Below are 57,671 nucleotides of genomic sequence, written 5' to 3'. Positions count from 1 at the left end.
GGCACAGCGCGAGGCCGAGGTGTCCGCCGCCGAGGCCGAGCTGCCCGAGCGGATCGCCGACGCGGGCGCGGCCCTCGCCGAGGTGCAGGCGCAGGCGGCGGCCATCCCCGCGGCGTCCGCGGGCCTCGACGCCGCCAGGGCCGCACTGGAGGCCACCCACCGCCGCGAGGCGCTGGCCGCCGAGCTGGAGGCGGCCGCCGCCGCCCACCAGGCGCTCGTGGACCACGCCCAGTCGCTCCGCGAACGCTGGCTCGACCTGCGCCAGGCCCGCATCGACGGCATGGCGGCGGAGCTGGCCCGCGACCTGTCCGACGGCCGGCCCTGCTCGGTCTGCGGCTCCGACCACCACCCCCACCCCGCCTCCCCGGCCCCCAGCGCGCCCTCGGCCGACGACGAGCACGAGGCCGAGAGCGCCCACGAAGCCGCTCTGACCCAGCGCGAGGCCGCCGAACGCGCCCTCGCCTCCCTGGAGTCCCGGCACGCCGACGCGGTCGAGTCCACCGGGGGCCTGGACGTCGGTGCGGCTGAGGCGGAGGTGCTGGGGGCGGAGCAGGAGCTGGCCCGTCTCCAGACGGTGGCCGATCGCGAGCCCGTCCTGGCCGCGGCGCTCGAACGCGTCGAGATCGAGCGCGAACGGGTCAGGGACCAGTCCAGGGAGATCGCCGAGACCCTCGCCGGCCATCGCGCCCACCGCACCCACCTGGAGTCCGAACGCACCCGCCTCATCCAGACGGCCCTGCTCACCGGAGACCCGCAGTCCGCACACGTGGACGGTCCGACCGCGTTCAGCGGGGACCCTGGGGCTGCCCGCTTGGACGGGCCGGCGGTGTTGGCGCGGGCCGAGCGCGAGTTGCGCAGGCTGCGGGCGTCGGCGGGCGGGGAGCAGGTGCTGGCGCGGGAGGCGGCGGCGTTCAACCGGGAGAGGCTGGAGCTGGAGGAGGAGGGGCGGCGGGTCGCGGCGCGGCTGGCGGCGTGCCGCACCCGGCACGAGGAGCTGAGCGGGGACGCCGGGCGGCTCAGTGCCCGGCTGGACGCGGCGCGGGGCGACGACCCCACCCTGACCGCGCGCCTGTCGAGGCTGCACGACGAGGCCGAGCTGCTGCGGGAGGCCCTGGAGGCCACACAGGCGGCGGTGGCGGCGTACGACGAGCTGGCCAGGGCCCGGCGGGCCGCGGAGGAGGCGGCGGCCGAGGCGGGGTTCGCGGACGTGCCGGAGGCGGAGGCGGCGTACCGAAGCCCCGGGGAGCGGGAGCGCAGGGCCGAGGCGCTGCGGCGGCTGGACGACGAGCACGCCGCCGTCACGAGCGTCCTGGCCGACCCCGAGCTGATCGCGGCCGCCGCCGCGCCCGCGCCCGACCTGGCCTCGGCCGGGGGCGAGCGCGACCGGCTGGAGGAGGCGCACACGAGGTTGTCGAGCACGCGCGACCGGGCCGTGGCCAGGGCGGAGCGGCTGGCGGAGCTGCACGGCGAGCTGTCCGGCCGCATCGAGCGCTGGCGCCCGGCGGCCGAGCGGCACCGGCTGGCCGAGCGCATGGCGTCCCTGGCCAGCGGCACGTCCAGCGACAACCAGTGGAGCATGAGCCTGTCGTCGTTCGTGCTGGGGGAGCGGCTGCGGCAGGTGGTGGACGCCGCGAACGAACGGCTCGACCACATGTCGGCCGGCCGCTACCTGCTGCGCCACGACCTGCGGAAGACGGCCGGGTCCCGGGGGCGCTCCGGGGGCGGGCTGGGGCTGCGGGTGGCCGACGGGTGGACCGGCGTCGACCGCGACCCGGCCACGCTGTCCGGCGGCGAAAGTTTCATCACGTCGCTGGCGCTGGCACTGGGGCTGGCGGACGTCGTCACGGCCGAGGCCGGGGGCACGGAGCTGGGCACACTCTTCGTGGACGAGGGCTTCGGCACCCTCGACGAGGACACCCTCGACGGCGTGCTGGACATCCTCGACGGGCTGCGCGACGGAGGGCGGGCCGTGGGCATCGTCAGCCACGTCGCCGAGCTGCGGTCGAGGATCACGGCGCAGCTCAAGGTCACCAAGACCCGTACCGGGTCCAAGGTGTCGCTGGCGGGGGTGGGCTGAGCGGCGGCGACGGCGCGATCTCGCGTAGATTGCTCCCCACCGAACCCGTGAAGGAGTAGAGCCCATGCGCGTCGTCGTCACCGGAGCCCATGGCAAGGTCGGCCGTGCGGCCGTCAAGGCGCTGGCCGAGGCCGGTCACGAGGTGACCGGCGTGGATCTCACGCGCCCGGTCTGGGAGCGGCACGAGGCCGACGAGCCCGCCTACAAGCAGGCCGAGCTGACCGACGCCGGGCAGGCGTTCGCCGTGGTGCACGGGGCCGACGCGGTGGTGCACGCCGCGGCCATCCCCGACCCCACGGCCAACGCGCCGCACGTGGTCTTCCAGAACAACCTGATGGCCACGTTCAACCTGATCGAGGCGGCGGTCCGCCTGGGCGTCCCCCGCTTCGTGAACATCTCCAGCGAGACCGTCCCCGGCTACTTCTTCGCCGACCGCCCCTTCCTGCCCGACTACGCGCCGGTGGACGAGGTGCACCCGGCCCGGCCACAGGACCCGTATGCGCTGTCCAAGCACTTCGGCGAGCAGCTCATGGACGCCGCGGTGCGCCGCTCCGACATCAGGTGCATCTCGCTGCGGCCGAGCTGGGTGCAGCACGAGGGCAACTACGAGCGCAACATCGGCCCGCAGGTCCGCGACGCCTCCGTGATCGGCGCGGGGCTGTGGAGCTACACCGACGTGTACGACCTCGCGGACGCGATCGTCCTGGCCGTCGAGTCCGACCTGCCCGGTCACGAGGTGTTCTACATCGCCGCGCCCGACAACGCGGGCAGTCACGACTTCGCCGCCGTGCTTCGGGAGCACTACGGCGACAAGATCGAGCTGCGGCCGCTGTCCCGCCCGGACTCCTCCGGCATCTCGTGCGACAAGGCCCACCGCCTGCTGGGCTGGACCCCGAAGCGGTCGTGGCGCGACTACCTGGACGAGAACGGGCGCACCCGCCAGGGCTGATAGCGCAACCACTGCCCGGGCGGCGCCCGCCCGGGCAGTGGCCTCACGGAGTGTCGCCGTCCTTGCCTTCGAGGGAGCCGATCAGCTCCGGCAGCGTGGCCGGGTCGTGGAACAGGGTGGCGCCCAGACCGGTGAGCCGGACGGTGGGGATGAGGCCGCCGACGAAGGCCAGGCAGCGCATGCCCGCGCGCATCGCCGCGGTCACCCCGAACGGGCTGTCCTCCACCACCACGCACCGCTCAGGATCGACCCCCATCGTGGCCGCCGCGTGCAGGAACAGGTCCGGCTCCGGCTTGCCCCTGGCGACGTCCTCGGCGCTGAACACCCGCCCGTCGAACCGCCCCGCCAGCCCCGTCAGCTCCAGGTTGTGGCGGATCACGCTGTGCCGGCCGTTCGAGGCCACGCAGCTCGGCACGGTGAGCCGTTCGAGCGCCTCCTCGATGCCTCGGACGGCGCACAGCTCGGCCTTGACCGCCGCCGTGTACTCGGCTCTGAGCTGATCGCGCCAGCCCGGCGGCGTCTCGCCCACCTGCTCTTCCCAGTAGTCGTTCGTGCAGCCCACGAACCGCTCGATGTACTCCGTCTCGTCAATCGGCCAGCCCAGACGGCGCAGCGCCGCCGTGCCCACGCGTACGGAGATCGGCTCGCTGTCCACGAGAACCCCGTCGCAGTCGAAGATGACAAGATCGACAGCCAAACCCGTTCCTTTCGGAAGTGTCTTTTCGCAGGTGATAGCTTCTTCGTATCGCTTCACAAGACGCTATTCCGCATAATGAGACAAATATGACAACGTCCCCCCAAATCGCCGCGCCCAGCCGGTCAAGGGTCGCAGTGGCCAGCCTCGTGGGCACGGCGATCGAGTTCTACGATTTTTACATCTATGGCACCGCGGCGGCGCTGGTGCTCAACACCGCGTTCTTCCCCGGCATGGACCCGGTGGCGGGCAGCCTGGCGTCGTTCTCGACCTTCGCGGTGGCGTTCCTCTCGCGCCCGCTCGGCTCTGCCCTGTTCGGCCACTGGGGCGACCGGATCGGCCGCAAGTCCATGCTCGTGGTGTCGCTGCTGGTGATGGGCCTGTCCACGGTCGCGATCGGGCTGCTGCCCGGCTACGCGGCCATCGGCGTGATCGCGCCCGTGCTGCTGGTGCTGCTGAGGTTCACGCAGGGCATCGGGCTCGGGGGCGAGTGGGGCGGCGCGGCGCTGCTGGCCACCGAGCACGCGCCGCCCGGCAAGCGCGGGCTGTACGCGATGTTCCCGCAGCTCGGCCCGTCGGTCGGGTTCATCGTGGCCAACGGCCTGTTCCTCGTGCTCGGGGAGACGCTCAGCGACGGGCAGTTCGGGGCGTGGGGGTGGCGGCTGCCGTTCGTGGCGAGCCTGCTGCTGGTGATCGTCGGCCTGTACGTACGGCTCAAGATCTCCGAGACGCCGGTCTTCCAGGCGGCCATGGACCAGCAGCGGATCGCCAAGGTGCCGTTCGCCGGCCTGATGCGGCAACAGTGGCGGCGCGTGCTGCTCGGGGCCGGCGCCATGACCGTCGCCTACACGCTCTTCTACACCGCCACCACCTACTGCCTGGCGTACGGCACCAACGCGCTCAAGATCCCGAAGACCACCATGCTCGGCCTGACCCTGGTCGGGGTCGTGTTCATGGCCGCGGGCACGGTGGCCTCCGCGCTGGTCTCCGACCGGCTGGGCCGCCGCCGCACCCTGCTCGCCGGGACGGGGGTGGCCGTGGTGTGGGGGCTGGTGATGTTCCCGCTGATGGAGACCCGGTCCGTGTTCCTGGTCGGCGTGGCGCTGGCGGGGGCGCTCGGCCTGATGGGGCTGGTCTTCGGGCCGATGGGCGCGTACCTGCCGGAGCTCTTCAGGACCCAGTTCCGCTACAGCGGCGCCTCGGTCGCCTACAGCCTGGGCGGAGTGCTCGGCGGCGCGGTGCCGCCGCTGGTCGCCACCAGCCTGCAGGCCGGCGGCGTGGGCGTGATGGGCGTCGGCGCGTATGTCTCCGCGATGGCCCTGCTGAGCCTGCTCTGCCTGCTCGCCCTCCCCGAGACGGGCGACGACACCCTCTGATCCGGGCGGGTGCGGCCGGACGATCGCGTACGGGGCTGAGCGCGGTCGTTTGACAGCACGCGATCTATGGCTCTGGATAGAAACATGCCTGAAGATCCGCGGTTCCGCCTCGCGCTCACGCTGAGTCTGCCCGGCGATTTCGAAGCGGAGGAGATCGACGAGGAGGCCGCCTCGCTCGCCCAGGCGCTAAGCCGGCTCGGCAGAGTCGAGGGGACGGCCGCCCCCGGCCGGGATCCCGCCGGAGCGAAGGGTATCGAGGTCGTGCTCGGTGTCCTCGTGCTCACTGTCACGGCCTCTCGCCAGCTGCTGGAGAACGCGGTCGCGGCCATCAAGGCGTGGACCGAGCGCTCCTCGGCCCGGTCGGTCGTCCTCGAGCTCGACGGCGACCGCCTCGAGATCAACGGCGCGGGCAAGGAAGACCTGGAGCGGCTGATCGACCTGTTCGTGGACCGGCACGTCAAAGCCGAGCCATGACCCGCCGGGCCCTGCTGATCGCGAACTCGACGTACGACGACCCGCGGCTGCGGCGGCTGGGCGCTCCGCCCGCGGACGTGGTCGAGCTGGAGCGGGTCCTGGCCGACCCCGCGGTCGGCGCCTTCGAGGTCGAGATCCTGCACGACGGGACGGCCTCGCACGTACGCGACCGGATCGCCGCCCTGTTCGCCGGGCGCCGCCCTAACGACGTGCTCCTGCTCTACTTCTCCGGACACGGGCTCAAGGACGCCACCGGCGCGCTCTACCTGGCCGCTCGCGACAGCTTCGTCACCGACCTGGCGGGCACCGGCGTGACGTCCGACTTCGTCAACGCGTGCGTCCAGCGCTGCCGCTCACGCCGGATAGTGATCATTCTCGACTGCTGCTACAGCGGCGCGTTCGCGCGGGGCATCGTGGTCCGGGGTGACCGGGCGGTGCATGTGCAGGAGCGCTTCCACGGCCGGGGTTTCGCGATCATCACGGCGTCCTCCGCCATCGAGTACGCCTTCGAGGACGGCGTGCTCACCGAGACCGACCCTCGTCCCTCCACCTTCACCCGAGCGCTGATCGAGGGCCTCGACACCGGGGCGGCCGACCTCGACCACGACCAGGACATCACGCTCGACGAGCTCTATGGCTACGTCTTCAACCAGGTCAAACAGGAGAACCCAGCGCAGACGCCGTGCTGCTGGGTGTTCGGCGGCCAGGGCCGCTTCGTGATCAGTCGCCGCCGCGGGCCCACGCCAGATCCGCCGCGCGTGCCCGCGCCGGAGCCGGATGAGTTCCGCCCGCCCCGCTGGACCGGCCTGCTCGCCGGGTTACCTGTCGCCGCGGGCGCCGGGCTGGTCTGGTTCGGCGTCTGGGCACAGCTGATCGCCATGGTGCTGGGGGGCGGGTGGCTGGCGGGCCGCGGCCTGGTCTGGCTGGCGATGTCGCAGCTGGGCTCGACGAGCGTCGGCCGCGAGGGCGTCCGCGTGCGACCGGCTGTGTCGGAGCTGGTGCGCTGGCCGTCGGTGCTGGCGATCGAGGTATGGCCGGGCCTGCTCGGCAGGCGGATCGCCGTGCGCCGGGCGGACACGGCCCTGATGCATCGCCGCGCGCTCCCGGGTCCTCGGCGTCCCGAGGAGATCGAGAAGATCCGGGACTGGAGCTACGCCCAGGGCTCTCCGGCGCCCGTCCTGCATCTGTCCCGGTGGGCGGCGAGCCGCCGCGTGCTGGCCGCGGTCGCGCTTGTCCTGGCCCTGCTGGCCGCGGTGGACCAGCCCTGGACCCGGGTGACCGATCCGGAGGCGGCGGCCCTGCCACGCGCCTGCGACGTCCTCGACGCGGACATGATCAAGAGGCTCGACCTGTCTATGGGGCTCATGATCGATACATCTCCGTCGGACAATACGCTCACCTCGCAGATCAGCAGGTGCAGGTGGCCCGTCAACGTCCTCATACTCACCGGCGGCGGCGCCGTGACCCTATGGCTCGAGCGGTTCGAGCGGGATCCCCGTCGCTCCGGCGCGCAACGGGCCGCGGGCCAGTTCGCGGAGTACCGCGATTGGGACGGTGCGGCGGGACTGCGTCCGGGGAAGACCTCGCGCAGCTTGGGGGAGGAATCGTACGTGGCGGCGTCCGGCCGGCCCGGGACCGGGATCGTCCGGGCCCGCCGGGCGAACGTGCTGGTCACGGCCGAGGTGGCGGTCAACGGTCACCAGCTCACCCCTTCCAACCGCGCCTTCCTCGAAGACGTCGCCGCCACGGCACTCAGCCGGGTGAGTATCCAGCGTCCGGGGCCGAGACATGTCCGTCCTCACGTGGCCTCGTTGCCGGGGAACAGCAGGGACAGCTCACGTGGATAGGCGGCGATCAGGCGGAGTTCGTCGTCCGTGAGGGGGCGGCCGGTCATGGCGTTGCAGAGCTGCACCAGCCGGAACGCCAGGTCCTCCTCGCCGACCTCCACGCCCAGCCCGTCCATGACGTGCCGGAAGCCCGCCTTGCCGCCGTACTCTCCGGTCAGCACCACCCGGCCGTTCCGCGCGTGCCAGTCCTCGGGGAACGGGCCCAGCGTGGCCTCGTCGTACAGCTCGTAGTTGCCGTGGTCCTTGAGCGCGCCGTCGGCGTGGATGCCGCTCTCGTGCGCGAACGCGTTGCGCCCCACCCCGACCTGGTTGTACGGCAGCGGCTGCCCGAACGCGTATCCGGCCCACAGGCTGAACCGGCGGGCCCATGACAGGTCGAGGGCGTCGCCGATCTCCGCGTTGAGCCCGAAGCCGTGCTTGAAGGCCAGGATGGTCGAGAGCAGGTCGGCGTTGCCGGAGCGCTCGCCGATGCCGTTCACGCACGTGTTGATCCACGCGTCCTGCTCCGCGTCGAGGTCGCCGAGGGCGCCGGAGACGGAGTTGGCCACGGCCATGCCCAGGTCGTTGTGGCAGTGGGTCTCGACCGGCAGCGCGATGGCGGCGGCCAGCTTGGCGAAGCGCTCGCGGATCCGGTCGGGAGTGTCGCCGCCGATCGTGTCGCAGTAACGCACCCGGTCGGCGCCCGCCTGCTTGGCCGCCAGCGCGAACTCCAGCAGGAACCCGTCGTCCGTCCTCGACCCGTCCTCGGCGTTGACCCCGACGGTCTCGGCGCCCGCGGCCTTGGCCGTGCGCACGGCGGCCGTCATCTCCCTGATGATCACGTCCCTGTCCAGCCGTCCGCGGAACTTGTTCTGGATCATGTAGTCGGACGTCGAGATGGACAGGTTGTAGTGCTTGAGCCCGAGCGGGGCCGCCTTCTCCACGTCCTGCGGCACGCCCCGGCACCAGCCCGACAGCCGCAACCCGCCGAACGCCCCCGCCTCGGCCAGCGCCACCTGCGCCTTGACGTACGGGACCTCGTGGAACAGGAAGGGGAACCCGATCTCGGACTGCGCCACGCCGAGCTTGGCCAGATAGAAGTTGACCATGGTCTTGCCGAACTTCGACAGGCCGGTGCGCGCGGTCTGCACGCCGTCCCGGTTGGTCACATCGAGGAAGTGAACTTTTGGCATGCTCTCACGTTGACATGCGTTTTCAACGTGTATCAATATTGATTTTCATCAACGTCTGCTTGGAGGATTCACCGGAGTGGAGTGGATCGACGCGGCCACGGCGTCCGAGCGTCTCGGCGTCAAACCGGCCACGCTGTACGCGTACGTGAGCCGGGGGGTGCTGCAGCGGCGGCACAGCGACGACGGGCGGCGCAGCCTCTTCTCGGCGGAGGAGATCGAGCGCCTCGCCCGCCGCGGCCGGCCCCGGAGCCAGCCGCCGGAGCTCGTCATCGAGTCGGCCATCACGGCCCTGGGCGTGGACCGGCCCCACTACCGTGGCCTCGACGCGCTCGGGCTGGCGCTCACCAGCGACTTCGAAACGGTCGCCGCCTGGCTCTGGACCGCCGACCCAACCGTCTGGCACCCCCCACCCCCTGCCACCCCTGCGGCCCTGCCTCCACCCACCCCGTCAACGTCCCCGCCTCCACCCGCCGGAGAACGCCCGTCGACCCACGGCCAGGCGGTCGCCGGGGATGACGGGGAAGTGGCGGGTGCCCGAGGGGTGCGGTTCCGGTGGCCTGAGCCGTGGCGGTGCGAGGCCGACGCGTTGCGAGCAGCCGTGACCGCCCAGCGCGGGCTCCCCGACGACCTCCTGCCCCTCGACCGGCTGCAGGTCATCACCACGGTTCTCGGCGCCTCCGACTCCCTGCGCTACCAGCTCGACCCCGCCTCCGTGGCCGCCACCGGCCGCCGCCTGATCGCGGGCCTGGTCGACGCGCTCCCGCAGCTGAGCGAGCCCCAAGGCGACTCGATAGCCGAACGGCTCTGGTCCCGCCTGTGCCCGCACCCCGCCACCCCCGCTCTCCTGAACGCCGTCCAGGCCGCCCTGGTCCTGCTCGCCGACCACGAGCTCGCCGCCTCTACCCTGGCCGCCAGGGTCGCCGCCTCCGCCAAGGCCGACCCGTACGCCGTCGTGCTGACCGGGCTCGGCGTGCTGGGCGGCCCGCTGCACGGCGGCGCGTCGTACGGCGCGGAACGCCTGCTCGCGGAGGTCGCCGAGCCGCGCCAGGCCGCGCGGGCGATCGCGGAGCGGGTACGCCGCGGCGAGCGCATCCCCGGCTTCGGTCACAGCGTCTACAAGAACGGCGACGCGCGCAGCGCCCTCCTGCTCGACCTGGTCAAGGAGGCGGCGCCGGGGCACGAGCGGATCGCCGCCGGGGTGGCCGTGCTGGAGGAGATGCGCAGGCGCCGCCTCCCGGAGCGCAACGTCGACTTCGCCCTCGCCACCCTCACCGCCGTGAGCGGCATGGTGAGCGGCGCGGGCGAGGCCATCTTCGCGGTGGCCAGGGTGGCGGGGTGGCTGGCGCACGCGATGGAGGAGTACGACCGGGGCGCCCTCCTCCGCCTGCGCGCCTCCTACACGGGTCCGCCCGTCAAGTGAGCGCCGCCACCGTCCTGTCGACGTAGGCGGCCAGGGCGCGCACCCGGTCGGCGTGCTGGTCGTGCCCGACGATCACCGGCGGGTCGTTGTACGCCATCGCGTCCGACGACCGCCGCAGCTTGATGTACTGCCCGCAGGCGTCGATCGCGTACGGCTCCATGTCGTCCTGCAGCGCCCCGATCACCGTGATCCCGTACGTCTCCCCGATCCGTCTGAAGAGCGCGACGGCCTCCCTGCGGTGCTCCTTGCCCAGGTTGCGGCCCAGTTCGTCGAGCACGAGGCACAGGTGGCCGCCCCCGGAGGAGGCGATGGCCGCCGCGCACACCAGCTTGACGGCCTTCTCGTCCATGAGCGCGGTGTTGGCCCGCCGGTTGTAGGGCACGAACCCCTGCCCCTCGCCGCGCCGCCACTTCGGCGTCACCCGCCACTGCCAGCGCTGTTCGGGATCGGCCGGGGCGGGCGGCACCGGGAACTCCAGCGTCGCCCCGTAACCCCCGTACGAGGTGTCGAGCTTCTCGAACTCCTCGGCCACCCGCGTGAGCCGCGCCTTGATCGCCGCGGTCAGCGCCGCCCGGTGCACGGCCGTCGACTGCGCCGCCTCCTCGGCGCCCCTGGCCGCCGCCGACAGGTCGCGCTGCCGGGACACGACCTGGGCTTCGATCTGGCGGCGCTGGTGCCGTTCGTACTCCTCCTGGCCGCGCAGGTAGGAGGCAAGCGCACCGCACACCGCCGCGAACGTCGCCTGCTCCCGCGCCGTGCTCCCGCCCCGCTCGCTCAGCAGGAACCGCAGCTCCTCGGGGATCTCCGCGTCCTCCTCCGGGAACGTGTCGCGCAGGGCCTGGTCGAAGAGGCGTTCGGCGATCCGCCACCACTCCTCGGCCGCGCGGGGCCGCTCCTCCTCGGGCAGCGCGTTCAGCCATTCGCGGGCCGTCTCGACCGTGCCGCCCCAGTCGGCGGCCAGCGCGTCGAGCTTGAGACCGTCGCGTTCGGCGCCGACCTTGGCCTCCTGGTCGCGCGCCTGCGTCCGCTCGGCCTCGTGCCGGTGCCGCCGCCCCTCCAGACGTTCGATCTCCATGTCCCTGGTCCTGGCCCGGAAGTCCAGCGCACCGGCCTGCCGTTCGGTCTCGGCCACCTTCGGCGCCAGCTCCTCGATGGCCGCGTTCAGCTCGGTCAGCCTGGCCCGCCGCTCGCCCAGCTTCGCCTCCAGCTCGGCCAGGCGCACCCCGGCCCTGGCCCCCTCCAGCCGCCGCTGCGCCTCCGCGACGTCTTCCTCCCCGTCGCGTACGGCCTGCGCCGCCGTCTCCTGGACGTCCTTGGCCCGGTTGAGCCGCAGCTCGGCGGCCTTGATCCGCGCCTCCCGCCCGGTCGCCACCCCGTCGAACGCCCCCACGACGCTCACCCCGGCCGAACTGACCAGCACGGACCCGGGCAACTCGACCAGGGCGGCAGCGGCGGCGTCGAGCTGCGCGGCGTCCACGATCACCGCATGCTCGTTCGGCCACCCCCGCAAATCCCCCAACGACAGCCCGACCGACCGCCCACCACTCACCGCACCGCGACCAGCGCCCTGCCCGCCGTCGCTGTCGCCGTTCGCCGGGTCGCTTCCGGTGGCCTGCCCGGCCACCTCACCCGCATCGCCGTCGGACGCCTTCCCGTAGCGTGCTTTGAGGGCGGCGCCGAGCGTCTCGACGTCGCCCTCCCCGGAGGCCGCAGCGGTCGCCACAGGGGTGGCCGAGGTCGCCCCGGCGGCCCCGCGCAGCGCCCGGCCGCCGGGGGAGGGCTGCGCCGGAGGCGTGTGGGCGGCGTCGCGGGCCTGCTCGGCCACGTCGAGGGCGTCCAGCAGGCCGGTCGCGCCGATGCCCGCCGCCGTCAGCGTGTTGAGCTGGGCCGCCGCCGGGCCGCCCTCGGCGTCGTCCAGCGCGGCCTGCGCCGAGGACACCTCCTGGTCGGCCACCCCGAGCGCCTTGAGCGCCTCGTTCAGCCGCAGCCGGACCTCCCGCAGCTCCCGCTCCGCCGTGGGCACGTCACGCCCGTCCGCGAACCGGCGGGTCTCCTCCAACGCCGGGATCAGGCCACGCAGCTCGTCGGCGGAGTTTTCGGCCACCGCGCGGTCGGCGTCCATCTTGGCCGCCCGCGCCTGCAGCGCCGCCAGCTCCTTGCGGGCCTGCGAGACCTGCCTGTCGAGGGTGTCCTCCCGCAGCGTGCCGATCTCCGCCTTCACCATGGCGATCGCCTCGGTCGCCGCCTCACCGGCCGCGTGGTGGCGTTCGAGCTCGGCGGCCAGCGCCTCGTCCTTGCCCGCCGCATCGGCCAGCTTGCGCGCCTGCCTGCCGCGCCAGCACCGCAGCGCGTCCGCCAGCCGGATCCTCGCCTGATCACGCCGGTCGAACGTGGTCACCAGCGCCTTCGACTCCGTCTCGAACTCCGCCAGCCGTTCGGCCGCCTGCGCGGCGCGTACGCGCTTGGCGTGCTCGTCGCGGCGGGCCTCCCGCTCCTGCTCCAGCTCGGCGTCCAGGCCGGTCAGGGCCGCGATGGCCTCGAAGACGCGTTCGGGCGAGATCTCGTTGAGCGGCTGGGAGAGCAGGTTGGTCGCGACCTTGCTGCGTACGGACGTGGACAGGAACGACACGCACCTGACCCGGTCGCCGTAGAGCACCTTGGTGAGGTCGCGCGCCACCACGTCACGCCGCCCGGCCGACTTCGGCAGGGACGCCCAGATCTCGTCGGCCCGCGCCACCCGCTCGGCCTCGGACTGTGAGGCCGCCAGATGCACCCCTTCCCGCCACCGGATCTCCAGGTGCGGCGCCTCCTGGTTGACCTTGAGCCACACGGTGAGCGCCCCGCCCGAGGTGTCGGGCACCTCGAACAGCTCGCCGCTCAGCTCGGCCCCGGCCACCTGACTCTCGAGCTCGAACTCGCCACCCTGGGCCACGTCGGTGGCCCTGGCGCGGTCGGACGGGACACCGTCCTCCGCGCCGGTCAGAGCCGCGTCGTCAGGGAGCCCGGGAGGAGTCTCGTACGGGGCGAAGCCATCCATACCGGGCGGGCCGAAGACGCCCACGATGTAGCCGTGGTCGGCGCTCGCCCACTGGCGGGACCCGGCGCCGCTGGCCAGCTCAGCGTTGAACAGCAGCTCCGACACCGCCTTGGCGCCCGAGGCGAACCGCCACTGCTCGTCCCCCAGCAACGCCGTGATCGAGGCGATGAACGACGACTTGCCCGCGCCGTTGGAGTCCTTGGGCCCGGCGCCCGCGACGACGATGAGCGTGCCGGGGACGGTGGGCACCGGATGGGTCGAGAGCCGCGAAATGTTGACCGCCTGCACAGCGATCAGCACCCGGTCCCCGACGACGTTCTCCACCTGCGACACCTGAAACCCCCGTAGTCCTTCCATCCGTCATGACGCTGAATTCGTGTGCGGCCGCGGTCACTTCGCCGACCTTCGGGCTCGTACGGCTGCCGCCAGCGGCGTATTCGGCCCGGCCGCCAGGATCAGCTCCTCCTGCAACCGCCGCCGGGCCGCCGGAGTGAGCCGGTGGAACTGCGGCCCCGGCACGTAACCGCCCGCCTCCTCACCGGCCTTGACCTGCCCCAATAGCCCCGCGTGCCGCAACACCCGCAACGCCGCCTCCAGCTCGCCGATCGGCAGCTGGGTGTGACGGCGCAGCTCGTCCACCGGCGTGGGGTGCGGCGACAACCACGAGTCCTCGGGCAGCAGCCCTTCGGCCCTCGGGATGGCGACGGAGTGCACCAGGACGAGCGTCAGCACGGCCCGCTCACTCACCCCCAGCCGCGCCTCCGCAGCGGCAGCGGGGCGCATGGCAGGCGCTACCGCCCGCCCGGACACCGGACCGCCACCACCCGCAACGGCAGCGGACCTTCCGGCGGGAGCCGTCGCCCGTGCGGATGCCGGATCGTCACCATCTGCAGCGGCGGCGGACCGCACGGCGGGAGCCACCGCCTGCGTGGGCACCGGACCGCCGCCAGCCGCCCGATCGACGTCCTCGCCCACCTCCCCGGCTACGGCTGCGCCCGTGGTCGAGGGGCCATCCACCGGGGCCGAGCCGGCACTGGGAGGAGCTTCATCTGCGGTGCCCTCGCCCAGGGCCGCGTGCGTGGCCTTACGCAAGGCCCTACGTGGGACCTTGCGCTGGTTGTCGTGCGGCGCCTCGTGGGCGGCCTCGTGCGTGGCTTCGCCTGGGGTGCCGTGCATGGCCTCGTTCGTGACCATGTGTGGTGCTTCGGTGATGGACGCCGTGAGTGCGGCGGCTTGGGCGTCGTCGTAGCCCGAGGTCCAGCGGTCGCGTTGGTGGATGAGCGTACGGCCGCGCCTGGCCAGCATCTCGCTCAGCGTGTGGCGCAGCGCCGGGTCGCGCAGGGCAGTGAAGCGGACCTCCTGCACCGGCTCGGCGGCGTGCTCCACCACCATGAACGCCGCCACCAGCTCCGCCCGCCGCCGCTCGTCATAGCCCCCGAGCAGATCGTCGAACTCCGCGGACCCGCCCTCGACCCGCCCCCCGAACCCCGCCTCCGGATCGGGGGCGGCCTCGGCCGGGTGGGCGGCGGCCACGATGTCGGCGTCGGCGACCACGGTGAGCTCGGGACGTTCGGGCTCGGGCAGGCGGCGCACCAGCTCCTGCAACTGCGCGTGCGACTCGACCGGCCACAGCGCACAACGCGGGCCGAGGGTGACCACACCGTCGTCCACGACGATCCACGCCGAGTCGTGCAGTCGCCGCATCGCGCCGATCGCCCAGTTGCGCATCAGGTCGTCGGTGCGGCCGATCAGCGCCCGGTACGTGTCGAGCACCAGCTCCACGGGCGCGGCCTCACCCGGCCACGGGTCCACGGACAGGTCGGTCCAGCAGCACTTGAGCACCGCCGCCAGCACCCGCCTGGTCTCGCCGGACCGCTCCACCGGTACGGGTGCGACCTGGTACTCCTCCAGCAGCGAAGGCGTGACCCCGTCGGGCCACACCGGCAGCGCCTCCCCGGTGGAGTCGGGCCGCGTCAACCGCACCATGCCCGCAGGCGCGGGCTCCCCGGCCGCCAGCCACAGCGCCCCACTCGACCGCACCCGAACGTGCGCGCCGGGCCCGTCAAGGGCACCCGCCCGAGCCCGCGCCCTCGCGACGCCCTTCGAACGAGCCCCCGCACGTGCGCCGTCCTCCTGAGCGCCCCCCGCGCGCCCGCGCACCGGCCCGGCTACGCGCTGACGGCCAACGGCATCTGCCTGCTCGCCTCTGCCCGGATCCGGCTGCTCGCCTCCCGGCGCAGGTGAGCGCACTTCCACCGCCTGGCCATCGGGCTCACCAGCGGCGGCCGAGCGCCCACGCACTTCGTCGCTGATCCGCGTGGGCGTCTCCGAGGCACGCACTTCACCGCCGACTCGCGCGGGCGTCTCCGAGATGCGTGCCGCCGACCCCGGTCGGGCGGCTCCTACGCTGTCGGCCTTCGTGTGATCGGCCTCAGAGCGGGCGGCCTCCGTGTGGTTGGCCTGGGTGTGGTCGGCTTCCAAGTCCTTGGGGTCCGGGTGGTCGGGCTCTGGGCGGGTGGTGGTGGACATCAGGTGCGCTCCAAGTAGCCCTGGGAGAGCCAGGCCGGCTCGCGGTCCGGGTCGATCGTGAGCCCGTCGGACCACGCCAGCCGGTACGGCAGCTCAGGCCGCAGGTCCACGGTCGTCAGGTCGGCGAGCACGCGCCGCGCCGAGGGCCAGTCGGAGCCCAGCACGTCGGCCAGCGCCACCCGCGAGGCGCCGCCCAGCAGGGACTCCGCCACCTCCCGCAGCCGCTCCATGGCCGCGCTGAGCGAGGTGTCGAGGGAGTCGCCGGGACCGGGGTCGGGGAGGTTGGAACGAGGGGGAGTGGGCTGGGCGGGCGCGGGGCGCGGGGCCTCGTCCACGGCGCGGGCGATGGCGGCCGGATCGTGCCAGGGCGCCGGCGCGTCGAACACGAACCCGTCGAGCACCGCCGCCAGCTGCTCCCGCGACGCGGTCTGCGAGAACGTGCGCCACGTCTCCGTGGGCAGCAACGTCAGGTTGCGGGTGGTGCCCGCCGAGTCGGCCAGGCGTCCGGCGGCGCGGCGCGAGGCGTCGCTGTAGGCGTAGATGGCCGCCCGCAGGTCGGTGCAGGTCCGGTCGAGCTCCGGCCACCGGGTCAGGATGGTGCCGTGCAGCCCCTGCGCGCGCCGGGCGATCTCCTCGGTGCCCCACAGCTTGGGCGCCTGCTCGCGCAGCTCCTCGATGGTGCCCGTGGTGAGCGTGATCAGCTCCAGCGCCCACAGCCGGAACGCCCGCGACAGGTTGACCGCGCTCTGCCTGGCCTCCTCCATCGTCGTGCGCGGGTCGGCGACGTTGAGGTCTTCGAGCGCCAGCAGCCGGTGCATCTCCGACTGCCCGCCGTCGGACATCATCCGCCGGATGAACATCAGCCCGACGACGCTGGTGAACGAGGCCCGGTAACGCAGCTGGTTGGGCTTGGGGAACACCTCGCGGATGGCCCCGAGCCCCTTGAGCACCCGTAGCCGGTTGTCGAACTGGTCGCCCGGATAGGCCCGGCACGCGAAGCGCATCTGCTCGTGCGTCAGCCACTCCTCGCCCGCCTCCGCGAACGCCGAGAACAGCGTCTCGGCGATGTCGACCAGGGCAGGGTCGTCGACGACCGCACCGCTGTCGCGCGCCAGCGCGGCGAACATCCGGCGGTAGGTCGACAGGACCGCCTCGTCGGTGAGGACGGCGTCGAGGGTCAGGGGCTGTTCGGACACGGGCACTAAGGTACGGCTTCGAACCGACAGTCTCGGCACGCCACAACAACCCCACGAGCGCTACCAGCCGGTACATACGCACAAGCGGTCGGTGAGCGCTAGTGTGATGCCCGATAATACGGGGGCAAACGCTCTGTAATCGTACATACGGGGTGAGTTACGCGTGCAGTTGCGCATGCTCCGAGGTGACCGATCCACCGCCGTGATCGCCGGCGTGGCGGCCGTGGTCCTGGTGGCCGCGGCGGCGTGGTTCGGCGTGGGCGTGTCCAGCGCCAATCCGAAGCTGGCTGACGTGGGCGCCTGGCTCTGGACCCGCGCCAAGGGCAAGATCGTGCACGTCAACGGCCTGTCCGGCGAGGTCGACGGCTACCTCGGCGACAAGGCCGGCCGGCAGTTGCGCGTCGTGCAGGACGGCGGGAACGTGCTGCTCGTCGACGACGAGACCGGCAACGTCAGCCGCATCGACCCAAGCCAGCTCACGGTCTCCCAGACCCGCGACTTCGGCGCGGCCGGGCTGCAGCTCGCGGTGTCCGGCGACACCGGGTACGCCGTGGACCCGGCCTCCGGCAAGGTCCAGCGGATCGACCCGGCCACGCTCAACGCCGTCGGCGCCCCGATCACCCTGCCGGGACCGCTCGGCGCGGCCCGCATCGACGGCGGGGGCCGACTGTGGGTTCCGGTGACCGCGAAGGGCCAGGTCGTACCGGTGTCGAACGGCACCGCGGCGAGCCCGCTCAAAGTCGGCGAGCCGGGCGAGGAGCTCTCGGTCACGATCGCCGGCGGCCTGCCCGTCGTGGTCAACAGCCGGGCCGCCACCGCCGTGGTCATCGGCGCGGACGGCGGCGTCGGCGAGATCACCCTGCCCAAGGGCGTGGCCCAGGCCGCCAAGGGCGGCGCGCTCACCCCGGCCACGACCGAGGGTTCGCTGGTGCCGATCCTGACGGCCGGCGACTCGGGGCTGCTCGTGGTGATCGACACCTCGTCCAACGCGGTGCTGAGCACCAAGTTCGAGTCGGACGACCCCGCCAAGCTCGGTGTTCCGCAGGTGCTCGGCACCAAGGTGTACGTGCCCGACCAGGGCAAGGGCTCCCTCATCGTCTGGGACAGCGCGGACGGCGGCCGGCCCACCACGCTCCAGGTCGCCCGGGCGCCCGGCCCGGTGGACGTGTTCGTCAAGGACGGCCTGCTCTGGGCCAACGACGAGAACGGCGACAAGGCGGTCGTCATCGACCCCGAGGGCCGCAAGCACGACGTCGACAAGGACGACTCCGACGTACCGGGCCCGACCAACACCCCCAAACCCAAGCAGACGCCGCGCCCGGAGCCGTCCAGGACGGACACCCTGCCCGACCCCGTGCCCACGAGGACAGAGCCGCGCCCCACGGAGACCCGTGAGGCCGAGCCGACCCGTGAGGCCGAGCCGACCCCGAGCCGCGGGCCCACCAGGTCGCCCACGCCGACCCCGTCGCCCAGCGCGCCGTCCGCGCCCGGCGCCGTGAGCGCGCGGTCGGGGCCCGGCAAGGTGACGGTGGGCTTCAGCCCGTCCACCGGCGGCAAGGTCGTGCGGTACACGCTGAAGACCTCGTCCGGCGCCGGCCGGTCCGTGCCGCAGTCGGTGGACGCGAACGGGCCGTTCCAGTTCGAGTTCACGGGCGGGGACTGCGCGAACGAGTACACGTTCGTGGTGGTCGCGCACTGGGCGGGCGGCGAGGTGGAGTCGGAGCCGAGCGCCGGGGCCAAGCCCTGCGTGGCGCCCGGTTCGCCGGCCGGTTTCACCGCCAAGGCCAAGAACCGGGGCGCAGATCTGAACTGGAGCGCCCCCGCCAACGCCGACGACGGCGTCACGTACGAGCTGACCGGCGATGCGACCGGCAACGGCATCAAGGGCACGTCGTTCGCGGTGGACGGGCTGAAGAACAACCAGAAGTACTCGTTCAAGCTGAAGGCCAAGAACGCGGCGGGGGAGAGCCCGGACGTGGCCACGGCCGAGGTGGACCTGGCCTACCCGAGGCAGCAGTACAAGAACAAGAACAACGACCAGACCAACACGCTGATCCGGCCGACTCCCGCCAAGAACGGCGACGCCAACGTCGGCAAGATCCCGCAGGGGCAGTACATCACGGTTACGGTGATCTGCCAGGTCAAGGGCCAATCTGTCACCGAGTCGCAAGACGGCAGCACGAGTGACATTTGGAACAAAGTTGAAACGCAGTACGGGAACGGGTGGCTCAGCGACACTCTGGTGGCGACTCCGGACGGCGGGTTCCCCAAGGGGCCGCTCTTCGAGTGCACCGACTGAGGAGGGGGGCTCAGTTGACCCAGTACAACTACCAGGACCAGTTCGAGCAGACCGTGCAGCCGTACCAGCAGCAAGGGGCCGAACAGCCCTACCAGCAGCCGCCGCAGCAGAGCGCGCAGCTGGCCGGGCAGTTCGCGCAGCGCTTCCAGCTGCTCGCCGGCAACATCGAGCGCATCATCCGGGGCAAGCACGAGGCGATCGAGCTGGCGCTGATCTGCCTGTTCTCGGAGGGGCACCTGCTCGTCGAGGACGTGCCCGGCACCGGCAAGACCACGCTGGCCAGGTCGCTGGCGGCCAGCGTGGACGCCGAGTGGCGGCGCATCCAGTTCACCCCTGACCTGCTGCCCAGCGACATCACCGGCGTGTCGATCTTCAATCAGGCGCACCAGAAGTTCGAGTTCCACCACGGTCCCGTCTTCGCGAACATCGTGCTCGCCGACGAGATCAACCGCGCCTCGCCGAAGACCCAGGCCGCGCTGCTGGAGGTCATGGAGGAGCGCCGGGTCACGGTGGACGCCGAGCCGCATCCGGTGCCCAGACCGTTCCTGGTGGTGGCCACGCAGAACCCGGTCGACATGGACGGCACGTATCCGCTGCCCGAGGCCCAGCTCGACCGCTTCCTGATGAAGATCTCCGTCGGCTACCCCGACCACGCCTCCGAGGTGGAGGTGCTCAAGGGCATGCCCACCGGGCCGCAGGTCGAGCGGCTGCCGGTGGTGGCGCGGTCGTCGGACGTGGCCGGGATGATCGACTTCGCCTCGCGGATCCACGTGGCCGACGCGGTGTACGACTACATCGTCGCGCTGTGCTCGGCCACCCGTACCAGCTCTCACCTGCGGCTCGGCGCCAGCCCCCGGGGCAGCCTGGCGTTGCTGCGCGCGGCCAGGGTCAAGGCGGCCGCGGCCGGCCGGCACTACGTCGTGCCGGAGGACGTCAAGGCGCTGGCCGCGCCCGTGCTGGCGCACCGGCTGATCCTGACGCCCGAGGCCGAGCTGCGCGAGGTCACCGCCGCGGCCGCGCTCGGCGAGATCCTCGCCGGGATGCCGGTGCCGCAGGCGGCGTAGGTGCGAACCCCGCAACCGGCTGCCCGGCAGCGGCTCACCGCGGTGCTGACCCCGCTGGGCTGGGGGACCCTCGCCGGGTCCCTCGCGCTGTACGCGGCGGGGTTCGCGCTCGGCTACCCCGAGCCCGTCGTGCTCGCCACCGGCGGCCTGCTCGCGCTGGCCGCCGCGCTCGCCTGGACCGCCCCCAGTCCCAGGCTGGAGGTGCGGCGCGAGGTCACGCCACTGAAGGTGCCGCGCGGCGACGCCGCCGTCGCCGTCCTGAACGTGACCAACCTCGGCCGCCGGGGCCTGTCCGGCCTGCGCGCCCAGGACCGGATCGGCGCCGCCGAGCACACCGTGGACCTGCCCAGGCTGCCGAAGGGGGCCGTGCGCGCGGTGTCGTACCCCCTGCCGACCGACGTCCGCGGCGAGATCCCCGTGGGGCCGCTGCTGCTCGTCCGGGCCGACCCGTTCGGGCTCACGCGCCGCGTCAGGTCGTACGGGTCGCCCGTCACCCTCCTGGTACGGCCCCGCACGGTCGCACTCGGCGTCCCCCCATCCGGCCGGGCCCACCACCTGGAAGGCCCCACCAGCGACAACGCCCCCAGCGGCACGGTCACCTTCCACACCCTGCGCGAGTACGTCGTCGGCGACGACCTGCGCCACGTCCACTGGCGGTCGAGCGCCCGCACTGGGACGCTCATGGTCCGCCAGCTCATCGACGCCAGCCTCCCCACGACCACCGTCGTCCTGGACACCCGCGACCTCACGGAGCTGGCCGTGGACGCCGCCGCCTCGGTCGCGCTCGCCGCCGCCACGGCGGGCTTCCCGGTACGCCTCGTCACCGGCGACGGCCCCGTACCGGACGCCAAGGACCCCGAGACGGTGCTGGACCGCCTGGCCCTGGTGCGGACGGGCACGGGCTCCGTCACCGAGCCGCTGCGCCTGGCGCGGGGCGGCGGCTCCCTGGTCCTGGTCACGCCGGACCCCGCGGAGGCGGGGCGCGTCGCGGGGGTGCGCCGCCGCTTCGACCGCGTCATCTGCGTGTACGTCGGCCCCGGCGCGGTCGCGGTCCCCGGGGTCGCGGTCCTGCCGATCGACTCCCTTGACCTGCTTCCCTTGGCGTGGGGCTCCCGATGACCCACCATGCCCCGGACCCCACCCTCGGCACGCCTCGCCCGGCCGGCCGGCACGGGCGCGCGCCGGCCGCTTCGGTCCCCGGCGAGACGACCACCGCTCGGGCGGCGTCGCCCCAGGGCGACGTGCTGGGCACGGCGGGGTCGGGCCATGGCGGCGTGATGGGCGCGGCGGGGGCGTCCCAAGGCGACGTGCCGGGTGGGGCGGGGCGAGGGCGGGCGCGGCGGGCGGCGGGGCGTGCTCCCGGGCAGGGCGGGTCCCGAACGGAGGGGCCGTTGTGGCGGCGGCTGGCCGGGCCGGCGCTGGTGGCGGCCCTCGCCGGGGTGGCCGGGTGGGGGTTCCATCGGGTGTTCCCCGGCACCGAGCTGCTGACCGCCGTGATCCCCGCGGCCACCGCCCCCGCCGTGGTCGCCGCGACCCTCGCCCGGCGCCCCCTCTGGCTGGCCCTGGTCCTGGACGTCGTCCTCTGGTTCGCGGGCACCGTCCTGCTCTACAAGGCCCCGGCCCCGGCGGTCTTCGCCGACGTGGCGAACGCGTGGCACGCCCTGCTCACCACCCTCCTCCCCGCCCAGCCCGAACCGCACCTGCTCGTCCTCGTCCACACCCTCGTCTGGGCGGCCGCCGTCGTCGGCGCCGAGACGCTGGCCCGCACCCGCACCAGGATCGCCGCCGCCCTCCCGGCCCTGCTCGTCTTCGGCGCCGCGCTCCTGCTGGGCGTGGACGGCGAGGGCTCGAACCTCCCCGTGGCGGGCGCGCTGTTCGTGCTGATCGCCGCGCTGGCCGTGCTGCGCGACGACCGTCCGCCGCTCTGGCTGCTGGGCGGGCTGCCGGTCGCCGCCGCGCTGGCCGCGCTGGCGCTGGTCGTGGGCCCGCTGCTGCCCATCGCCGCGCAGCCGTACAACCCGCGGCAGGACGCCGACCTGCCGCCGCCGCGCCGCGTCGACAGCGTCAGCCCGCTGGACCGCGTCTCGGCGTGGCTGCAGATCCCCGACAGGGAGCTGTTCACCGTCAAGGCCGACAAACCGCTCAACTGGCGGCTGGCCGTGCTCGACCGGTACGACGGCGTCCGATGGACGTCCGGAGCCCGGTTCCAGCCCACCGGCGGCCGGGTGCCCGAGACCGGGTGGACGGGGAAGGCGGACGTCGTCCACCAGAAGGTGACGTTCGACGGGCTGCCGGGCACCTGGTTGCCCGCGGCCGAGCGGCCCGAGCAGGTCAGCGGCGTGCGGGGGCTGGTGGTGGACCCCGACAGCGGGGCGCTGCTGGCCGGGGCCAAGCCCGCCAAGGGGTTCAGCTACGAGGTGACCTCGAAGGTCCCCCGGCCGTCCAAACAGGAGCTGCTCGACGCCACGCCCGTCGACGACCCGGGCCTGACCGCGTTCCCGGCCGGGCCGCAGCAGCGGCTGTTCCGCAGGCTCGCCCAGGAGGCCACCAAGGGCGCGACCTCGCCGATCACGCGGGCGTACCGGCTGCAGAAGTACCTGCGCACCAACGCCAGTTACGACGTCACCGCGCCCCCGGGGCACTCGCTCAAGGGGCTGGAGTTCTTCCTGCAGACCACGCACCGGGGGACGTCGGAGCAGTTCGCGACCACGTTCGCGCTCATGGCCAGGACGCTCGGGCTGCCGTCGCGGGTGGTGGTGGGGTTCAGGCCGGGCGAGAAGTCCGGTGGGATTTATCACGTCAAATCGGGTCACGTGATGGCGTGGGCGGAGATCAAGTTCGACCGGCTCGGCTGGCAGCCGTTCTATCCCACGCCGGGGCGCAGCGGCGCCAAGGACGACCATGACGTCGTGTCCTCGGCCATCGAGGAGAGCGAGGAGCTGGAGGGCGAGTTCACCCAGGGCGGCGGTGACCGGCCGAAGACGTCCCGGCCGCAGGCCACGAGGGACGGCGAGGAGCCGTCGGGCGGCCCGGCGATCTGGCTGATCGCGACGGTGGCGGGCGGGGCGCTGCTGGTGGCGTACGCCGGAGCGGTGGTGGCGGTGCCGTGGTGGCGCAGGCGGAACCGCCGCAATGCCGAAGGGCCCGAGCGGCGGGTGCTCGGCGCGTGGCGCCAAACCTGCGACGACCTGGGGCTGGGGGACCAGCCCGCCCTGACGGCCGAGGACGTCGTCGCCAGGCAGGCGGGCTCGGGGGATATTTCTGCTCACATCCAGCCGTTGGCCGAAATTTCGAACTTCGTCCGGTACGCCCCCGACGCCGTCACCGAGGACGCCGCCGCCGCGGCCTGGCGGCGCAGCGACGCCATCCGCAGGGCCGTACGCGCCAGAACCCCCCTCACCATCCGCCTCCGCAACCGCCTCCTCCTGAGATGACGACGAATATGAGAAGCGTGGAGTCCCAGCTCCTGCACCGCCCGCCGGGCCTGGCCGCGGGCGAGATCGTCCGGCGCCTGGCGGCGATGCAGGCCCAGGACGTCCCCTCCGCCATGCTCGCCCTCCGCGCCCGCTCCGCCACCCTCACCAGGCAGGACGTCGAGGCCGCGGTACGGTCCCGCGAGATCGTCAGAACCTGGGGCCCGCGCGGCACCCTCCACTTCGCGCACGCCGACGACCTCCCCTGGCTGCACGCCCTCACCCGCGGCGCCACGAACACCCTGCGCCGCCTCCACGAGGAGGGCGTCACCGGCGACGACCTGCTCGTGCTCATCACCACCGCGCTCGAAGGCCAGGGCCCGCTGACCAAGGCCGACCTGGAGGAGCGCCTGGCGGGCCGGGCCACCGGCCAGGGCGTCGTGCACCTGGTGGGGCTGGCCGCGCACCACGGCCTGGCGGTGCTGGGCCCGCTCCGCGCGGGCAAGCCCACGTACGTGCACGCCGCCGACTGGCTGGGCGCCCCCGTCACCCCCGAGCCGGACCGGGAGCGCGCGCTCAAGGAACTGGGCACCCGCTACCGCCGCGCCCACCACCCCGCCGAGCCCGAGGACCTGGCCGCCTGGTCGGGCCTGCCGCTCGGCGAGGCCCGCGCGGCCTGGCGCCTGAGCGCCGCCCAGCCGCCACCCGCCGCGGAGGAGCCCGTGGCGCGCCTCCTGCCCGCCTTCGACGAGTTCCTGATGGGCTGGCGCGGCCGCGACCCGATCCTGGCGCCCGAGCACACCAAGAAGGTGTTCCCGGGAGGCGGCGTCCTGCGGCCGGTCGTGCTGGTGGGCGGCGTGATCAGGGGCGTGTGGGGGCGGAAGGGCGCGAAGGCGGACGTCCAGCCGTTCGACGAGCTGCCGGACGGCCTGCTCGACGCCGAGATCGCCGACGTCCGCCGTTTTCTCGAATGAATCCGTGAAAGCAAACCGGTGCGTCGGGTGATAAGAGATGACCACTGATTCACCGGAAGGCTGCACATGACGGGGGAGACCATCGCGACGCGGGCACCGTGGGCTGCTCGCGCGCACGTCCACGGGGGGACGGGCAGCTCGCCGCCGAACGTTCTCGACGACGCCGACGGGTTCGCCGCGGTGTTCGACGCCCACTTCGGCGAGATCCACACCTACGTCGCCCAGCGCCTCGGCCCCGACCACGCCGAGGACGTCGTGGCCGAGACGTTCCTCACCGCGTTCCGCAAGCGGGCGCGGTACGACCCCGCCCGCGCGAACGTGCGCGCCTGGCTGTACGGCATCGCCACGAACCTCATCGGCAAGCACCGCCGCCTCGAAGCCCGCACCCTGCGCGCGCTCGGCCGCTGCGGCCCCGACCCCGAGTCCCCCGGGCACGAGGACTCGGTCGCGCGCCGCGTCAGCGCCCAGAGCCTGCGCCCCGAGCTGGCCGCCGCCCTGGCCGAGCTCGACCGCCGCGACCGCGACGTCCTGCTGCTCGTCGCGCTCGCCGGGCTGAGCCACGACGAGATCGCCACCGCGCTCGGCATCCCGTACGGCACCGTCGGCTCCCGCCTGAGCCGGGCCAGGAAGAAGCTGCGCGCCCTGCTCGGCGAGATCGAGGTGCCCGTCCATGGATGAGACGGAGCACATCAGAGAGCTGTACGGCCGGCCGCGTCCGGACCCGGACGCCCAGGCCAGGGTGTGGCGGCAGGTCGCGGCGGCCCGCAGGCGCAGGCGGCTGTCGTGGCTGGCGGTCCCCGCCGTGGCGATGGCCCTGGCGGCGGCGTTCGTGATCCACCAGCCGGCCGCCTCCGGACGGTCCGTGCTGCTGGCCGCGGCCACCACCGCCGCCTCCGGCCACGTTCCCGGCGGGACCTACTGGCGCATCAAGAAGGTCAGGGACGGGTCCCAGGTGATCGAGCTCTGGGCGGCCAGGGACGGCCGGGCGTGGACCTCGGTGCAGGGCCGGATCGCGCCGGTCACGGGGCGGTCGGCGTTCAGCATGGCGGGGCGCGACCTGACGTTCCAGCAGATCGAGAGCCTGCCCACGGACCCGGTCGCGCTCAGGGAGCGGGTGGCGGGGATGCTGCCGTCCAGGGGCCTGCTCGCCGACGCGCTCAGCGGCCTGCTGTGGACCAAGCCGTCCCCGCCCGCCGTGCGCGCCGCCGCGTACCGCGCGCTCGCCGACCTGCCCGAGGTCCGGTACCTGGGCGAGCGTGACCGCGGGGAGGCGTTCTCGTACGTGCTGCCCGACGGCACCCAGCGCACGCTCGTCATCGACCCGGCGACCTCGCAGGTGCTCTCCTGCACCGACGACGGCCGGTCCCCGCGCTCGGAGCGCGTGATCGAGGCGGGCTGGACCGACCGGGGTCCCCGCTAGAGCTTTCCGACGCCGGCGCGTGGGTTTCGCGCGCCCTGAAACAGGAGCCTCGACGTGTTCTGGCGTACGACCACGGGCAAGGCCATCTGCCTGAGCGACCAGTTTCCCTTGATCAAGGTGGAGGAGGTGATGCGCGGGCGGGTCGTGTTCGTCGGCCTGCCGCCGGTCGAGCTGGGCGCGGACGTCGACTGGACCGCGAACCCGCACGGCAACCGCTCCTGGGCGCTGAACCTGCACGCGCTGCGCTGGATGGGCCGGCTGGTCACCGAGTACGAGCGCTCAGGCGAGCCCGCCTACCTCGACCGCGCCAGAGCCCTGGCCGAGCACTGGATCCGCGAGAACCCGCGCCGCGGCCACGGGGTCAGCCCGTGGGCGTGGGCCGAGCACGCGGTCGCGTTACGGGCCCCGGCGCTCGTGTGCCTCAGCGAACACGTGCGGAGCCGGACGCTGTGGGACAGCCTCGCCGAGCACGGGGAGATCCTGGCGGACTCGGCGCTCTACCGCGCGGGCCACAACCATGGCCTGGACCAGGACATCGCGCTGCTCGTCGTCGGCTGCCGGCTCGGCCGGGCGCGCTGGCGCGACCTGGCCGTCCGCAGGATGACCGCCTCCGCCGAGCTGGTCATCGACGCCCAGGGGGTGCTGCAGGAGCAGGCGCCCCGCTACGGCCTGTACGTGCACCGGCGGCTCGGCGCGGCGCTGCGGGCGATCGAGGAGAGCGGCGCCGAACCGCCCCAGCGGCTGATCGCCCGGCGGACCGCCCTGGAAACGTACGTCGCGCACGCCACCCAGCCCGACGGCCGCCTGGCCCCGATCGGCGACAGCCCGGCCGACACCGGCGCCGCCGGGTTCCCGCACGAGGGCCCGGTGGTGCGGGTGTTCGACGGCGGGTACGTCTTCGGCAGGACCGCCTGGGACGACCCGCGAGCCGCGTTCTACTCGATCAGGTTCGGGCCCGGCCGGCGGTTGCACGGGCACGAGGACCACCTCGGCGTCACCTACAGCGCCCAGGGCCGCCGGATCCTCGTCGAGGCCGGGTTCCACTCCTACGAGCGGACCGGGTACGTGGAGTGGACGCGCTCGCCCGAGGCGCACAACGTGCCCGTCGTGACCGGGCCCTTCCGCCCCGGGACCGCGACGCGGCTGGTCGGGTCGTCCGTCGAGCCGTCCCGCCAGTCCTTCGAGCTGGCCGACGACGCGTACGGGGCCGCCAGGACCCGGCACGTGCTCGTCGACCACGGGCCCGACCTGCTGGCCGTGCACGACTCGGTCGCCGGCGGGACCCTGCGCAGCCTGTGGCACTTCGACCCGTCGCTGAAGGTGGTCTTCCAGGGCGAGGGCCGGGTGGTGCTCGGGGACGGGGACTGGCGGGTGACGTTGCTGCAGTTCCCGGGGGAGGGGCAGGGGGTGCGCCCCGGGCTGGTCTCGACCGGTTACCTGCGGACCGCCGAGGTGGCGACCGTGGTGTCCCCCGAGGCCGCGGCCGTGCTGACCGTGATCGTGCCGGGCACGGACGACCCGCGCGTCACGGCCTCCGGCGACACCCTGACCATCCACGCCCCGGACGGCCCCGTCACGCTTCACCCCCCGTACAGCCAGTCGACGTAGGCGTGGCCGGACATATCCCTCGTCCGGAACAGCTCGTTGCGCAGCACCCTGGCCACGCCGTCCACGTGCCAGATGTCGCCCCACAACCGCGCCGTCGTCTGCACGCGCGCCGTCCGCGGCGCGCGGATCTGCTGGTACGCGGCCAGCGCCCGGTCCCAGTCGCCGGCCGCCGACTGCTCGGCCAGCTCGTGGGCGTCCTCGATGGCCTGGCAGGCGCCCTGGGCCAGGTACTGGAGCATGGGATGGGCGGCGTCCCCCAGGAGCGCGAGCCTGCCCCGCACCCAGGTGCCGATGGGCGGGCGGTCGAGCATGGGCCAGTGGCGATCGCGCCACAGGTACGGCAGGCCCTTGCCGATCGCGTCGCAGCAGCCGTCGAAGGCCGCCTCCAGGTCGCCGGGGCCGCGGAAGACGGCCACCTGGTTGAGCAGCTCGCCGCCGCGCAGCGCGTACTGGACGAAGTGGCACTCGGGGCCCAGGTACGCGACCACGTCCGAGAGGTCGAAGCCCTCCGGAAGCTGACACGTACCTCTATAGGCGACAAATCCGGAATCGTGGGGTTGGTCGGTGACGAGCTGCGCCCGCAGGACCGACTGCAGGCCGTCCGCCGCGACCACCACGCCGCCCCGGTGCTCAGAGCCGTCCGTGCAGTACGCCGTCGCGCGATCGGCGTCCACCCGCTCGACGTGCCGGCCGTTCAGCAGCTCCACGCCCGCGTCCGCGCAGGCCCGGAGGAGGACGGCGTGCAGGTCGCCGCGGTGCGCCACCACGTACGGAGCGCCGTAGCGGCGCCTGAACCCCTCGCCCAGGTCGAGGTGGGTGAGCTCCTCGCCGGTCAGGGCGTCCCTGAAGACCAGGCGCCGGGGGAGCACGCCCCGCTCGATCACCTGGTCCAGCAGGCCCCAGCGATGGAGCACGCGGGTGGCGTTGGGGGCGAGCTGCAACCCGGCGCCCACCTCGCCGAACTCGGCCGACCGCTCCAGCACCCGGACCGTCCGCCCGGCCCTCGCCTGCGCGAAGGCGGCCGCCAGCCCGCCGATGCCGCCTCCGACGACGACCACCTCGGCCACGGACGCTCCTTTCCGGCGATCGCCCCGCCCGCCTCAGAGCCAGCGGCCGATGGCGGGGGCGGCGGGGTCGGGGGCGGGGCCGCGGCCGGTGATCCAGGCAGCCAGCTCGGCGGCCGTCCCCCGCACCTCCGGCAGGCCGTCCACCTCGGGCCGCCCGCCCACCGGGGAGCGGTCGGTGGGGCGCAGGACCGGCGCCGGCTCCTGGCCGCGCCGTGCCCACAGCGTCGTCACGTCCGCGATCAGCGCGTCCACCAGCTCGCCCGGCAGGTCCTCGAACCGCCCGCCCAGGTCCACGCCGTGCACCCACACCTCGCGCGTCCGCAGCCACACCACCTCGGACGCGGGCACGAGCCGCCCCTGGGCGGTCCGCACCAGCGCGTCCCACCGGGCCCCGGACAGCTCGCCCAGGGCCTTGCGCAGCTCCTCGGACGTCTCCCGCGCCAGGCTCTCCAGCGTGGCGCCGTCCAGCCGGGCGGCCAGGTCCTCGATCTCGGCGTCACGGGCCTCGGCCGAGGCGTACATCGGACGCTCCTCGCCCGTACGCGCCCAGTGCGCCAGCCGGCCCAGAGCGCGGGCGTTCGCGGCGACGTGCGCCACCACGTGCCGCCCCGTCCACCCGGGCAGCCGGCTCGGCCGTTCGAGGTCGGCGCCGCGTACCCGTGCCTCGAAGTACGCGGTGCCGGCGTCCATCCAGCCCAGGTCAGGAAGCACGGCGGGCCACGTTCACCAGCTCGCCGAGGCCCGCGATGCGGGTGACGACCTTGCTCCCGTCGGCGAGGTACCGGGGAGGCTTGCGGGCGTGCCCGACGCCTCCGGGCGTGCCGGTGGCGATGACGTCCCCGGGCCGCAGCGTGATGATCTCCGACACGTACGAGATCAGCTCGGCCGGGCCGAAGACCAGGTCGGCCGTGTCCGTCTCCTGCACCACCTCGCCGTCCACCTCGCACTGCATGGTCATCGTCACGCCTTCGAGCTCGTCGGGCGTGACGAGGTACGGGCCGAACGGCGTGCTCGACTCGAAGGTCTTGCCCTGGAGCCACTGCAGCGTGCGGGTCTGGTAGTCGCGCGCCGTCACGTCGTTGAGCACGGAGTAGCCGGCGATGGAGGCCGTGGCCTGCTCGGGGGACACGTTCCTGGCCGCCGTGCCGATGACCACCGCCAGCTCGGCCTCCCAGTCGATGGACTGGGAGACGGCGGGCAGCGCGATGTCGTCGTACGGCCCGATCAGCGCCTCGGTGAACTTGGCGAACAGCGTCGGATACTGCGGCAGCTCCCGCCCCATCTCCAGGATGTGGTTGCGGTAGTTGAGCCCCACGCAGATGATCTTCCCCGGCCTGGGCACGACGGGGGCGAGGTCGGCCGTGGACAGCGGGTGGCGGGGCCCGTCGGCGGCGGCCGCCAGCTCCCGCCAGCCCGGGTCGGCCAGCAGCGCCCCGACGTCGGGCGCGTCTACCTCCACGGCCTGGTCGCCGTCGATCCTGGCGGCGGTCGTACGGCCCGGCAGCCGCAGCGTCGCGAGCTTCACGAGCTCTCCTCCCGAAGCCGGTGCAGATCCCTCACGCGTACTCCTCCCGATATTGGTGCAGCCCCTCGAAGACGGGCGTGTCGGCGAAACGGAACAGGTCGAAACGGGTCTCGGCGCGGAACGACCACGCGCACCACGACGGCACCACGACGAGGTCGCCGCGCGAAAGCCGCCGCTCCTCGCCGTCGAGGGTCACGAACCCCTCACCGTCGAACACCTGGTACACCGACGAGCCGACCTCCCGCCGCGCGGCCGTCGCGGTCCCCTCCCGCAGCCGGTGGAACTCGGCCCTGATCGTGGGCATGACGTCGCCGCCGGTGGTGGGGTTGGTGTAGCGGACGGCGGCGTGGCCGGGCTCGACGACCCCGGGATGGCCCTCGTCCTCCAGCGCGAGCTGCTCGTCCAGCGCCCGGTCGGTGTGCTCCCACCGGTAGGCGGCGATCGGTGAGCTGGGCGTGGCCTGGAGCGCCGAGACGGGACGCAGCCCCGGGTGCGCCCACAGCCGCTCCGAACGCGATGCGCTCGGCGTCGTCACGTCGGTGACCTGGTCGGGGCCGAACTCGAAGAACGAGGTGTCGGTGTAGTGCACGAACGGGATGTCCAGCCCGTCGATCCAGGCCATGGGCGCGTCGGTGGTGTTGTGGTGCCCGTGGAAGTGCCAGCCGGGCGTCAGCAGGAAGTCGCCGCGCCGCATGGCGACCGGGTCGCCGTTCACGACGGTCCAGACGCCCTCGCCCTCGACGACGAAGCGGAAGGCGTTCTGGGTGTGGCGGTGCTCGGGGGCGACCTCGCGCGGGCCCAGGTACTGGATGGCCGCCCAGAGGGTCGGCGTCGCGTACGGCAGCCCGCCCAGACCGGGGTTGGCCAGCGCGATCGCCCGCCGCTCCCCGCCCCGCCCGACGGGCACCAGCTCGCCGGCCCGCTCGGCCAGCGGGTAGAGCGTCTTCCACTCCCACACGCGCGGCCGGGCCTTCGGTTTCGGATGCTCCGGCATCAGGTCGCCGACCTGCGTCCACAACGGGATCAGGTCTTCCGCCGCGAAGTCGGCGTAGAGCCTCTCCTCTGGATTCATGGAGCCCACGCTAGGAGGTGATTCTGCATACGGCACTAGCATTCTGCTATGAAGAACAGGCCCGCGTACGCCCTGGGCTCCGTCGACAACGTGCTGCTGCTCCTGCACATGCTGCGCGACCAGGGCCGCCTCAAGGTCGCCGACGTCGCCAGGGAGCTGGGCATCGCCCGTTCCACCGCCCACCGCCTGCTGGCCATGCTCGTCTACCGCGACTTCGCCGTACAGGACGAGCAGCACACGTACCTGCCGGGGCCGTTCCTCACCTCGACGCAGGCCGGCGCGGGCGGGGCGGTCCTGCGCGAGTTGCGCGCCCGGGTCCGGCCCACGATGGAGGCCCTGTGCGCGCGGGCCGCGGAGACCGTGAACCTCATGATCCGGGTCGGCACGGAGGTGCGCTTCCTGGACAGCGTGGAGTCGTCGCAGATCCTCCACGTCGGCGACCGCCGCGGCACGATCCTGCCCGCCCGCCGGGCCTCCGGCGGCAAGGTCCTGCTCGCCACCCTGCCCCACGACCAGCTCCGCGACCTCTACCCCGACCTTCCCGACCACGAGCGCGCGACCCTGGCCCGCGAGCTCGACGACGTCAGGGCGCGCGGGTACGCGCTCAACGTCGACGGCACGGAGCGCGGCGTCTCCGCCATCGGGGCCACCCTGCGCAACGGGAACGGCGCCGCCCTGGCCGCCCTGTCGATCTCGGCGCCCTCGGCCCGCTTCGGGCCCGACCGGGTGGGGTTCTTCGCGGCCCGGCTGAAGGCCGCGGTGAGGGAGGCCGAACAGGTTCTGATCGACTTCCCGGACGCTTGACTCTTGTAACCCCATTGGGGTTATCGTAGGGGTATGCCAAAGATAAACGTCTATCTGCCGGACGAACTCGCCGAAGCGGTCAAGCAGGCCGGGGTGCCGGTGTCGGCGGTGTGCCAGCGGGCACTGGAGCAGGCGGTGCGCCGGGTGACCGCCATCAGGGAGGCGGCCCTGAGCGACCTCGACCAAGAGGAGCCGACCGGGGCGCTGAGGCACCTGACGCCCACCACCCGCACCGTGCTCAAGATGGCCCGCGACCAGGCCCGGGCGGACGGGGCCGCGGCGGTCGGGACCGAGCACCTGCTGGGCGCCATGCTGAGTGAGGGGAGCAACCTCGGGCTGCATGTCCTGCGGGCCATGGACATCGACCCCGAGCAGGTCAAGCGCGATCTCGCCCGCCACACGCCCGCCTCTGGCGAGGCGGGCGCGCCGGAGCCGGGCCACTTCAGCGGGGTGGCGGCCAACGCGCTGGAGTTCGCCGTCACGGAGGCGACCTCGCTCGGGCACAACTACGTCGGCTGCGAGCACCTCCTGCTCGGCCTGGTCGCCGAGCCCGACGGGACCGCCGGCCAGGTCCTGCGCGGGGTGGGCGCCGAGCCCAGGCTCACCAGGCGCGCCGTGGTGGCGGCCCTGGCCGGGTACGTCCACCTGCGGGCGCAGACGCAGAGCGGCGAGGCCGCCCAGGGTGGGCAGAACCGGCCCGCAGCCGTCCAGGCGATGTTGTCCGCCGCCATCCGCCAGGAGCTCCAGCCACTCGTCCAGCGGCTGGAGCGGCTGGAGGCGCAGGCGGGCCTGGACGCCTGAGGATCCTCAGGTGGCCGCCGCCGTCCGTGTCACCCTTGTGGCCCTGATCGTGGTCGGGATCGTGATCGGGGCCACGTGGTGACGCTCAGAGCCAGTCGCGGCGTTTGAAGACGAGGTAGAGCGTCAGACAGACGGCCGCCATCAGCACGATCGCGAACGGGTAGCCCAATATCCAGTGCGTTTCGGGCATGAAGTCGAAATTCATCCCGTAAATGGTCCCCACCAGCGTCGGCGCGAACAGGATGGCGGCCCAGGCGGAGATCTTCTTGACCTCCTCGCCCTGCCGGATGCTCGCCTCCGTCATCCTGGCCATCTCGGCGTTCTGCGCCTGCGTCACCAGCGTCGAGTTGACGAGCATGATGTCCTGCAGCATCTGCCGGAACGCCGAGATCCGCTCCGCCACCGTGATCGCGTGGTCGGCCACGTCACGCAGGTAGCTCTGCAACTCGTCGTTCATCCCGTGCTTGGAGGCCCCCGCGATGAACGCGTGGAGCATGCCCACCAGCGGCGCCGTGGCCCGCTGGAACTCGATCACCTCGCCGGACAGCTCGTAGACCCGCCGGGAGACCGAGGGGTCGCCGCCGAAGACCTGGGCCTCGATCTCCTCGATGTCCTTCTGCAGCCCGGCCACCACCGGCGCGTAGCCGTCGACCACCGCGTCGAGGATGGCGTAGAGGACCGCCTGCGGGCCCTGCTGCAACAGCTCGGGCTCGGACTCCATGCGCTTGCGGACGGCCTGCAGGTCGGGGGCCTCGGCGTGGCGTACGGTGATCACGAAGTTGGGGCCGACGAAGACGTGCACCTCCCCGAACGCGACCTCCTCCACGTCGTCGAGGTAGCGCGCGGCCCGCAGCACCACGAACAGCGTGTCGCCGTAGCGGTCGGCCTTGGGCCGCTGGGAGCCGACGATCGCGTCCTCCAGCGCCAGCTCGTGCAGCTCGAACTCCTCGCCGAGCTTGACCAGCTCCCACTCCTCCGGCCGGTAGAGGCCGATCCAGGCCATGCTGTCCGGCATCTCCTTGAGCCGCTCGAAGGCGTCGGCGAGGGAGCCGGGGGTGGCGACGCGCTCGCCGTTGAGGTAGACGGCCTTGTCGATGACGGTCGGCCGGGCGGGCCGCTCCTCCGTGGCGCGCGGGTCCATCGAGTGCTCGGGCGCCTCCTCGTGGACGTCGGCGCTGCGCCTGAACCCCTTCACCCTGGCCATGTCACCCCCTGGAATTACGAGAGCTCGTCGAGTCGTCGCACGGCGCGGTCTCTGATGGTCTTGCGCCACATCGGCGTCCAGCCGAACACCGGCCCGTGCGGCCTGCCCAGCGCCATCTTCGACCAGCGCTTGAAGTCGAATTCGTCGTGGTGGCGGACGATCAGGCCGCCCTCGAACCTGAACAGCGCGTCGATCTCGTTGACGACCCGGCGCCCCGTCCCGGAGAAGGTGTAGCGGGCCGTCCAGTGCGCGGTGCCGGTGAAGTCGTCGGCCGTCACGTCGCGGTAGGCGGACTCCAGGCCGTCGCGCACGCCGAGCTGCAGCCGCCACATGCTCATCACGCGGTCACGCCCCCGGAGCTCCTGGAAGATCGGATCGCCGAAGCTGACCTCGGGGTGATAGCAGCGCTCCATGGCCGCGAGGTCCGCACGCCCCAGAGCGTCGTAGAAAGCGCCGATGAGCGCCACGTGCCGATCGTTCACCCCTCTATCAGATCATGGCCGCGCCGTTGTCCCAGCACACTGCCCGCAACCAGGAATCGCCCAGGTCAAGCCGGGCGAGCGCGTCGAGCTGATGAGCGTAGGGGTACGGAATCGTCGGGAAGTCACTACCGAGCACAACCTTGCCTGAAATGCCCAGATCAAGCAATGCCGGGCGCAGCCGCCCGGGGAACGGCATGCCCAGCTCGCTGAAGTCGGTGAACGCCATCGTGGTGTCCAGCGCGACCCGCTCGTAGCGGGCGGCCAGCTCGAAGAACGGGTCGTACTCCGGCATCCCCAGATGCGCGATCACCACCCGCAGCCGCGGATGCCTGCGCAGCACCTCGCCGATCGGCCCGGGGCCGACGTGCCCGCCCGGCACCGGCACCGAGCTGGCGTGCGTCACCACCGGCACCCCCGCGTCCGCCAGCAGCCCCCAGACCTCGTCCAGTTCGCCTGCCCGCGGATCGAACCCGCCGACCTGCAGATGCACCTTGAAGATCCTGGCCCCGCCGTCCAGCGCCCGGCGCACGTACTCCACGACCCCAGGCTCGGGGTAGAAGGTCGCCGAAGGGATGCATTCAGGTGTACGGCGGGCGAACTCCAGCGTCCAGGCGTTGAGATCGAGCGCCATGCCCGGCTTGTGCGCGTAGGCGAGGGCGGGGAAGGCGCGCACGCCCATGGCCCGCAGCCGCGCGACCCGCTCCGCCGCCGGCCACTCGTACTCGATCTTCCAGCCGTCGCCCATCAGCGGGCCGCCGTGCCTGAAGTGGTGCCACACCCGGCGCTCCATCCGCTCCGGCAGGAAGTGGACGTGCAGGTCGATGAGGCCGGGCAGACCCAGCCCGCGCCACCAGTCCGGAACCTGGGCGTCAGAATGTTGTTCTGTGGCCACGAACGAGACTCTACCTGGATAGGGTTTCTCCTCGATGGAACAGCTCTGGGCCCACCTGATCAAGGTTCAGCCTGACCCCGACCCCTGGGTCGTTGGGGTCTCGGCTCTCGCCGCGTTCGTGCTCGTCGGTTTCCGCATGCCCTGGCAGGTGACCAGAGGCCTGATCACGATCGCCCACGAGGGCGGCCACGCGCTGATGGCGCTGGTCACCCGGCGCAAACTCGAAGGCATCCGCCTCCACTCCGACACCTCCGGCGTGACGCTGACCAGAGGCCGGCCCACCGGGCCCGGCATGGTCCTGACCGCGCTCGCCGGATATTTGGCGCCCTCGCTGCTGGGGCTGGCCGCCGCCTGGCTGACCGAGATGGGGCACATCACGCTGCTGATCTGGAGCGTGCTGCTGTTCCTGGTCTGCATGCTGCTGCTGATCCGCAACCTGTACGGCGCGCTGATCCTGCTCGTCACCGGCGGCGCCGTGTTCGCCCTGATCATGTACGCCCCCGCCGCGGCCCAGCAGGTCGTCGCCCTGGTCGCGGTCTGGTTCCTGCTGTTCGGCGGGATCAGGCCGATCATCGAGCTGCAGCGCAAGCGGCGCAGGCGGCAGGCGCGAGACTCCGACGCCGACCAGCTGGCCCGGCTGACGGTCCTGCCCGGCGGGTTCTACGTGTTCTTCTTCCTGCTGGTCTCGGTCGTGTCCGCGGCCTTCGGCGCGTACCTCATGAATCCGCTCTAACCCCCAAAATACTCACTAAACTCGCCTGCAACAGGGGGGAGTGCCGTGCTGCCAGTCGAGGACGCGCCCGGCTACCAGGTACTCGATCAGGCGGGCCAGGGCGGCTTCGCCGTCGTGTACCGCGCCTACCAGGAGCGCCTCGACCGGGTCGTGGCGCTGAAGGTGCTGTCCGTCGACCGGGTCGACCAGCGCACGATGCGCAGGTTCCAGCGCGAGCTGCAGCTCACCGGCCGCCTGACCGGCCACCCCAACGTGGTGACCGTCTTCGACACCGGCGTCACCCGCTCCGGCAAGCCGTACATCGCGATGGACTACTTCGAGAACGGCTCGCTGCGCGACAAGGTCCGCAAGGAGGGGCCGCTGCCGGTGCCCGACGTGCTGCGCGCCGGGGTGAAGCTGGCCGGGGCGCTGGCCGCCGTACACGAGGCCGGGGTCCTGCACGGCGACATCAAACCGCAGAACATCCTCATCTCCCGGTACGGCGAGCTGGCCATCGCCGACTTCGGCGTGGCCAGGGTCGTGGACTCCTCGGAGATCTCGGCCACGTCGCAGGCGTTCACGCCGCTGCACGCCGCCCCCGAGGTGCTCACCGGCCAGCCCCACTCCGCCTCGACCGACATCTACTCGCTCGGCTCGACCCTCTACCACCTGCTGGCCGGCCAGCCCGCGTTCCACAACCCGACGGACCCGTCGATCGCGCCGCTGATGTACCGGGTGCTCAGCATCGAGCCGCCCCCGATCAACCGCGCCGACGTGCCGCCGCCGGTCCACGAGACGGTCCTGCGGGCGATGTCCAAGCAGCCGGAGGTCCGGTACGGGTCGGCGCGGGAGTTCGCCCGGCGGCTGCAGGAGGTGCAGGCCGAGCTGGGGCTGCCGGTGACCGACCTGGTGGGCCAGGACCCCGGCCCGGGACCGGCGATGGCCACGGTGCCCCGCCCCCGCTTCGACGACCCGCCGACCGGCGAACCCCCGCCCCCGGGCGATCCCCGGCCTCCGGCGACCTCCCAGCCCTCGTCCACCGGCCACCGGCTCCCGACGACGGGCAACCACCTGCCCTCCACCGGCCATCACCTGCCCGGCGGCCCCGGCCGGCCGTCGCCGTTCGCCCCCGAGGCGCAGCCGTCGCCGTTCGCACCGGAAGCGCGGGCGGCGGGCACCGGAGGCATGCACGCCCCGCCGTCGCGGGGCGCGGTGACCGCCCCCGGCGGAGGGGCGCGCCTGCCACGGGGCCTCGTGATCGGCGCCGCCGTGGCGGCCGTCGTCATAGGCGGCACGAGCGCGGCCGTCTACCTGTCGCTCCAGCAGAACCAGACACCGCAGGCCACCCAGCCCGAGGCGTCCGAGCCGGGCACCCAGGACACCGAGCCCATCGACAAGCGCTCCATCGCCGCGCTGACCCCCCGCGGCCTGAAGGTGACGGCCGACCAGGGCGCGCTGGTCGAGCTGCGCTGGACGCTCCCCGCCGGCGCCCGCCGCTATCCGGTGGTCCTCCAGCGCTCCCCGATCAAGAAGGGCGACCAGGCCATCACCGCCCTGGGCCAGGGCACCACCGCGACCCGCGTCGCGGGACTGGACCCGGCCAGGGGCTACTGCTTCCTGGTGGGCGTCCCGCTCAGCATCTCGGAGAGATCGACGGTCGCCTGGTCGAAGCCGACGTGCATCAGAGGCGCCGTCGCCCGCTCGTCCTGAGGGCTCACCCCAGGAGCTTGCGCGCCGCCTGCTCGATCTCCGCCTCCGACAGCAGTACGTGATCGGCCGCCCCGCCCAGGGGGATGAAGCTGTCGGACGAGGTCACCCGCGCGAGCTTCCCGGAGTACCCGGCGTCGGCCAGCTCCGCGATGATCCCCTCCGACACGCCGCCGGTGTGCCGGGTCTCGTCGGCGATCAGCACGTTGCCGGTCAGCTCGGCCGCCCGCAGCAGGTCCTCCATCGGCAGCGGGGCCAGCCAGCGCAGGTCGAGCACCCGGCATCCGTAGCCCTCCTGGGTCAGCCGCACCGCGGCCCGCAGGCTCATCCGCACCCCGTTGCCGAACGTCACGATCGTCAGGTCGCGCCCGTCGCCGTAGGAGCGCGCCTGCCCGATCGGCACGTGCGTCTCCGGCCAGCGCCCGGGCGGCGCGTACGGCGCGAGCCAGCCCCCGTCGCCCTCCTCGAACAGGTCGCGCGTGTGGTAGAGCGCGATCGGCTCCAGGAAGACGGACACCGACCCGGACGTGCGGGCCGCCGCCAGGCACGTGCGCAGCATCGCGGCCGCGTCGTCGGGGCGCGCGGGCGAGGCGATGACCAGGCCGGGGATGTCCCGCAGCGCGGCCACCGAGTTGTCGTTGTGGAAGTGGCCGCCGAAGCCCTTCTGGTAGGCGTACGCGGCCACCCGGACCACCATCGGGTTGAGGTAGGCGCCGCGCGAGAAGAACGACAGCGTGGCGCCCTCCCCCCGGATCTGGTCGAGCGCGTTGTGCAGGTAGGCGAGGTACTGGATCTCCGGCACGGGCAGCAGCCCCGACACCCCGGCGCCGAGGGCCAGCCCCAGGATGGCCTGCTCGTCCAGCAGCGTGTCGAACACCCGCCCGGGGCCGAACCGCTTCTGCAGCCCCCTGGTCACGCCGTAGACGCCGCCCTTCTTGGCGACGTCCTCGCCGAACACGGTCATCTCCGGGTAGACGGTCAGCGTGTCGGCGAGCGTGCGGTTGACGGCCTGCGAGAGCGTCATCGGCTTGTCGTTCTCGGGCAGCGCCCCGGCGAACGCCTTCTCCCGCTCCGCGGGCGAGGCCGCCGTCGGGCTGATCTTGGCGATCAGCTCCGGCTTGCGCGGGGCGATCGGCTCCATGACCTCCTTGGCGGAGCCGAGCCGCGGGCTGCGCGTCGTCTCCAGCGCGAGCCGCAGCACGTGCTCGCGCTGGGACTCGTACATCTTGAGCAACTCCTCGGGCGTGCTCTGCCCGCCCTCCACCAGCAGCGCCGCCGTGCGCACCAGCGGGTCGCGCTCCAGGTCGGCCTTCATCTCGCGCTGCGTGCGGTAGGCCTGCTCGACGTCGGAGCCGGCGTGCCCCATGAGCCGCACGGTGGTCAGGTGGAGGAAGGCGGGGGAGCGGCGCTCGCGTACGTGCCGGACCGCGCGGACGGCGGCGTCGTACGCCTCGGCGAGGTCGCAGCCGTCGGCGGCGAAGTATTCGATGCCGGGACGCCGCAGGGCCGACTCCACCCAGCCCTTGGGCGTGCGGACGCTGATGCCGATGCCGTTGTCCTCGCACACGAACAGCAGCGGCAGCGCCTGGCCCTGGTAGGTGGCGTAGGAGGCGGTGTTGAAGCCGCTCTGGGCGCTCGCGTGGTTGACCGAGGCGTCGCCGAAGCTGCACACCGTGACCGCGTCGGCGGGCCAGCGGGGCGGCGTGACGACCGCCGCCGCCCGCTCGATCGCGAACGCCACGCCGACCGACCTGGGCAGATGGCTGGCGATCGTCGACGTCTGGGGGATGACGGCCAGGTCGGGATGGCCGAACACCTTGTGCCTGCCGCCCGCGATCGGCTCGTCGGCCGCCGCGGTCAGGCCCATCAGCACGTCGCGGATGCCCTGCTCGGGCAGCCTGCCCGCCTGCTCGGACCTGGTCAGGTAGAACGCGCCGGAGCGGTAGTGGAGCAGCGCCGGGTCGGTGGGCCGCAGGGCGGCGGCGACGGCCGCGTTGCCCTCGTGGCCGGCCGAGCCGATCGTGTAGTAGCCCTCGTCACGCTCGCGCAGCCAGCGGGCCGCGATGTCCAGGAGGCGGCTGTCGAGCTGGCGCAGGAACAGCGTCATGCACTGCTCGCCGGTCAGGGCGCCGCCCTCGTGGACCGGCAGCGCCGGATCTCGCGGCGGTCCTGCCTTCAGCGTCGCAACCGCCTGGGTGAAATGAGTCTCAACTGTGTCGCGCGCCACAACTCGATTATGTCTTTCATCGGCGGCGACGTCTGCCGGACGTGGCTGACATGTTGTGGACCGGTCCGTTTGACCCCGAAATAAACGGTTTGTCAGAATCCTCAACCTTCCGGCCCGCGCGTACGTCTACTTAGGTGACACACGTGGCACCCTCAATGCCGCGTTGAACGACTGGGGTCTCCAGAAAGGAACCCGTATGTTACAACGCATCCGTGTGGCCGCCCTCGCCGTAGCGCTCGGCGCCGGAGCCGTGGTCCTGGCTCCCTCCGTCGCGACAGCGGCCACGGATCCCGTCATCACCCGAGTGGGGATCAGTCCCGGCCCACCGATCGACGTCACCGGTGGCGCGGTCACGGCCACCTTCAGCTTCGCCACCAAGGGGGCCGACAAGGCCGAGCTCCAGCTCAAGCCCCCGGGTGACGTCAGCGTCGGCAAGCCCGTCGACCTGACGTCCGCCAAGGACGGCGACTGGACCAAGTGGACCGGCACCCGGTCCTTCGACTCCACCAACGTCGGCACCTGGAGCTGGCTCGCCGTCGCCGGGGGCGCCTCCCGCGGCGGCACGTTCGAGGTCAGCGTCAAGAAGGTGCTCGACACCAAGATCGTCGACTTCGACGCCAGCCCCGACCTCGTGGACAAGGGCGACCTGATCAAGGTCACCGGGCAGCTCCTCGCCGACGGCAAGGGGTACGGCGGCCAGAGCGTCGCCATCACCTTCCGCGAGCGCGGCACCGACGCCTACCGCGAGATCGCCAAGGTGACGACCGGTGGCAACGGCTGGTTCAGCGCCACCGTACGGGCCCGCGAGACGGGCTGGTGGCGGGCCGAGTTCACGGCCACGTCCGCGGCCAAGGGCTCGGTCAGCGACACCGACCGGGTCGACGTCAAGCGCGGTGACCTGGGCAGCAGGATCGCCGGCTTCGACGCCCGACCGGAGCCCGTGGACAAGGGCGACCGGCTCACGTTCTCCGGCGCCCTGCTGGTCGAGGACCGCGGCGGTGTGGCCGGCGAGCGGGTCTCGATCTTCTTCAAGGCCGCCGGTTCGGGCCGGTGGGAGTACGTCACCAGCGACGTGACCGGCCGCCAGGGCCGCTTCTGGGCCTCCGCCACCGCGCAGGCCTCGGGCTGGTGGCGGGCCGAGTACGCGGGCACCAGCGGCGTCCGCGGCTCGGTCAGCGACGGCGACTGGGTCAAGGTCAACGAGCCGGCGCCCCCGCCGCCGCCCGCCAAGGCGGACACGCGGCTGATCAAGTTCAACGCGTACCCCGAGCCGGTGAAGCGCGGGAAGTACCTGAAGTTCAAGGGCAGCCTGCAGATCTTCGACGAGGGCTCATGGGAGGGCTACAAGGGCAAGGTCGCGCTGTTCTTCAAGCCCGCGGGCTCGAAGAAGTGGCAGTACGTGAAGACCACCTGGTCGAACGGCGGCGGCGGGCTCTACACCAAGGTCAAGGGCTGGAACTCGGGCCGCTGGCGGTTCGTGTTCGGCGGTGACGACGACACCTACGGCGCCACCAGCCGCTCGGACTACGTCCGGGTGAAGCGCTGATCTGACGGAAGGACGAGGCCCGGGGCGCACCGCCCCGGGCCTCGTGCCGTCTACTCCGCCCGCCTGAACTCCGCGATCCCCACCCCCAGCAGCACCAGCCCCAGAGCCGCCACGAGGCCGAGTTCAAGGACCACCGGCACCTGGAAGTCGAACCATCGGACCCCGGGGTTCAGCACCGCGTCGACCTGCGCCGGCACGTCGAGGTGCGAGAAGACCGCCTGGCGCAGCGGGTCCACCGCGTACGTCATCGGGTTGACCACGGTCAGCACGTGCAGCCACGACGGCAGGTTGGCCAGCGGGAACATCGCCCCCGACAGGAACATCATGGGCATGATCGCCATCTGCATCAGCCCGAAGAAGGTCTGCATGTTCTTCATCCGGGCGGCCAGCATCACCCCGAAGGCCGTGATCGTGAACGCCGCGAGGAACATCTCCGCCAGCAGCGTCACGAAGAGCGCGGGCGAGTAGGGCACCCCCACCAGCCCCGCCATGGCCAGGATGAGAATGCCCTGCCCGGTGGCCACGATGGCGCCGCCCAGGCACTTGCCGACCACGATCGCCCCGCGCGAGACGGGCGCGACCAGCATCTCCCTCAGGAAGCCGAACTCGCGGTCCCACACGATGGACCCGGCCGAGAACATCCCGGTCATGATCACGGTCATGGAGATCATGCCGGGGTACATGAACGTGCGGTAGTCGATCCCGGGGATCGCCCCCCGCACCAGCGACCCGAGCCCCGTGCCCATGACGAACAACCAGAGCACGGGCTGCACCAGCATGGACGCCATGCGGGTGCGGTCGTTGACGAACCGCAGCATCTCCCGGTGGAGCACGACCTTGACCGCCCGCAGGTCGTGACCGGCGCCGCGGACCGGCACGCGGACGCTGATGGCCCCTGTCGCCATGGCTATCGCCTCGCCATCGCTCTCATGAACGCCATGTTGCCGTCACCGGCCTCGGCGTCGCGGATGGTGGAACCGGTGTACGACATGAACACGTCGTCCAGGGACGGACGCGAGACGCTCACGGACCTGATCGGCATGCCGAGCTCGGCGAACAGCCTGGGCACGAACTCCTCGCCCGAGGCCACCGCGAACGTCACCGAGCCCTCGCGCACCGCCGCCTCCAGCCCGAACCGCTCCCGCAGCGCCTTGATCGCCTCCGTGTCGTCGCCGGTCTGGATCTGCACCCGGTCCTTGCCGATGCTGGCCTTCAGCGCCTCGGGCGAGTCGATGACGACGACCTCGCCGTGGTCGATGATCGCGATCCGGTCGCAGTACTCGGCCTCGTCCATGTAGTGCGTGGTCATGAAGATGGTGATGTCCTCAAGGAGCCGCAGCTGGTTGATGTAGCCCCAGATGGCCGAGCGGGTCTGCGGGTCGAGCCCCACGGTGGGCTCGTCGAGGAAGAGCACCCGCGGGGAGTGCAGCAGGCCGCGGGCGATCTCCAGCCGTCGCTTCATGCCGCCCGAGAACGTCATTACCTTGGCGTCCTTGCGGTCCCACAGCGCGACCATCTCCATGACCTGCCGGATCCGGTCGCCGACGGCGTTCTTGGGGACGCCGTACAGCTCGGCGTGGAAGCGCAGGTTCTGCTCGGCGCTCAGGTAGCCGTCGAGCGTGGGGTCCTGGAAGACGAGGCCGATGTTCCTGCGGACCTCGTCACGCTCCCTGACCACGTCGTGGCCCGCCACGGTGGCGCTGCCGCCGGTGGGGTTCACCAGCGTGCAGAGCATGCTGATGGTGGTGGTCTTGCCGGCCCCGTTGGGGCCGAGGAAGCCGAACACCTCGCCCGGCCGCACCTCGAAGTCCACCCCCTTGACGGCCTCGACCTTCCCGTACGTCTTGCGCAGGCCGCGTACGGCGACCGCCGCGTCCGCCGCCATCTCAGCCCTCCGCCAGGATCTGGAACATGGACTTGCGCGTCTTCTTGATCAGCTCCTTCGCCGCCGCGATCTGACGCTCGTCGGCCGTGCGGACCAGATGGGAGAACGCCTCGTTGAGCTGGGCCCACAGCAGGCGCAGCTCGTGGTGGTCGGGCGGCACGGCCGTGCGGGCGACCTCGTCCCACGGCGCCTCGCCGGTGTCTCCGGCGTGGCGCCGGCCCTCCTCCGTCAGCCGGTACGTACGGCTCCCGCCGGACTCGTCGCTGGACACCAGGCCCTCGTCCTCGAGCTGCTGCAGCGCCGGATAGACGGAGCCGGGGCTGGGCCGCCAGACGCCGCGGCTGCGCTCCTCGATGCTCTGGATCATCTGGTAGCCGTTCTGCGGCTCTTCGAGGAGGAGCGCCAGCAGGGCGGCCCGGACGTCGCCGCGGCGGACCCGCGGAGCGGGAGTCTCCCAGTGGACCACGGTGCCGAAGTGGGCGCCCGGCGGGGGCGGCGCGAACGGGGGGCCGAAGTGGCCCGGCCCCGGCGGTGGACCGGGGGGCGCGCCGGGCGGGAACGGCGCCGGAGGGTAGGGGGGCGGGGCATCCCAGAAGTCTGGTTCTTCCACTATTTCCTCCAACTATCGAGATAGCTTGACGATATATCTAGATAGTTGACGTGGGAAGGGCATTTCGGGCAGATCCCTGGAAGTTAGTGAGTGCTAACAGCGGCGGTGACGGCCGCCCGCGCCATGGCGTGCAGCAGCGGCCGCATGTCACCCGCGCCCAGCTCGCCCGCGCTGTGCGGCGTGGAGTTGAGCAGCCCGAACACGGCGTGCGTCGCGGCGCGCAGCCGCGCGGCCGGGCACGCGGGGTGCAGCTCGGCCAGCACGGTCACCCATTCCTCGACGTAGAGCCGCTGCAGCCGCCTGATCTGGCGCCGCTCCGGCTCGGGCACGTTGCCCAGCTCCCTGTCGTGCACGGTGATCAGCGCCGGCTGTTCGAGCGCGAACGTGATCTGCACGTTGAGCAGCGCGTCCAGCGTCTCCTGCGGATCCGGGTACGAGGTGACCACCGCCGCGGCCGACTCGCGCAGCCGCGTGCTGACGTCGAGCAGCATCTCCGACAGCAGCGCGTCCTTGCCGCTGAAGTGCCGGTAGAGCGCGGGGCCCGAGACGCCGACCGCGGCGCCGATGTCCTCGATCGAGACGCCGTGGAAACCGCGCGCGGCGAACAGCCGGGCCGCCGCCTCCAGGATCTCCCCGCGCCTGTTGCGGCGATTCCGGGTAGGGGCGGTAGTGGTCACGTCTCACATGCTAGACGACTACGTTAATGATGACTAACATCTCGTGCCATGAGAGGGGTGTCATGAGCGAGTGGCCGGTGCTGAAATCGTCCGCCGATCCCGGCGGCGAGGCGTACAAGCGCAACGCCGAGCTCAACGAGCGGCTCGCCGCCGAGCTGCTCGAACGGCTGGAGGCGGCCGCCAGGGGCGGCCCCGAGCGCTCGCGCACGCGCCACGTCGAGCGCGGCAAGCTGCTGCCGCGCGACCGCGTCGACGGCCTGCTCGACCCCGGCTCCCGCTTCCTGGAGCTGTCGCCGCTGGCCGCGAACGGCCTCTACGACGACCAGGCGCCCGCCGCGGGGATCATCACGGGGGTCGGCCGGGTCTCCGGCCGCGAGTGCGTGATCGTCGCCAACGACGCCACCGTGAAGGGCGGGACGTACTACCCGATCACGGTCAAGAAGCACCTGCGCGCGCAGGAGGTGGCCCTGCACAACCACCTGCCGTGCGTCTACCTCGTCGACTCGGGCGGCGCGTTCCTGCCCAAACAGGACGAGGTGTTCCCCGACCGCGAGCACTTCGGCCGCATCTTCTACAACCAGGCCACCATGTCCGCCCGCGGCATCCCGCAGATCGCCGCCGTGCTCGGCTCGTGCACGGCGGGCGGCGCGTACGTGCCCGCGATGAGCGACGAGGCCGTCATCGTGCGCGGCCAGGGCACGATCTTCCTGGGCGGCCCGCCCCTGGTGAAGGCGGCCACCGGCGAGGAGGTCACGGCCGAGGAGCTGGGCGGCGGCGACCTGCACGCGCGGGTCAGCGGCGTCACCGACCACCTCGCCGAGGACGACGCGCACGCGCTGGCCATCGTCCGCGACATCGTCTCCACCCTGGCCCCGCGCGCCCCGCGCCCCTGGGACACGATCGCGCCCGAGCCGCCCCGGCACGACCCGCGCGACCTGTACGGGATCGTGCCCGCCGACACGCGCCAGCCGTACGACGCGCACGAGGTGATCGCCAGGATCGTGGACGGCTCGCGCTTCCTGGAGTTCAAGGCCGAGTACGGCTCGACCCTCGTGACCGGGTTCGCCCACCTGCACGGCCATCCGGTGGGGATCGTGGCCAACAACGGCATCCTGTTCAGCGAGTCGGCCATGAAGGGCGCCCACTTCATCGAGCTGTGCGACCAGCGCCGGACCCCGCTCGTCTTCCTGCAGAACATCAGCGGCTTCATGGTCGGCAAGGCCTACGAGGCGGGCGGCATCGCCAAGCACGGCGCCAAGATGGTCACCGCCGTCTCGTGCGCGCGGGTGCCCAAGTTCACCGTCGTCGTCGGCGGGTCCTTCGGGGCGGGGAACTACGCGATGGCCGGGCGGGCGTACTCGCCCAGGTTCCTGTGGATGTGGCCGAACGCCCGCATCTCGGTCATGGGCGGCGAGCAGGCCGCGAACGTGCTCACGACGGTCGGCACCGCCGACGCCGACGCGATCAGGGCCCAGTACGAGCACCAGGGCAACCCGTACTACTCCACGGCCAGGCTGTGGGACGACGGCGTGATCGACCCGCTCGACACCCGCACCGTCCTCGGCCTGGCGCTGTCCGCGGCGGCCAACGCCCCGCTCGAGCCCGCCGGTTACGGCGTCTTCCGGATGTGACGCATGTTGTTCGACCGTGTTCTGATCGCCAACAGGGGCGAGATCGCCGTACGGGTCATCCGCACGCTGCGCCGGCTCGGCATCACGTCGGTGGCCGTGCACACGGCGTCGGACGCCGGAGCCCGTCACGTGCTGGAGGCCGACGTAGCCCACCAAGTGCCGAAATATCTGGATATTGAGGCGATTGTCGGGGCGGCACTGGCGTCCGGGGCGCAGGCCGTACACCCCGGATACGGGTTCCTCGCCGAGAACGCCGCGTTCGCGCGGCGGTGCGCGCAGGCCGGGCTGGTGTTCGTCGGCCCGCCGCCCGAGGCCATCGACGCCATGGGCGACAAGATCCGCGCCAAGGCCACGGTGTCGGCGGCCGGGGTCCCCGTCGTGCCCGGCGGGGCCGAGCCCGGCGACTCGCTGGAGTCCTGGCGCGAGTTCCCCGCGCTGATCAAGCCCTCGGCGGGCGGCGGGGGCAAGGGTATGGTGCTCGTACGGTCGGCCGCCGAGCTGCCCGACGCCCTGGAGTCGGCCCGGCGCACGGCGCGGGCGGCGTTCGCCGACGCGACCCTGCTGATCGAGCGGTACGTCGAGAGCCCGCGCCACATCGAGCTGCAGATCCTGGCCGACACCCACGGCAACGTCGTGCACCTGGGCGAGCGCGAGTGCAGCCTGCAGCGCAGGCACCAGAAGATCATCGAAGAGGCGCCCTCGCCGTTCGTCGGCCCCGAGACGCGCGCCCGCATGGGCTCGGCCGCGGTGGAGGCCGCGCGCTCGGTGGGCTACGTGGGGGCGGGCACGGTCGAGTTCATCGTGGACGGGACCACCGGGTCCCACCACTTCATGGAGATGAACACCCGCCTGCAGGTGGAGCACCCCGTCACCGAGCTGGTGACCGGGCTCGACCTGGTCGAGCTGCAGCTCCGGGTGGCGGCGGGGGAGCCGTTGCCGTTCGGGCAGCAGGACGTGCGGCTCGACGGGCACGCCGTCGAGGCCCGCGTCTACGCCGAGGACCCTGCCCGCGGCTTCCTGCCGACGGGCGGCCGCGTGCTGGCGCTGCGCGAGCCGGACGGCGGCGTCCCCGGCGCTCCCGCGCCCGTCGTGCGGGTGGACTCCGGGCTGGTCGAGGGCGGCGTCGTGGGCAGCGAGTTCGACCCGATGCTCTCCAAGGTCGTCGCCTGGGCGCCGGACCGGGCCTCGGCGCTCAGGACGCTCGACCGCGCCCTGGCCCGCACGGCCGTGCTCGGCGTGATCACCAACATCCCGTTCCTGCGGGCCCTCGCCGCACACCCGGCGGTCAAGGCGGGCGAGCTGGACACCGGGCTGGTCGAGCGCGTGCTGCCCGAGCTGGTCCCGCCCGCAGACGTGCCCGGCGAGGTGCTCGCGGCGGCGGCGCTCGCCTTCCACGCCGCCCTGCCCCGGGGCGACGACCCGTGGGAGGCCACGGACGGCTGGCGGGTGGGCACGCGGGCCTGGACGACGTGGCGGCTGGAGTCGAGGGACGGGGTGCACGCGGTCCAGGTCCGCGGCCTGCCCGAAGAATCCGCCGAGGTCCTGATAAATGGTGAGATCGTCGCCGCACGCATCCGGCTCGCCGACGGGGAGCTGACCGTCACGATCGGCGGCCGTACCGAGCACTACCTGCGCGTACGCCACGCCGACACGCTCTGGCTCGGCAAGGACGGCGCGGCGTGGGCGCTCACCCGGCACCTCATCGGCGACCCCGGCGACCGGCCCGGCGCGGCGGCCACGGGCGACGGCGTCGTCAGGAGCCCCATGCCCGGCACCGTCCTGGTGGTCAAGGCCCAGGCCGGCGACCGGGTCAGCGCGGGCCAGCCGCTGGTCATCGTGGAGGCCATGAAGATGGAGCACACCGTCACCGCGCCCCGCGACGGCGTGGTCGCCGAGCTGCCCGTCCAGGCGGGCCAGCCGGTCGACATGGACGCCGTCCTCGCCGTGGTGGGGGAGGAGGACTGATGCCGTACCCGATGGAAGGGCTTCCGCAGCAGGTCACGATCTACGAGGTCGGACCGCGCGACGGCCTGCAGAACGAGTCCTCGATCGTGCCCGTCGAGGTGAAGGCCGAGTTCATCGAGCGCCTCGCGGACGCCGGGCACAAGGTGATCGAGGCGACCAGCTTCGTGCACCCGAAGTGGGTGCCGCAGCTCGCCGACGCCGACGACCTGCTCGCCCGGTTGCGCAGGAAGCCGGGCGTGCGCTACCCGGTCCTCGTCCCCAACCTGCGCGGCCTCGACCGGGCGCTGGAACGCGGCGTGGACGAGATCGCCATCTTCGCCAGCGCCACCGAGACGTTCGCCGCCAAGAACCTCAACCGGAGCCTGGAGAGCCAGTTCGAGATGTTCGAGCCGGTCGTGGCCAGGGCGCTGGACAACGGCGTGCGGGTGCGCGCGTACGCGTCGATGTGCTTCGGCGACCCCTGGGAGGGCCCGACGCCGATCGCCCAGGTGGTCTCGGTCGGGGAGCGGCTGCTCGGGCTCGGCTGCCACGAGCTGTCGCTCGGCGACACGATCGGGGTCGGCACGCCCGGCCACGTGACCGCGCTGATCAAGGCGTTCCGCCGCCCCGATCGGCTCGCCGTGCACTTCCACGACACCTACGGCCAGGCGCTCGCCAACACCCTGGCCGCACTGAGAGCGGGCGTGACCACGATCGACGCCTCCACGGGAGGCATCGGCGGCTGCCCCTACGCCGAGTCCGCCACCGGCAACCTCGCCACCGAAGACCTGGTCTGGATGTTGCGGGGGCTCGGCATCGAGACCGGGCTCGACCTGGGCAAGCTCGTGTCCACCAGCACCTGGCTGGCGGAGCTGCTCGGCCGGCCCAGCCCCTCCCGCGTCGTACAGGCGCTGTCGAAAGGCTGACCATGCTCAAGGATGAGTACGAAGAGCTGCGCAAGACCGTCGAGTCGTTCGCCCGCGAGGTGGTCGCGCCGGTGATCGGCGACTACTACGAACGGGAGGAGTTCCCGTACGACATCGTGCGGCAGATGGGCGCCATGGGGCTGTTCGGGCTGCCGCTCCCGGAGGAGTACGGCGGCATGGGCGGCGACTACTTCGCGCTGTGCGTGGCGCTGGAGGAGCTGGCCCGCGTCGACTCCAGCGTGGCGATCACCCTGGAGGCCGCGGTGTCGCTGGGTGCGATGCCGATCTACCGGTTCGGCAACGACGAGCAGCGCGCGCACTGGCTGCCCAAGCTGGCCTCGGGCTCCGCGCTGGGCGCGTTCGGCCTGACGGAGCCGGGCGGCGGGTCCGACGTGCCGGGCGGGATGCGCACCACGGCCGTGCTGGACGGGTCCGAATGGGTGATCAACGGGACGAAAGCCTTCATCACGAACTCCGGCACCGACATCACGGCCGTCGTCGGCGTGGCCGCGCTCACCGGCGAGCGGGAGATCTCCACGATCCTCGTGCCGAGCGGCACGCCCGGGTTCACGGTGTCGAAGAAGTACTCCAAAGTCGGCTGGAACGCCTCCGACACCCGCGAGCTGTCCTTCGCCGACTGCCGCGTCCCCGCCGCGAACCTGCTGGGCGAGCGCGGCCGCGGCTACGCGCAGTTCCTGCAGACCCTCGACGAGGGCCGCGTCGCGATCGCCGCGCTCAGCGTGGGACTGGCCCAGGGGTGCGTGGACGAAAGCCTCAAGTACGTCAGGGACCGGAAGGCGTTCGGCCACCCGATCGGCCACTACCAGGCCATCCAGTTCAAGATCGCCGACATGGAGGCCCGCGCCCACACCGCCCGCCTGGCCTACTACCACGCGGCCGAGAAGATGCTGGCCGGGGAGCCGTTCAAGAAGGAGGCCGCGATCGCCAAGCTGGTCTCCTCGAACGCCGCCATGGACAACGCGCGGGACGCCACGCAGGTGTTCGGCGGCTACGGGTTCATGAACGAGTTCCCCGTGGGGCGCTTCTACCGCGACGCCAAGGTGCTGGAGATCGGGGAGGGCACGAGCGAGGTCCAGCGCATGCTCATCGCCCGCCAGCTCGGCCTGGGCGACCTCTGAACGTCCGTGGCGGGGCGAAGGTCGAAGTCGTGGGAGTTTGCGCCCGCCACCTCGGACGATCTAGTGTCATCAGTCATGACGGCTGACGATCTTCTCATCAGGAGGGCGGAGAAGGCGGACGCGGACGAGGTGTTCGCGCTGGCGCGCGAGTTCGGTCTGACGTTCAGGCCAGAGCGCGGGGCCTTCGACGCCGCTCTGCCCGAGCTGCTGGCGAACGAGGACGCCATGCTGCTCGCGGCCGTCGTGGGCGGGCGCGTGCAAGGCTACCTGCTGGGGTTCGTGCATCTGACGCTGTTCGCCAACGGGCCGGTGGCCTGGGTCGAGGAGGCCATGGTCGGGTCCGGGGCGCGCCGGCAGGGCATCGGGCGGGCCCTGCTGGAGGAGTTCGAGCGGTGGGCGCGTTCGCGGGAGGCGGGCTACGTGGCGATGGCCACGCGGCGGGCGCCCGAGTTCTACCACGCGCTCGGCTACGAGGCCTCCGCCACGTTCTTCCGCAAGGTCCTGCGCTAGCGTCTTGAATTCTCTGTGGTTCCCTGAAGGAATCAGGTAATTCGGGCGGGCGTAGCCTGCTGTGGGCTGCTTCCATGCTTGGCAAGCGCGAGCACGGGGGTGGCTTTGGCGTGGTGGAAGCCGGTCCGGTGGTGAGAATTCCTGACATGCCCTGTCCGGTGCGGCTCGCGCCGTCCCGGCTTGGGTGCATGGCCCGCCGGACGCTGTCTCGCCCCGGGAGTGCCGGGGACGGGGGCGGGCACCGTGCGCCGGTCGGGCACACGGCTGGAGGTCAGCCAATCGTCTGCCGAGTTGACCTGATCAACCGGCGTGGTCACCGAGGTGTTTGCCGGGTTGTTTGCCGGGTTCTTCGCGGTGCGGGCCGATCGTTTCGGGGTGGGACGGTTCTTGGATCTGTCCCGCGCCGCCGGTCGGGGGTGCAGGTCGGTTCGGGTGCGGCGGGCACGGCGGGCCGCCCGTGTGGGCTTGGCCGGTCGGCGGGCGCGCGCCACGTTACCCTCCACGACCTTGCCGATGGTGCGGGCCCCGGTGGCGCGGTTGGTGCGGGTGGCGTCCTGGCCCAGCAGGCCGCGCGCCAGGATCCGCTCGGCCGCGACCCAGTCCCGATCACAGGACAGCCCGCAGACGGGGCAGTACGCCCACGCCCAGCCGCGCTCGGCGAGCCGGTCCGGGGCCGGGCTATGCCGAAGCCGCGATGCGCCGTCCCCGCAGCGAGGGCAGTACCGGGAGGTGCCGCGGGCCGGGACGGTGACCACGGTGATGGCGTTCTGGGCCGCCAGGTGCCGGATCGCCTCGACGACCTGCCCGCGCACCTGCCCCGACAGGCGCGCGTTCGCGCGTCCTCGGCGCCCGCGCGCCTCCAGAGTGGCCAAGTCTTCCAGATAGATGACCGTCGCCCCGTTGGCGACGGCTTGATCGAGGGCCCAGCGAGCCGCCGACCAGGCCAGCGCCTTGTTCAATTGCCGGAGGCGGGCGCACAGGCGCTCGTGTTCGACACCAGTGCGCCAGCAGGCCACGCTCAGTTCGGCGTAGCGGGGGTCAGCGGGTGTGATGTCGGCCAGGAGCCGCTGCTGGTGCCGGTGTTTGGCGGCCAGGTGCTCCCGCTCGGCCCGCAGCCGGTGCAGCTTGGCGGAGATACTGCTGGCGTCGTAGGTGAGTGGCCGCCCGTCGCCGATCACCCGGCCATCAGCCAGACGTCCCGCCGCGCCGGTCAGCAGGGTGTTGAGGCCCCAGTCGAACCCCATCCCCGTCACATGCCCGGTGGCGGGCGCGAATCCGATCGGGATCTGGAACGGTAGATCGACGCGTACCCGGCCTTTTCGCACCTGCAGGGTAGGAGTGCACAGCTTCGCCTCCGATGGCACGGTCGGTGGCAAGGTGATCGGCAGCACGTGCCAGGCCCAGTCCTTGGCGGAGGCGGGTGAGGCGAGCAGGGGAAGCCGCACCCGCAACCGGGCGCTGTGGTTGCTGGTGCGTTCCAAGGTGACCAGTTGCCGGTCGGCTGCGGCCAGTACGATCTGCGCCGCGATGTTCGGGGGCTGCTCCAGGTCGGTCAGATCCGCCGGGAACGCGCCACGCTCGTCGAGATACGTGGCGATCTGCCGGGTCCGGTTGCGGATCTGCGCCGAGGTCATTCCGTCCGGCAGTACAGCGCGCAGCGCGTCCCATTCGGCGTCGGTGCGGGCCCGTGAGTTGCCGGGCCAGGTCGTCACGATCGCCGCCACCATTCGGCGGCGGTGCAGCGCCAGCCGCAACGCGCGGGCGGCCTGCTCTTGGGCGCACCGCAGGACCCGGTCGCAGACGTGCACGCCGAGGCCGGGGGCCAGGCCCCAGCCCAGCCGCCGGACAGCCATCCAGCCTTTCGACGGCAACACGCGCCCGTCCAGCCCCACCCCGGACGCCAGCGCATCCAGATCAGCCGTATTCCACCGGGCCGCGACGATACCGGCGGTGAGTTCTCGCGCCAGGCTGGTCAGCCAGGAGACCCGCTGCGCCGACAGCGGCTGAGAAACGACCTCGCCGGTCTTTTCCACCATCGCTCCATGGGCGGTGCAGGTCGCGGTCGCGGTGAGCTTACTCACGTCGCCGCCCCTGCCGCGAAGCGGTTGCGCGGCGGCACCCGGACGTGTAGGTCACGACCTGCATCCGCCCACCCCACCTCCCGCATCCACGATGTGTCACCTAAACGCTACCAAGAGTTCGCGTTCATTGATAGAACACGTGAGCGATAAATATCAAATACCGTCCGCCCGCCCCAACCCACCCCGCGGACAGATGCCTGCACACGCGTATAGGCCACACGGCCAGGAACACTCGCCGACCATCTGGCCGGGCGGCCTGTCCAGGCCGCTCCTTCCACAGCCCGAGCCCTGTCCATGGGTCATGTCCCGCGGACCTCCACGATCCCGGTGTGGCCGGTGGCGACGCCCTTCGTCTTCCCGCACCGCCCAGGGCGCCTCCTGCCCGCCCGCACCGGATATGCGCAAGTCGCCGACCCACACCTGCCCCGTACCGCAAAAGGGCCGCAACACCAGCCAGCGAATCAAGACCCGCCTCCTCGAAGCAGCCCTCGAGGTGAGCCGTGCCGACCCACACCACGCGAATCCGGCCCCGACCGACCCGCAGTCGCACCACGACCCGCACGCCCAGACGCTTGGCCGCTGCCCATCTCAACACACTCACCGAACTGAGAGATCACGGCAGAATCTCTGACTTTCATAGCGAATATGGAGAACAGTTCATACCCTCCGCGCCGGCCCCTCGCGCTACCCCCGCGAGGCCCCGCGAGGTTCTGTGCCGAGCGGCCCGGCAGGAATTCTGTCGTCACCTGATGGCATTCTTAGGGCGTGAGTATCCACGCCGTCAGCCCCCGCTTCGTCGGGCGTGCCCGTGAGCTAGCCGCCCTCGGCGACGCGCTCGCCAGAGCGCGTGCCGGGGCGTCGTCCGCCGTGCTCGTCGGCGGCGAGGCCGGGGTCGGCAAGACGCGGCTGATCAAGGAGTTCACCGACCGGGCCGACGACGCGCTGGTGCTCGTCGGCGGCTGCCTGGAGCTGGGCACCGAGGGCCTGCCGTTCGCGCCGTTCACCGCCGTGCTGCGGGGGCTGGTGCGGGAGATGGGCCGCGACGGGGTGGCGGCGCTCGTGCCCGGGGGCACGCGCGGGCTGGCGCGGCTGCTGCCCGAGTTCGGGGAGCCGGACGGGGACGGGCCGGAGGCCAGGGCGCGGCTGTTCGAGCAGGTGCTGGGGCTGCTGGAGCGGCTGGCCGAAGAGCGCCCCGTGCTGCTGATCGTCGAGGACGCCCACTGGGCCGACCGGTCCACCCGCGACCTGCTGTCGTTCCTGGTCCGCTATCAGCCCACCGCGACGGGCCTGCTGATCGTGGTCACGTACCGCACCGACGAGCTGCACCGCACCCACCCGCTGCGGCCGCTCCTGGCCGAGCTGGGCCGGGTCGAGCGGGTGCGCAGGATCGAGCTGCGCAGGCTCACCCGCAAGGAGGCCGTCGCGCAGGCGGCCGGCATCCTGGAGCGGGAGCCGTCCCCGGCCGACATGGACCTGATCTACGCGCGCAGCGAGGGAAACCCGCTGTTCGTGGAGGCGCTGCTCAGCGACGGAGGCGGCGTCGCGCTGCCGGAGTCGCTGCGCGACCTGCTGCTGGCCAGCGTCGAGCGGCTGCCCGCCGAGACGCAGGAGCTGCTGCGCGTGGCCAGCGCCGGCGGGCAGCGCATCGAGCACGACCTGCTCTCCGCCGTAGCCGGGCTCGACGAGAGCGCGCTCGCCGGCGCGCTGCGGCCCGCCGTGGCGGGAAACGTGCTCACCGTCGACGGCGAGGGCTACTGCTTCCGGCACGCGCTGATCCGCGAGGCGCTCCACGACGACCTGCTGCCCGGCGAGCACACCCGCCTGCACACGCGCTTCGCCGAGGCGCTTGAGCGCGACCTGTCGATCCTGCCCGCCCCGCGCGGCGCGATCGAGCTGGCCCACCACTGGCACTCCGCCCACGACTCCACCTGGGCGCTGGTCAGCGCCTGGCAGGCGGCCGGCGTCGCCCGCAGGTCCACCGCCTACGACGAGCAGCTCGGGATGCTGTCCAGGGTGCTGGAGCTGTGGGACCAGGTGCCCGACGCCATCGAGCGCATCGGCTGCGACCGCACCGACGTGCTCAGGAACACGGCCACGGTCGCGCACCTCGCCGGCGAGTACGAACGGGCCATTGCCCTGGCGAGCGCCGCCCTCGCCGAGATCGACCGCGACGCCGACCCGATCAGGGCGGCCAAGCTGCTGCGCCAGCGCGGCCTGACCCGCTACGACCTGGGCCGCCCCGGCTTCCTCGACGACCTGCGCGAGGCGGCCGCGCTGGTCGCCTCCGACGAGCCGAGCACCCTGCGAGCCCAGGTCCTGGAGACCCTGTCCCGCATGCTCCACGGGCGCGAGTCCTGGTCGGAGCGGCTCGCCACGGGCCGGCTCGCGATGGAGATCGCCCACGAGCTGGGCGACCGCAGGGTGGAGGCGCACGCGCTGATCGACCTCGCTTGGGCGCGGTTCGGCTTCTCCGAGATCGACGCGCAGATGGAGGCGTTCGCGGAGGCGCGCAGGATCGCCGGCGGCGACGGGGCGTTCAACGCGCTGATGCGCTGCGCGATCTCCGAGTCCGACGCGCTGGAGGGAGCCGGCCGCCACGAGCGGGCCGCGCGGGTGGCCCGCGACGGCATCGAGGAGGCCCGCCAGTACGGGCTGGCCCGCACGTCCGGCGCGTTCCTGTCGATCAACCTCGCCGAGCCGCTGGTCTCGCTGGGGCAGTGGGAGGAGGCGCTGGAGGTGGTCGAGCACGCACTCGACCTCGCGCCGCCGGCGCCCTACCAGGCCAGCCTGCAGGGGTTCGCCATGGACATCGCGCTGGCGCGCGGAGAGTTCGACCGGGCCGAGCGGCTGCTGGGGTCGTCGCGGGGCGTGCTGTCGCGCGGGACCTTCCGCGACCAGACCGTCCTGCCGCACCTGTGCAGGGAGGTGCGGCTGCTGCAGGCGCGCGGGGAGCTCGAGGCCGCGGTCGAGGCGGCCGCCCGGGCCATGGAGGAGCGCGATCTGCTGGACACCCCGCGCTACTCCTGGCCGGTGCTGGTGACCATCGCCGACCTGCTCGCATCCGTGGTGCCGCATCCCGGGCGCGCCGCGACGGCCGCCCCCGCCGGCGGGGCCACGCCGCTGGCGAAGCTCGGCGCGGCGCTTTTGGAGCGGCTCCGGGCGCTGGGGCGGGAGGTCGAGGCCGACGGGGACCTCCAGCACGCCCACCGCCTCACCTTCACGGCGTTGACGGGCCCTGAGCCGGACGACGGCGCCGCCGAGCCGGGCGCGTGGCAGTTCAAGGCCTGGGACCAGGCCGCGGGGGCGTGGGCGGCACTGCGGCAGCCGTACGCCGAGGCGCGGTGCCTGGTGGGCGCGGCGCAGGCGGCGCTGGCGTGCGGCGACCGGCAGGAGGCCGCGGCGCGGCTGGGCCGCGCTCGGGAGCTGGCCGGCCGGCTGGGCACGACGCCGCTGCTGGAGCAGCTCGACGCCTTCGGGCGGCGGGCCAGGATCGGGGGCACGGAGGAGACGGCCGACGGGCCGCCGCTGGGTTTGACGGCTCGGGAGCTGGAGGTGCTGCGGGAGGTGGCCGACGGGCGGAGCAACCGGGAGATCGCCGAGGCGCTGTTCATCTCGGTGAAGACGGTGAGCGTGCACGTCTCCAACATCCTGGCCAAGCTGGGCGTCGCCACCCGAGGCGAGGCCGCCGCCACCGCCTACCGACTGCGGCTGTTCGACGCACCTTTGTGACCGGCCTGTCCGACGCGGCTCTGTGACAGAGCCGTCCGACGTGCCTTCGCGACCGCCCTGTTCGGCGCGCCATCCTGTTCGACGTGGCTCTGTGACAGACCCGTCCGAGGTGGCTCTGTGACCGACCTGCCTCTGTGGCCGGCCACTGCTCGACGTGGCTCTGTGAGCGGCCTGGGCGGGCCTCAGGCCGTCAGCTGGGCTTCCAGGCGGTAGCCGTCCACCGTGACGTAGACCTGGTCGCCGGGGCGGGCGTTCAGCCGCATCAGCACCGGCTGGAGGGAGTCGAAGACCGGCTGGTGACCCTGCCAGACCAGGACGATGGCGTTGTCCCCCGGGCCGGTCACCGACAGCAGGGTGCCGGGGCGCATGCCGAGCTGGGCCGCGTAGCCCTCCGGCACCGGCACCGGGCCGCCCCTGAGATGCTCGGGGGTCACCTCGATGCGCTGCCAGCGGCGCGGGTCCGAGGACGGGCTCGGCAACGGCGGAGGCGGCGTCGGGGGAGTGCCCGCCAGCATCGGCGAACGGCCGCCCGACAGCGCCGAGAGCGTCGCCAGGGCCGCGGACGGGTCGATCGAGCCCGCCGCCGAGGCCGACGGGATGGGCTGGCCGCCCCGGTGATGGTGGCCGTTCGCGCCCGGCGTGCGGCGGGGCAGGGGCTGGGCGGGCGACGGGGCCTCGGCCACCGCGCCGCCACTTGACTCCTGGGGCAGGGCGTCGTACCAGGCCCTGGCGGAGTGGGTGCGGATGCCCAGCTCGCCCATCAACTCCACGACGTCCGCGTCGGGCGGGCTGGAGGCCAGGAGCTGCCTCGTACGGTCCTGCAGGCGGTGCAGGTCGCCCACGACCAGCCAGCCGTCCTGGAAGCGGCGGTCGGGCATGAGCGTCACCAGCACGCGCCAGAGCGGGGTGCGCAGCGACGGGACGGTCACGGGGTGGGCGGGGTCGGCACCG

At 72.6% G+C, this 57,671-nt stretch carries 43 protein-coding genes and 2 pseudogenes (1 of these 45 running past the window's edge); 26 read left to right on the top strand and 19 right to left on the bottom strand.

Features of this window, described 5'->3' with window-relative positions; all coding sequences use genetic code 11:
• Together ABZS69_RS05745 and ABZS69_RS05740 are read left to right on the top strand one after the other, a co-directional pair.
• Positions 1-2,077 carry the 3' portion of an SMC family ATPase gene (locus ABZS69_RS05745; RefSeq protein ID WP_355367073.1) on the top strand. It extends 1,493 nt beyond the left edge of the window, so the window shows 2,077 of its 3,570 coding nt (coding positions 1,494-3,570); the start codon falls outside the window, past its left edge; its stop codon occupies positions 2,075-2,077.
• A gap of 28 nt (positions 2,078-2,105) precedes the next feature.
• Positions 2,106-3,026: an NAD(P)-dependent oxidoreductase gene (locus ABZS69_RS05740; protein WP_355368304.1), complete on the top strand. Its 921-nt coding sequence runs from the start codon at positions 2,106-2,108 to the stop codon at positions 3,024-3,026.
• Positions 3,027-3,069: 43 nt separating this feature from the next.
• On the opposite strand, the gene ABZS69_RS05735 is transcribed toward ABZS69_RS05740, so the two are convergent.
• Complete coding sequence (locus ABZS69_RS05735; protein ID WP_355367070.1) at positions 3,070-3,723, bottom strand: HAD family hydrolase; 654 nt, start codon at positions 3,721-3,723, stop codon at positions 3,070-3,072.
• Positions 3,724-3,857: 134 nt separating this feature from the next.
• Between ABZS69_RS05735 and ABZS69_RS05730 the strand changes: the two genes are divergently transcribed.
• The 3 genes from ABZS69_RS05730 to ABZS69_RS05720 all read left to right on the top strand — a co-directional run bounded on the left by ABZS69_RS05730 (position 3,858) and on the right by ABZS69_RS05720 (position 7,417).
• Positions 3,858-5,096 carry an MFS transporter gene (locus ABZS69_RS05730; protein ID WP_355367067.1) on the top strand — a complete coding sequence of 413 codons (1,239 nt, stop codon included), beginning with the start codon at positions 3,858-3,860 and terminating at the stop codon, positions 5,094-5,096.
• Positions 5,097-5,180: 84 nt separating this feature from the next.
• Positions 5,181-5,570: a hypothetical protein gene (locus ABZS69_RS05725; protein ID WP_355367064.1), complete on the top strand. Its 390-nt coding sequence runs from the start codon at positions 5,181-5,183 to the stop codon at positions 5,568-5,570.
• A complete protein-coding gene (locus ABZS69_RS05720; protein ID WP_355367061.1) occupies positions 5,567-7,417 on the top strand; it encodes a caspase family protein in 1,851 nt (616 codons plus the stop codon). Before ABZS69_RS05725 ends, ABZS69_RS05720 begins: the two co-directional genes overlap by 4 nt.
• Here the strand turns inward: ABZS69_RS05720 and ABZS69_RS05715 are convergent.
• On the bottom strand, positions 7,369-8,589 hold the full coding sequence (locus tag ABZS69_RS05715) for a hypothetical protein (protein WP_355367058.1): 1,221 nt from the start codon (positions 8,587-8,589) through the stop codon (positions 7,369-7,371). The two genes, ABZS69_RS05720 and ABZS69_RS05715, sit on opposite strands and share 49 nt — an antisense overlap.
• Before the next feature lie 76 nt (positions 8,590-8,665).
• On the opposite strand from ABZS69_RS05715, the gene ABZS69_RS05710 reads away from it, so the two are divergent.
• Entirely contained in the window at positions 8,666-10,009 is a 1,344-nt protein-coding gene (locus ABZS69_RS05710; protein WP_355367055.1) for a citrate synthase, read from the top strand.
• On the opposite strand, the gene ABZS69_RS05705 is transcribed toward ABZS69_RS05710, so the two are convergent.
• Together ABZS69_RS05705 and ABZS69_RS05700 are read right to left on the bottom strand one after the other, a co-directional pair.
• Positions 10,002-13,370: a chromosome partitioning protein ParA gene (locus ABZS69_RS05705; RefSeq protein WP_355367052.1), complete on the bottom strand. Its 3,369-nt coding sequence runs from the start codon at positions 13,368-13,370 to the stop codon at positions 10,002-10,004. The genes ABZS69_RS05710 and ABZS69_RS05705 overlap by 8 nt on opposite strands.
• Before the next feature lie 66 nt (positions 13,371-13,436).
• Positions 13,437-15,032, bottom strand: coding sequence for a hypothetical protein (locus ABZS69_RS05700; protein ID WP_355367049.1), 1,596 nt, complete (start codon positions 15,030-15,032; stop codon positions 13,437-13,439).
• A gap of 60 nt (positions 15,033-15,092) precedes the next feature.
• On the opposite strand from ABZS69_RS05700, the gene ABZS69_RS05695 reads away from it, so the two are divergent.
• Entirely contained in the window at positions 15,093-15,290 is a 198-nt protein-coding gene (locus tag ABZS69_RS05695; protein WP_355367046.1) for a hypothetical protein, read from the top strand.
• Positions 15,291-15,574: 284 nt separating this feature from the next.
• Here ABZS69_RS05695 and ABZS69_RS05690 read toward each other — a convergent pair whose 3' ends face one another.
• Positions 15,575-16,771: a hypothetical protein gene (locus tag ABZS69_RS05690; RefSeq protein ID WP_355367043.1), complete on the bottom strand. Its 1,197-nt coding sequence runs from the start codon at positions 16,769-16,771 to the stop codon at positions 15,575-15,577.
• 175 nt (positions 16,772-16,946) lie between these two features.
• Between ABZS69_RS05690 and ABZS69_RS05685 the strand changes: the two genes are divergently transcribed.
• The 8 genes from ABZS69_RS05685 (at position 16,947) to ABZS69_RS05650 (ending at position 27,549) form a co-directional block, all read left to right on the top strand.
• Positions 16,947-19,070 (top strand): hypothetical protein, encoded by a 2,124-nt coding sequence (locus ABZS69_RS05685; RefSeq protein ID WP_355367040.1) that lies wholly within the window; start codon positions 16,947-16,949, stop codon positions 19,068-19,070.
• Between the two features lie 14 nt (positions 19,071-19,084).
• Positions 19,085-20,134, top strand: a complete 1,050-nt coding sequence (locus tag ABZS69_RS05680; RefSeq protein WP_355367037.1) for a MoxR family ATPase — start codon at positions 19,085-19,087, stop codon at positions 20,132-20,134.
• Positions 20,135-21,253 (top strand): DUF58 domain-containing protein, encoded by a 1,119-nt coding sequence (locus tag ABZS69_RS05675; RefSeq protein WP_355367034.1) that lies wholly within the window; start codon positions 20,135-20,137, stop codon positions 21,251-21,253.
• Complete coding sequence (locus tag ABZS69_RS05670) at positions 21,250-23,568, top strand: DUF3488 and transglutaminase-like domain-containing protein (protein WP_355367031.1); 2,319 nt, start codon at positions 21,250-21,252, stop codon at positions 23,566-23,568. Before ABZS69_RS05675 ends, ABZS69_RS05670 begins: the two co-directional genes overlap by 4 nt.
• Before the next feature lie 17 nt (positions 23,569-23,585).
• Positions 23,586-24,521 carry a winged helix DNA-binding domain-containing protein gene (locus ABZS69_RS05665; RefSeq protein WP_355367028.1) on the top strand — a complete coding sequence of 312 codons (936 nt, stop codon included), beginning with the start codon at positions 23,586-23,588 and terminating at the stop codon, positions 24,519-24,521.
• A gap of 66 nt (positions 24,522-24,587) precedes the next feature.
• Positions 24,588-25,199: an RNA polymerase sigma factor gene (locus ABZS69_RS05660; protein ID WP_355367025.1), complete on the top strand. Its 612-nt coding sequence runs from the start codon at positions 24,588-24,590 to the stop codon at positions 25,197-25,199.
• The gene (locus tag ABZS69_RS05655) at positions 25,192-25,941 is read left to right on the top strand and encodes a hypothetical protein (RefSeq protein ID WP_355367022.1); all 750 of its coding nucleotides are present in this window, start codon (positions 25,192-25,194) and stop codon (positions 25,939-25,941) included. The genes ABZS69_RS05660 and ABZS69_RS05655 overlap by 8 nt, the downstream gene beginning before the upstream one ends.
• A gap of 54 nt (positions 25,942-25,995) precedes the next feature.
• A complete protein-coding gene (locus ABZS69_RS05650) occupies positions 25,996-27,549 on the top strand; it encodes a heparinase II/III family protein (protein WP_355367019.1) in 1,554 nt (517 codons plus the stop codon).
• Here the strand turns inward: ABZS69_RS05650 and ABZS69_RS05645 are convergent.
• The 4 genes and pseudogenes from ABZS69_RS05645 to ABZS69_RS05630 form a co-directional block, all read right to left on the bottom strand.
• Complete coding sequence (locus ABZS69_RS05645) at positions 27,522-28,616, bottom strand: FAD-dependent monooxygenase (protein WP_355367016.1); 1,095 nt, start codon at positions 28,614-28,616, stop codon at positions 27,522-27,524. The genes ABZS69_RS05650 and ABZS69_RS05645 overlap by 28 nt on opposite strands.
• A 33-nt stretch (positions 28,617-28,649) precedes the next feature.
• Positions 28,650-29,327, bottom strand: a complete 678-nt coding sequence (locus ABZS69_RS05640; protein WP_355367013.1) for a maleylpyruvate isomerase family mycothiol-dependent enzyme — start codon at positions 29,325-29,327, stop codon at positions 28,650-28,652.
• Entirely contained in the window at positions 29,317-30,141 is an 825-nt protein-coding gene (locus ABZS69_RS05635; RefSeq protein ID WP_355367010.1) for a fumarylacetoacetate hydrolase family protein, read from the bottom strand. The genes ABZS69_RS05640 and ABZS69_RS05635 overlap by 11 nt, the downstream gene beginning before the upstream one ends.
• A gap of 31 nt (positions 30,142-30,172) precedes the next feature.
• Positions 30,173-31,174: pseudogene (locus ABZS69_RS05630) on the bottom strand (cupin domain-containing protein); the annotation flags it as partial.
• 87 nt (positions 31,175-31,261) lie between these two features.
• Between ABZS69_RS05630 and ABZS69_RS05625 the strand changes: the two are divergent.
• Both ABZS69_RS05625 and ABZS69_RS05620 read left to right on the top strand, forming a co-directional pair.
• Complete coding sequence (locus ABZS69_RS05625; RefSeq protein WP_355367007.1) at positions 31,262-32,017, top strand: IclR family transcriptional regulator; 756 nt, start codon at positions 31,262-31,264, stop codon at positions 32,015-32,017.
• 33 nt (positions 32,018-32,050) lie between these two features.
• Entirely contained in the window at positions 32,051-32,818 is a 768-nt protein-coding gene (locus ABZS69_RS05620) for a Clp protease N-terminal domain-containing protein (RefSeq protein ID WP_355367004.1), read from the top strand.
• Between the two features lie 85 nt (positions 32,819-32,903).
• Here the strand turns inward: ABZS69_RS05620 and corA are convergent, their stop codons facing one another.
• Genes corA through ABZS69_RS05605 form a run of 3 tightly spaced genes read right to left on the bottom strand, consistent with a single transcriptional unit; the run spans position 32,904 to position 35,396 of the window.
• Positions 32,904-34,022 carry a magnesium/cobalt transporter CorA gene (gene corA / locus ABZS69_RS05615; RefSeq protein ID WP_355367001.1) on the bottom strand — a complete coding sequence of 373 codons (1,119 nt, stop codon included), beginning with the start codon at positions 34,020-34,022 and terminating at the stop codon, positions 32,904-32,906.
• A 14-nt stretch (positions 34,023-34,036) separates the two neighbouring features.
• On the bottom strand, positions 34,037-34,504 hold the full coding sequence (locus tag ABZS69_RS05610) for a nuclear transport factor 2 family protein (protein WP_355366998.1): 468 nt from the start codon (positions 34,502-34,504) through the stop codon (positions 34,037-34,039).
• A gap of 7 nt (positions 34,505-34,511) precedes the next feature.
• The gene (locus ABZS69_RS05605; protein ID WP_355366995.1) at positions 34,512-35,396 is read right to left on the bottom strand and encodes an amidohydrolase family protein; all 885 of its coding nucleotides are present in this window, start codon (positions 35,394-35,396) and stop codon (positions 34,512-34,514) included.
• A gap of 34 nt (positions 35,397-35,430) precedes the next feature.
• On the opposite strand from ABZS69_RS05605, the gene ABZS69_RS05600 reads away from it, so the two are divergent.
• Together ABZS69_RS05600 and ABZS69_RS05595 are read left to right on the top strand one after the other, a co-directional pair.
• Positions 35,431-36,129, top strand: a complete 699-nt coding sequence (locus tag ABZS69_RS05600) for a M50 family metallopeptidase (protein WP_355366992.1) — start codon at positions 35,431-35,433, stop codon at positions 36,127-36,129.
• Between the two features lie 45 nt (positions 36,130-36,174).
• Positions 36,175-37,818 (top strand): serine/threonine-protein kinase, encoded by a 1,644-nt coding sequence (locus ABZS69_RS05595; RefSeq protein WP_355366989.1) that lies wholly within the window; start codon positions 36,175-36,177, stop codon positions 37,816-37,818.
• Positions 37,819-37,822: 4 nt separating this feature from the next.
• Here ABZS69_RS05595 and ABZS69_RS05590 read toward each other — a convergent pair whose 3' ends face one another.
• Positions 37,823-40,042: a thiamine pyrophosphate-dependent enzyme gene (locus ABZS69_RS05590; RefSeq protein WP_355366986.1), complete on the bottom strand. Its 2,220-nt coding sequence runs from the start codon at positions 40,040-40,042 to the stop codon at positions 37,823-37,825.
• A gap of 196 nt (positions 40,043-40,238) precedes the next feature.
• On the opposite strand from ABZS69_RS05590, the gene ABZS69_RS05585 reads away from it, so the two are divergent.
• Positions 40,239-41,588 carry a hypothetical protein gene (locus tag ABZS69_RS05585; protein ID WP_355366983.1) on the top strand — a complete coding sequence of 450 codons (1,350 nt, stop codon included), beginning with the start codon at positions 40,239-40,241 and terminating at the stop codon, positions 41,586-41,588.
• A 50-nt stretch (positions 41,589-41,638) separates the two neighbouring features.
• On the opposite strand, the gene ABZS69_RS05580 is transcribed toward ABZS69_RS05585, so the two are convergent.
• The 4 genes from ABZS69_RS05580 to ABZS69_RS05565 all read right to left on the bottom strand — a co-directional run bounded on the left by ABZS69_RS05580 (position 41,639) and on the right by ABZS69_RS05565 (position 44,760).
• A complete protein-coding gene (locus ABZS69_RS05580; RefSeq protein ID WP_355366980.1) occupies positions 41,639-42,493 on the bottom strand; it encodes an ABC transporter permease in 855 nt (284 codons plus the stop codon).
• Positions 42,494-42,495: 2 nt separating this feature from the next.
• Positions 42,496-43,473, bottom strand: a complete 978-nt coding sequence (locus tag ABZS69_RS05575) for an ATP-binding cassette domain-containing protein (RefSeq protein WP_355366977.1) — start codon at positions 43,471-43,473, stop codon at positions 42,496-42,498.
• Position 43,474: 1 nt separating this feature from the next.
• Positions 43,475-44,083, bottom strand: a complete 609-nt coding sequence (locus tag ABZS69_RS05570; protein ID WP_355366974.1) for a PadR family transcriptional regulator — start codon at positions 44,081-44,083, stop codon at positions 43,475-43,477.
• Positions 44,084-44,166: 83 nt separating this feature from the next.
• The gene (locus ABZS69_RS05565) at positions 44,167-44,760 is read right to left on the bottom strand and encodes a helix-turn-helix domain-containing protein (protein ID WP_355366971.1); all 594 of its coding nucleotides are present in this window, start codon (positions 44,758-44,760) and stop codon (positions 44,167-44,169) included.
• 62 nt (positions 44,761-44,822) lie between these two features.
• Here ABZS69_RS05565 and ABZS69_RS05560 point away from each other — a divergent pair, with 62 nt between their 5' ends.
• The 5 genes from ABZS69_RS05560 to ABZS69_RS05540 all read left to right on the top strand — a co-directional run bounded on the left by ABZS69_RS05560 (position 44,823) and on the right by ABZS69_RS05540 (position 50,910).
• Positions 44,823-46,391 (top strand): carboxyl transferase domain-containing protein, encoded by a 1,569-nt coding sequence (locus ABZS69_RS05560; RefSeq protein WP_355366968.1) that lies wholly within the window; start codon positions 44,823-44,825, stop codon positions 46,389-46,391.
• A gap of 3 nt (positions 46,392-46,394) precedes the next feature.
• Complete coding sequence (locus ABZS69_RS05555) at positions 46,395-48,356, top strand: biotin carboxylase N-terminal domain-containing protein (protein ID WP_355366965.1); 1,962 nt, start codon at positions 46,395-46,397, stop codon at positions 48,354-48,356.
• Positions 48,356-49,261: a hydroxymethylglutaryl-CoA lyase gene (locus ABZS69_RS05550; RefSeq protein ID WP_355366962.1), complete on the top strand. Its 906-nt coding sequence runs from the start codon at positions 48,356-48,358 to the stop codon at positions 49,259-49,261. Before ABZS69_RS05555 ends, ABZS69_RS05550 begins: the two co-directional genes overlap by 1 nt.
• Positions 49,262-49,263: 2 nt before the next feature.
• A complete protein-coding gene (locus ABZS69_RS05545; protein WP_355366959.1) occupies positions 49,264-50,400 on the top strand; it encodes an acyl-CoA dehydrogenase family protein in 1,137 nt (378 codons plus the stop codon).
• A 75-nt stretch (positions 50,401-50,475) separates the two neighbouring features.
• On the top strand, positions 50,476-50,910 hold the full coding sequence (locus ABZS69_RS05540; protein WP_355366956.1) for a GNAT family N-acetyltransferase: 435 nt from the start codon (positions 50,476-50,478) through the stop codon (positions 50,908-50,910).
• A gap of 32 nt (positions 50,911-50,942) precedes the next feature.
• Here ABZS69_RS05540 and ABZS69_RS05535 read toward each other — a convergent pair whose 3' ends face one another.
• Positions 50,943-52,991: a zinc ribbon domain-containing protein gene (locus ABZS69_RS05535; protein WP_355366953.1), complete on the bottom strand. Its 2,049-nt coding sequence runs from the start codon at positions 52,989-52,991 to the stop codon at positions 50,943-50,945.
• A gap of 765 nt (positions 52,992-53,756) precedes the next feature.
• On the opposite strand from ABZS69_RS05535, the gene ABZS69_RS05530 reads away from it, so the two are divergent.
• Positions 53,757-56,720 (top strand): AAA family ATPase, encoded by a 2,964-nt coding sequence (locus ABZS69_RS05530; protein WP_355366950.1) that lies wholly within the window; start codon positions 53,757-53,759, stop codon positions 56,718-56,720.
• A 182-nt stretch (positions 56,721-56,902) separates the two neighbouring features.
• Here ABZS69_RS05530 and ABZS69_RS05525 read toward each other — a convergent pair.
• Positions 56,903-57,671: pseudogene (locus ABZS69_RS05525) on the bottom strand (hypothetical protein); the annotation flags it as partial.

The organism is Nonomuraea sp. NPDC005650 (assembly GCF_040605375.1).
In the GTDB taxonomy this organism is placed as follows: domain Bacteria; phylum Actinomycetota; class Actinomycetes; order Streptosporangiales; family Streptosporangiaceae; genus Nonomuraea.
The sequence above is the reverse complement of the archived record's forward strand: the minus strand, read 5'-3'. Positions and strand labels throughout refer to the sequence as shown.

Coding starts and splice junctions, on each gene's coding strand:
- ABZS69_RS05725 (WP_355367064.1), top strand. CDS start 5,181: ATGCCTGAAGATCCGCGGTTCCGCCTCGCGCTCACGCTGAGTCTGCCC.
- ABZS69_RS05720 (WP_355367061.1), top strand. CDS start 5,567: ATGACCCGCCGGGCCCTGCTGATCGCGAACTCGACGTACGACGACCCG.
- ABZS69_RS05715 (WP_355367058.1), bottom strand. CDS start 8,589: ATGCCAAAAGTTCACTTCCTCGATGTGACCAACCGGGACGGCGTGCAG.
- ABZS69_RS05700 (WP_355367049.1), bottom strand. CDS start 15,032: ATGGTGCGGTTGACGCGGCCCGACTCCACCGGGGAGGCGCTGCCGGTG.
- ABZS69_RS05685 (WP_355367040.1), top strand. CDS start 16,947: ATGCTCCGAGGTGACCGATCCACCGCCGTGATCGCCGGCGTGGCGGCC.
- ABZS69_RS05670 (WP_355367031.1), top strand. CDS start 21,250: ATGACCCACCATGCCCCGGACCCCACCCTCGGCACGCCTCGCCCGGCC.
- ABZS69_RS05660 (WP_355367025.1), top strand. CDS start 24,588: ATGACGGGGGAGACCATCGCGACGCGGGCACCGTGGGCTGCTCGCGCG.
- ABZS69_RS05655 (WP_355367022.1), top strand. CDS start 25,192: ATGGATGAGACGGAGCACATCAGAGAGCTGTACGGCCGGCCGCGTCCG.
- ABZS69_RS05625 (WP_355367007.1), top strand. CDS start 31,262: ATGAAGAACAGGCCCGCGTACGCCCTGGGCTCCGTCGACAACGTGCTG.
- ABZS69_RS05620 (WP_355367004.1), top strand. CDS start 32,051: ATGCCAAAGATAAACGTCTATCTGCCGGACGAACTCGCCGAAGCGGTC.
- corA (WP_355367001.1), bottom strand. CDS start 34,022: ATGGCCAGGGTGAAGGGGTTCAGGCGCAGCGCCGACGTCCACGAGGAG.
- ABZS69_RS05600 (WP_355366992.1), top strand. CDS start 35,431: ATGGAACAGCTCTGGGCCCACCTGATCAAGGTTCAGCCTGACCCCGAC.
- ABZS69_RS05585 (WP_355366983.1), top strand. CDS start 40,239: ATGTTACAACGCATCCGTGTGGCCGCCCTCGCCGTAGCGCTCGGCGCC.
- ABZS69_RS05580 (WP_355366980.1), bottom strand. CDS start 42,493: ATGGCGACAGGGGCCATCAGCGTCCGCGTGCCGGTCCGCGGCGCCGGT.
- ABZS69_RS05575 (WP_355366977.1), bottom strand. CDS start 43,473: ATGGCGGCGGACGCGGCGGTCGCCGTACGCGGCCTGCGCAAGACGTAC.
- ABZS69_RS05560 (WP_355366968.1), top strand. CDS start 44,823: ATGAGCGAGTGGCCGGTGCTGAAATCGTCCGCCGATCCCGGCGGCGAG.
- ABZS69_RS05555 (WP_355366965.1), top strand. CDS start 46,395: ATGTTGTTCGACCGTGTTCTGATCGCCAACAGGGGCGAGATCGCCGTA.
- ABZS69_RS05550 (WP_355366962.1), top strand. CDS start 48,356: ATGCCGTACCCGATGGAAGGGCTTCCGCAGCAGGTCACGATCTACGAG.
- ABZS69_RS05545 (WP_355366959.1), top strand. CDS start 49,264: ATGCTCAAGGATGAGTACGAAGAGCTGCGCAAGACCGTCGAGTCGTTC.
- ABZS69_RS05540 (WP_355366956.1), top strand. CDS start 50,476: ATGACGGCTGACGATCTTCTCATCAGGAGGGCGGAGAAGGCGGACGCG.